The organism is Sphingobacterium spiritivorum ATCC 33861, from assembly GCF_000143765.1.
Taxonomy (GTDB): domain Bacteria; phylum Bacteroidota; class Bacteroidia; order Sphingobacteriales; family Sphingobacteriaceae; genus Sphingobacterium; species Sphingobacterium spiritivorum.
This window is the reverse complement of record NZ_GL379776.1, coordinates 233,151-290,821: the sequence shown is the minus strand read 5'-3', so window position 1 is coordinate 290,821 and position 57,671 is coordinate 233,151. Positions and strand designations below refer to the sequence as shown.

57 protein-coding genes and 2 tRNA genes (2 of these 59 cut by a window edge) are annotated in these 57,671 nt (G+C 40.0%); 41 read left to right on the top strand and 18 right to left on the bottom strand.

What is annotated here, in order from left to right:
* From HMPREF0766_RS20245 to HMPREF0766_RS20200, 10 genes are all read left to right on the top strand, one after another.
* Positions 1-1,630, top strand: partial view of a hypothetical protein gene (locus HMPREF0766_RS20245; protein ID WP_003001580.1) — the 3' portion only. It extends 2,375 nt beyond the left edge of the window; 1,630 of the gene's 4,005 nt are visible here — the last part of the coding sequence; its start codon lies off the left edge, out of view; it ends in the stop codon at positions 1,628-1,630.
* Positions 1,631-1,683: 53 nt separating this feature from the next.
* The gene (locus HMPREF0766_RS20240) at positions 1,684-5,187 is read left to right on the top strand and encodes a DUF6443 domain-containing protein (RefSeq protein WP_003001579.1); all 3,504 of its coding nucleotides are present in this window, start codon (positions 1,684-1,686) and stop codon (positions 5,185-5,187) included.
* Between the two features lie 11 nt (positions 5,188-5,198).
* A complete protein-coding gene (locus HMPREF0766_RS20235; RefSeq protein WP_003001578.1) occupies positions 5,199-5,855 on the top strand; it encodes a hypothetical protein in 657 nt (218 codons plus the stop codon).
* Between the two features lie 49 nt (positions 5,856-5,904).
* On the top strand, positions 5,905-6,261 hold the full coding sequence (locus HMPREF0766_RS22630; protein WP_003001577.1) for a hypothetical protein: 357 nt from the start codon (positions 5,905-5,907) through the stop codon (positions 6,259-6,261).
* Positions 6,262-6,266: 5 nt separating this feature from the next.
* Positions 6,267-6,563, top strand: a complete 297-nt coding sequence (locus HMPREF0766_RS22625) for a hypothetical protein (protein WP_003001575.1) — start codon at positions 6,267-6,269, stop codon at positions 6,561-6,563.
* A 49-nt stretch (positions 6,564-6,612) separates the two neighbouring features.
* Entirely contained in the window at positions 6,613-6,969 is a 357-nt protein-coding gene (locus HMPREF0766_RS22620) for a hypothetical protein (protein WP_003001573.1), read from the top strand.
* Between the two features lie 129 nt (positions 6,970-7,098).
* Positions 7,099-7,272: a hypothetical protein gene (locus HMPREF0766_RS22615; protein WP_236590448.1), complete on the top strand. Its 174-nt coding sequence runs from the start codon at positions 7,099-7,101 to the stop codon at positions 7,270-7,272.
* 50 nt (positions 7,273-7,322) lie between these two features.
* Positions 7,323-7,982 carry a hypothetical protein gene (locus tag HMPREF0766_RS20210; RefSeq protein ID WP_003001569.1) on the top strand — a complete coding sequence of 220 codons (660 nt, stop codon included), beginning with the start codon at positions 7,323-7,325 and terminating at the stop codon, positions 7,980-7,982.
* 462 nt (positions 7,983-8,444) lie between these two features.
* Positions 8,445-10,283: a glutamine--fructose-6-phosphate transaminase (isomerizing) gene (glmS, locus tag HMPREF0766_RS20205; RefSeq protein ID WP_037460966.1), complete on the top strand. Its 1,839-nt coding sequence runs from the start codon at positions 8,445-8,447 to the stop codon at positions 10,281-10,283.
* 84 nt (positions 10,284-10,367) lie between these two features.
* Positions 10,368-12,557, top strand: coding sequence for a DUF4954 family protein (locus HMPREF0766_RS20200; RefSeq protein ID WP_003001566.1), 2,190 nt, complete (start codon positions 10,368-10,370; stop codon positions 12,555-12,557).
* A 139-nt stretch (positions 12,558-12,696) separates the two neighbouring features.
* Here the strand turns inward: HMPREF0766_RS20200 and HMPREF0766_RS20195 are convergent, their stop codons facing one another.
* Genes HMPREF0766_RS20195 through HMPREF0766_RS20185 form a run of 3 tightly spaced genes read right to left on the bottom strand, consistent with a single transcriptional unit; the run spans position 12,697 to position 14,362 of the window.
* On the bottom strand, positions 12,697-12,900 hold the full coding sequence (locus HMPREF0766_RS20195; protein WP_003001564.1) for a YqaE/Pmp3 family membrane protein: 204 nt from the start codon (positions 12,898-12,900) through the stop codon (positions 12,697-12,699).
* Between the two features lie 42 nt (positions 12,901-12,942).
* Positions 12,943-13,701, bottom strand: coding sequence for a sulfite exporter TauE/SafE family protein (locus HMPREF0766_RS20190; protein ID WP_003001562.1), 759 nt, complete (start codon positions 13,699-13,701; stop codon positions 12,943-12,945).
* Position 13,702: 1 nt separating this feature from the next.
* Entirely contained in the window at positions 13,703-14,362 is a 660-nt protein-coding gene (locus HMPREF0766_RS20185) for an HAD family hydrolase (protein ID WP_003001560.1), read from the bottom strand.
* A 145-nt stretch (positions 14,363-14,507) separates the two neighbouring features.
* Here HMPREF0766_RS20185 and HMPREF0766_RS20180 point away from each other — a divergent pair, with 145 nt between their 5' ends.
* The 4 genes from HMPREF0766_RS20180 (at position 14,508) to HMPREF0766_RS20165 (ending at position 20,280) form a co-directional block, all read left to right on the top strand.
* Positions 14,508-17,030, top strand: coding sequence for a phosphocholine-specific phospholipase C (locus tag HMPREF0766_RS20180; protein WP_003001558.1), 2,523 nt, complete (start codon positions 14,508-14,510; stop codon positions 17,028-17,030).
* Positions 17,031-17,088: 58 nt separating this feature from the next.
* Positions 17,089-17,475 carry a hypothetical protein gene (locus HMPREF0766_RS20175; protein WP_037460963.1) on the top strand — a complete coding sequence of 129 codons (387 nt, stop codon included), beginning with the start codon at positions 17,089-17,091 and terminating at the stop codon, positions 17,473-17,475.
* 122 nt (positions 17,476-17,597) lie between these two features.
* Entirely contained in the window at positions 17,598-19,472 is a 1,875-nt protein-coding gene (locus HMPREF0766_RS20170; RefSeq protein ID WP_003001552.1) for an Nramp family divalent metal transporter, read from the top strand.
* Between the two features lie 19 nt (positions 19,473-19,491).
* Positions 19,492-20,280 carry an SDR family oxidoreductase gene (locus HMPREF0766_RS20165; RefSeq protein ID WP_003001549.1) on the top strand — a complete coding sequence of 263 codons (789 nt, stop codon included), beginning with the start codon at positions 19,492-19,494 and terminating at the stop codon, positions 20,278-20,280.
* Between the two features lie 33 nt (positions 20,281-20,313).
* Here HMPREF0766_RS20165 and HMPREF0766_RS20160 read toward each other — a convergent pair whose 3' ends face one another.
* Together HMPREF0766_RS20160 and HMPREF0766_RS20155 are read right to left on the bottom strand one after the other, a co-directional pair.
* Positions 20,314-21,198, bottom strand: a complete 885-nt coding sequence (locus HMPREF0766_RS20160; RefSeq protein ID WP_037461008.1) for a PPK2 family polyphosphate kinase — start codon at positions 21,196-21,198, stop codon at positions 20,314-20,316.
* A 165-nt stretch (positions 21,199-21,363) separates the two neighbouring features.
* Positions 21,364-21,954, bottom strand: coding sequence for a YceI family protein (locus HMPREF0766_RS20155; RefSeq protein WP_037461006.1), 591 nt, complete (start codon positions 21,952-21,954; stop codon positions 21,364-21,366).
* 165 nt (positions 21,955-22,119) lie between these two features.
* Here HMPREF0766_RS20155 and HMPREF0766_RS20150 point away from each other — a divergent pair, with 165 nt between their 5' ends.
* From HMPREF0766_RS20150 to HMPREF0766_RS20140, 3 genes are all read left to right on the top strand, one after another.
* Positions 22,120-22,743: a hypothetical protein gene (locus HMPREF0766_RS20150; RefSeq protein WP_003001537.1), complete on the top strand. Its 624-nt coding sequence runs from the start codon at positions 22,120-22,122 to the stop codon at positions 22,741-22,743.
* Positions 22,725-23,453, top strand: a complete 729-nt coding sequence (locus HMPREF0766_RS20145; protein ID WP_003001533.1) for a DUF3307 domain-containing protein — start codon at positions 22,725-22,727, stop codon at positions 23,451-23,453. The genes HMPREF0766_RS20150 and HMPREF0766_RS20145 overlap by 19 nt, the downstream gene beginning before the upstream one ends.
* 282 nt (positions 23,454-23,735) lie before the next feature.
* Positions 23,736-24,410: a sterol desaturase family protein gene (locus HMPREF0766_RS20140; protein WP_236590449.1), complete on the top strand. Its 675-nt coding sequence runs from the start codon at positions 23,736-23,738 to the stop codon at positions 24,408-24,410.
* A gap of 50 nt (positions 24,411-24,460) precedes the next feature.
* Here the strand turns inward: HMPREF0766_RS20140 and HMPREF0766_RS20135 are convergent, their stop codons facing one another.
* On the bottom strand, positions 24,461-25,039 hold the full coding sequence (locus HMPREF0766_RS20135) for an O-methyltransferase (protein ID WP_003001527.1): 579 nt from the start codon (positions 25,037-25,039) through the stop codon (positions 24,461-24,463).
* A gap of 79 nt (positions 25,040-25,118) precedes the next feature.
* On the opposite strand from HMPREF0766_RS20135, the gene HMPREF0766_RS20130 reads away from it, so the two are divergent.
* From HMPREF0766_RS20130 to HMPREF0766_RS20115, 4 genes are all read left to right on the top strand, one after another.
* Entirely contained in the window at positions 25,119-26,252 is a 1,134-nt protein-coding gene (locus HMPREF0766_RS20130) for a serine hydrolase domain-containing protein (protein ID WP_003001524.1), read from the top strand.
* 145 nt (positions 26,253-26,397) lie between these two features.
* Positions 26,398-26,895, top strand: a complete 498-nt coding sequence (locus tag HMPREF0766_RS20125; RefSeq protein ID WP_003001521.1) for a hypothetical protein — start codon at positions 26,398-26,400, stop codon at positions 26,893-26,895.
* 192 nt (positions 26,896-27,087) lie between these two features.
* Complete coding sequence (locus HMPREF0766_RS20120) at positions 27,088-27,759, top strand: head GIN domain-containing protein (protein WP_003001518.1); 672 nt, start codon at positions 27,088-27,090, stop codon at positions 27,757-27,759.
* A gap of 132 nt (positions 27,760-27,891) precedes the next feature.
* Positions 27,892-28,815 carry a PKD domain-containing protein gene (locus tag HMPREF0766_RS20115; RefSeq protein ID WP_003001515.1) on the top strand — a complete coding sequence of 308 codons (924 nt, stop codon included), beginning with the start codon at positions 27,892-27,894 and terminating at the stop codon, positions 28,813-28,815.
* Positions 28,816-28,867: 52 nt separating this feature from the next.
* Here the strand turns inward: HMPREF0766_RS20115 and HMPREF0766_RS20110 are convergent, their stop codons facing one another.
* Positions 28,868-30,259 carry a 3-keto-disaccharide hydrolase gene (locus HMPREF0766_RS20110; protein WP_003001512.1) on the bottom strand — a complete coding sequence of 464 codons (1,392 nt, stop codon included), beginning with the start codon at positions 30,257-30,259 and terminating at the stop codon, positions 28,868-28,870.
* Positions 30,260-30,435: 176 nt separating this feature from the next.
* Here HMPREF0766_RS20110 and HMPREF0766_RS20105 point away from each other — a divergent pair, with 176 nt between their 5' ends.
* Complete coding sequence (locus HMPREF0766_RS20105; RefSeq protein ID WP_003001510.1) at positions 30,436-31,866, top strand: Gfo/Idh/MocA family oxidoreductase; 1,431 nt, start codon at positions 30,436-30,438, stop codon at positions 31,864-31,866.
* Positions 31,867-31,962: 96 nt separating this feature from the next.
* Here HMPREF0766_RS20105 and HMPREF0766_RS20100 read toward each other — a convergent pair whose 3' ends face one another.
* Together HMPREF0766_RS20100 and HMPREF0766_RS20095 are read right to left on the bottom strand one after the other, a co-directional pair.
* Positions 31,963-32,595, bottom strand: a complete 633-nt coding sequence (locus HMPREF0766_RS20100) for a nitroreductase family protein (RefSeq protein ID WP_003001508.1) — start codon at positions 32,593-32,595, stop codon at positions 31,963-31,965.
* Positions 32,596-32,603: 8 nt separating this feature from the next.
* Positions 32,604-33,203: a TetR/AcrR family transcriptional regulator gene (locus tag HMPREF0766_RS20095; protein WP_003001506.1), complete on the bottom strand. Its 600-nt coding sequence runs from the start codon at positions 33,201-33,203 to the stop codon at positions 32,604-32,606.
* A gap of 124 nt (positions 33,204-33,327) precedes the next feature.
* Between HMPREF0766_RS20095 and HMPREF0766_RS20090 the strand changes: the two genes are divergently transcribed.
* Complete coding sequence (locus HMPREF0766_RS20090; RefSeq protein WP_236590450.1) at positions 33,328-34,122, top strand: patatin-like phospholipase family protein; 795 nt, start codon at positions 33,328-33,330, stop codon at positions 34,120-34,122.
* Here HMPREF0766_RS20090 and HMPREF0766_RS20085 read toward each other — a convergent pair.
* The gene (locus HMPREF0766_RS20085) at positions 34,108-34,944 is read right to left on the bottom strand and encodes an alpha/beta fold hydrolase (RefSeq protein ID WP_003001502.1); all 837 of its coding nucleotides are present in this window, start codon (positions 34,942-34,944) and stop codon (positions 34,108-34,110) included. The two genes, HMPREF0766_RS20090 and HMPREF0766_RS20085, sit on opposite strands and share 15 nt — an antisense overlap.
* Before the next feature lie 183 nt (positions 34,945-35,127).
* On the opposite strand from HMPREF0766_RS20085, the gene HMPREF0766_RS20080 reads away from it, so the two are divergent.
* The 4 genes from HMPREF0766_RS20080 to obgE all read left to right on the top strand — a co-directional run bounded on the left by HMPREF0766_RS20080 (position 35,128) and on the right by obgE (position 37,153).
* Positions 35,128-35,201, top strand: a tRNA-Arg gene (locus tag HMPREF0766_RS20080).
* A 199-nt stretch (positions 35,202-35,400) separates the two neighbouring features.
* A tRNA-Arg gene (locus HMPREF0766_RS20075) sits at positions 35,401-35,474 on the top strand.
* 64 nt (positions 35,475-35,538) lie between these two features.
* On the top strand, positions 35,539-36,108 hold the full coding sequence (locus HMPREF0766_RS20070; protein WP_003001500.1) for an adenylate kinase: 570 nt from the start codon (positions 35,539-35,541) through the stop codon (positions 36,106-36,108).
* Positions 36,109-36,154: 46 nt separating this feature from the next.
* Positions 36,155-37,153: a GTPase ObgE gene (obgE, locus tag HMPREF0766_RS20065; RefSeq protein WP_003001499.1), complete on the top strand. Its 999-nt coding sequence runs from the start codon at positions 36,155-36,157 to the stop codon at positions 37,151-37,153.
* An 82-nt stretch (positions 37,154-37,235) separates the two neighbouring features.
* On the opposite strand, the gene HMPREF0766_RS20060 is transcribed toward obgE, so the two are convergent.
* Together HMPREF0766_RS20060 and panB are read right to left on the bottom strand one after the other, a co-directional pair.
* Positions 37,236-37,835, bottom strand: coding sequence for a hypothetical protein (locus HMPREF0766_RS20060; protein ID WP_003001497.1), 600 nt, complete (start codon positions 37,833-37,835; stop codon positions 37,236-37,238).
* Positions 37,836-37,854: 19 nt separating this feature from the next.
* Positions 37,855-38,670 carry a 3-methyl-2-oxobutanoate hydroxymethyltransferase gene (gene panB, locus HMPREF0766_RS20055; RefSeq protein ID WP_003001495.1) on the bottom strand — a complete coding sequence of 272 codons (816 nt, stop codon included), beginning with the start codon at positions 38,668-38,670 and terminating at the stop codon, positions 37,855-37,857.
* Positions 38,671-38,805: 135 nt separating this feature from the next.
* On the opposite strand from panB, the gene HMPREF0766_RS20050 reads away from it, so the two are divergent.
* From HMPREF0766_RS20050 to HMPREF0766_RS20025, 6 genes are all read left to right on the top strand, one after another.
* Positions 38,806-39,549: an RluA family pseudouridine synthase gene (locus tag HMPREF0766_RS20050; RefSeq protein WP_003001494.1), complete on the top strand. Its 744-nt coding sequence runs from the start codon at positions 38,806-38,808 to the stop codon at positions 39,547-39,549.
* Between the two features lie 14 nt (positions 39,550-39,563).
* Complete coding sequence (locus tag HMPREF0766_RS20045) at positions 39,564-40,163, top strand: TlpA family protein disulfide reductase (protein ID WP_003001492.1); 600 nt, start codon at positions 39,564-39,566, stop codon at positions 40,161-40,163.
* Positions 40,164-40,205: 42 nt separating this feature from the next.
* A complete protein-coding gene (gene pyrF, locus HMPREF0766_RS20040; RefSeq protein ID WP_003001491.1) occupies positions 40,206-41,039 on the top strand; it encodes an orotidine-5'-phosphate decarboxylase in 834 nt (277 codons plus the stop codon).
* A gap of 220 nt (positions 41,040-41,259) precedes the next feature.
* Positions 41,260-42,810: a glutamine-hydrolyzing GMP synthase gene (gene guaA / locus HMPREF0766_RS20035; RefSeq protein WP_003001489.1), complete on the top strand. Its 1,551-nt coding sequence runs from the start codon at positions 41,260-41,262 to the stop codon at positions 42,808-42,810.
* Positions 42,767-44,053, top strand: a complete 1,287-nt coding sequence (locus tag HMPREF0766_RS20030) for an ABC transporter substrate-binding protein (RefSeq protein WP_236590451.1) — start codon at positions 42,767-42,769, stop codon at positions 44,051-44,053. Before guaA ends, HMPREF0766_RS20030 begins: the two co-directional genes overlap by 44 nt.
* A gap of 26 nt (positions 44,054-44,079) precedes the next feature.
* Positions 44,080-45,252, top strand: coding sequence for an RsmB/NOP family class I SAM-dependent RNA methyltransferase (locus HMPREF0766_RS20025; protein WP_037461003.1), 1,173 nt, complete (start codon positions 44,080-44,082; stop codon positions 45,250-45,252).
* A 1-nt stretch (position 45,253) separates the two neighbouring features.
* Here HMPREF0766_RS20025 and HMPREF0766_RS20020 read toward each other — a convergent pair whose 3' ends face one another.
* A complete protein-coding gene (locus HMPREF0766_RS20020; RefSeq protein WP_003001483.1) occupies positions 45,254-45,727 on the bottom strand; it encodes a universal stress protein in 474 nt (157 codons plus the stop codon).
* A gap of 159 nt (positions 45,728-45,886) precedes the next feature.
* On the opposite strand from HMPREF0766_RS20020, the gene HMPREF0766_RS20015 reads away from it, so the two are divergent.
* The 3 genes from HMPREF0766_RS20015 (at position 45,887) to HMPREF0766_RS20005 (ending at position 48,516) form a co-directional block, all read left to right on the top strand.
* The gene (locus HMPREF0766_RS20015) at positions 45,887-46,660 is read left to right on the top strand and encodes a C40 family peptidase (protein WP_003001482.1); all 774 of its coding nucleotides are present in this window, start codon (positions 45,887-45,889) and stop codon (positions 46,658-46,660) included.
* Positions 46,661-46,773: 113 nt separating this feature from the next.
* Complete coding sequence (locus tag HMPREF0766_RS20010; RefSeq protein WP_115388611.1) at positions 46,774-47,400, top strand: hypothetical protein; 627 nt, start codon at positions 46,774-46,776, stop codon at positions 47,398-47,400.
* A gap of 66 nt (positions 47,401-47,466) precedes the next feature.
* Positions 47,467-48,516: a tetratricopeptide repeat protein gene (locus HMPREF0766_RS20005; protein ID WP_248676792.1), complete on the top strand. Its 1,050-nt coding sequence runs from the start codon at positions 47,467-47,469 to the stop codon at positions 48,514-48,516.
* A gap of 84 nt (positions 48,517-48,600) precedes the next feature.
* Here the strand turns inward: HMPREF0766_RS20005 and HMPREF0766_RS20000 are convergent, their stop codons facing one another.
* From HMPREF0766_RS20000 to gpmI, 4 genes are all read right to left on the bottom strand, one after another.
* Positions 48,601-49,479 carry a DUF72 domain-containing protein gene (locus tag HMPREF0766_RS20000; RefSeq protein WP_003001476.1) on the bottom strand — a complete coding sequence of 293 codons (879 nt, stop codon included), beginning with the start codon at positions 49,477-49,479 and terminating at the stop codon, positions 48,601-48,603.
* Positions 49,480-49,482: 3 nt separating this feature from the next.
* On the bottom strand, positions 49,483-50,673 hold the full coding sequence (locus HMPREF0766_RS19995; protein ID WP_037460958.1) for an MFS transporter: 1,191 nt from the start codon (positions 50,671-50,673) through the stop codon (positions 49,483-49,485).
* 199 nt (positions 50,674-50,872) lie between these two features.
* Positions 50,873-51,421, bottom strand: coding sequence for a hypothetical protein (locus tag HMPREF0766_RS19990; protein ID WP_003001472.1), 549 nt, complete (start codon positions 51,419-51,421; stop codon positions 50,873-50,875).
* A gap of 15 nt (positions 51,422-51,436) precedes the next feature.
* A complete protein-coding gene (gpmI, locus tag HMPREF0766_RS19985) occupies positions 51,437-53,011 on the bottom strand; it encodes a 2,3-bisphosphoglycerate-independent phosphoglycerate mutase (RefSeq protein WP_052646464.1) in 1,575 nt (524 codons plus the stop codon).
* Between the two features lie 147 nt (positions 53,012-53,158).
* Here gpmI and HMPREF0766_RS19980 point away from each other — a divergent pair, with 147 nt between their 5' ends.
* The 5 genes from HMPREF0766_RS19980 to HMPREF0766_RS19960 all read left to right on the top strand — a co-directional run bounded on the left by HMPREF0766_RS19980 (position 53,159) and on the right by HMPREF0766_RS19960 (position 56,604).
* Complete coding sequence (locus HMPREF0766_RS19980) at positions 53,159-53,563, top strand: DUF4783 domain-containing protein (protein WP_003001468.1); 405 nt, start codon at positions 53,159-53,161, stop codon at positions 53,561-53,563.
* A gap of 72 nt (positions 53,564-53,635) precedes the next feature.
* Positions 53,636-54,493, top strand: a complete 858-nt coding sequence (nadC, locus tag HMPREF0766_RS19975; RefSeq protein WP_003001466.1) for a carboxylating nicotinate-nucleotide diphosphorylase — start codon at positions 53,636-53,638, stop codon at positions 54,491-54,493.
* Positions 54,494-54,524: 31 nt separating this feature from the next.
* The gene (gene plsY / locus HMPREF0766_RS19970) at positions 54,525-55,175 is read left to right on the top strand and encodes a glycerol-3-phosphate 1-O-acyltransferase PlsY (RefSeq protein WP_003001465.1); all 651 of its coding nucleotides are present in this window, start codon (positions 54,525-54,527) and stop codon (positions 55,173-55,175) included.
* A 45-nt stretch (positions 55,176-55,220) separates the two neighbouring features.
* Positions 55,221-56,039: a M48 family metallopeptidase gene (locus tag HMPREF0766_RS19965; protein ID WP_003001464.1), complete on the top strand. Its 819-nt coding sequence runs from the start codon at positions 55,221-55,223 to the stop codon at positions 56,037-56,039.
* 79 nt (positions 56,040-56,118) lie between these two features.
* Positions 56,119-56,604 carry an ecotin gene (locus HMPREF0766_RS19960; RefSeq protein ID WP_236590452.1) on the top strand — a complete coding sequence of 162 codons (486 nt, stop codon included), beginning with the start codon at positions 56,119-56,121 and terminating at the stop codon, positions 56,602-56,604.
* Positions 56,605-56,904: 300 nt separating this feature from the next.
* Here the strand turns inward: HMPREF0766_RS19960 and HMPREF0766_RS19955 are convergent, their stop codons facing one another.
* On the bottom strand, positions 56,905-57,671 hold the final stretch of the coding sequence (locus HMPREF0766_RS19955; protein ID WP_003001462.1) for an efflux RND transporter permease subunit. The gene runs 2,404 nt beyond the window's last position; the window shows 767 of its 3,171 coding nt (coding positions 2,405-3,171); its start codon lies beyond the right edge, outside the window; its stop codon occupies positions 56,905-56,907.

Here is a 57,671-nt window from a genome sequence, read left to right as displayed (position 1 = left end):
ATTGGTTACTTTTATAAGTGAAGATTATAAACCTTTATCGAGTACAAAGAAATTGAATGAAACAGGAGTTTCAGTAGTACAAAGTCAGACACAGGAATATAATTCTGCAAGACATCAGTCTCCTGTTGTCACATATCAGGATAATAGTGACGGGGCAAGAATCTCAAACCTGGTAAAATATGTCTTTGATTACGACAATCTGACTATAGCTAATGATAATGCTGCAATGGGGCTAAAGCAATTGAAAAATGCCAATATAAATGTCCCTGTTGAAGAACTTACAGTTCGTAGAATCAATAATGTAGATTATATAACAGCTGGTACATTAAGAACATACAAAGCAAATCAGAGCGTTCCTGATGAAATTTATGTTCTTGCATTAAGTAATCCTATTCCGTTAACTGAGTTTATACGGACATCTGTCAACGGATACGGGTTGTTTGTAAAGGATGCAAGGTACAGATCTGAACTGAAATTTGATATTTATGACAGTAATTCAAATATTCTGGAACAACATCGAAGAGATGGAATAAAAACAGTATATCTCTGGTCTTACAGTAATCAATATCCGGTAGCTGAAGTACAAAATATAGATTACGCTTCTTTTTCCAATGTCTTAGGCATCGGAAATATTACAGCTTTTACCAATTTGCCAAATCCGGACAAAAATTCAATTGAACAATTTCTTGCGCCTCTGAAAAGTGTATTTCCAAATGCAGCAATCAAATCGTATAGTCATATTCCTTTGGTAGGTATGAACAGTAAGACCGATTCAAGAGGACAGACGGAATATTATGATTATGACGGATCAGGAAGACTGATGGCTATCAGAGATCATCAAGGCAATCTGATAAAAACATTTTGTTATAACTATAAAGGCGATCAGGTTGATTGTAATCTTTCTATAACAGCTGATATGCTCACACTCAGACTACGTTCAGTAACCGGAGGTTCAAACCTGAGCTATGCGACAGTACTTCACAAGGTGACAGGTGAGATCATCTCGACTTCCAAATTTCCGGATAATGCTACGGAAACAGCCAGGCTGAATGTACCTGTAGCCAATCTTTTATCCGGAAATCTGCTTCTTAAGTTCAGCTCGATGGCATACAGACCGATGTTTCCGGATTACCGTCCGGCCGTGAACTATCAATATCAACTGGGACCTGTCGGGCCATTATGGAAGATATCCGATGGAACAAGCGGAAATACAGGAAAGATTCTGGAAGTTCCTATGGAAGCTGCGTGGCTAGTGCCGGGTCAGGATTATACGATTACTATGGATGATGAATCTCCTCAGGTTGTTGCTCCTGTTTCTGAGTTCTATACTTCTTCAGAGTTTGAACATATAAGCAGCAATTTCTCTTTGTCCGGAGGAAGAGTTTCAGGTAGTCTGAATCTCAGAATCCTCTCCCAGCCAGTGTTAGGTTACGGTGGATTTGTGTATGTAGGAGCTTTCAGCAATGATGCTTATATGCCAGCGGCAAACAGGTCTTTCATCTCCGGGAACTGGCTGTGTGAGGTCAGATACGGAGCTTCTCCGAGACTGCACATCAAATGGAATGGTAGTGGTAATCCGCCCTGGTCTACAGGGAGCCCGGTTTACCTTAATATCAATTATAACAAGTAGCCAATAGAGTATAAAAAGCTAAATACTAGTTTTATAACTAAACCCCGGAGATCATGAAAAGACAGTTTTTATCCGCCATATCAACCTTATCAACTCTATTAACCTTATTAGCCCTCTTCACACTATCGACTGTTGAGGCACAAAATACAGATCTGACGCTGGATAGTTATAAGGGGCAGGGGCAGATCCGTGCAAAAGGAAGTGTCACACTGAAGCCGGGGTTTCATATACCTCCGGGCAGTACGGTACGGATTTATACCAGCAGCAGCCTGCAACAGCATCCCGCTTTACAGACACAGCCAAGCGGTAATCAGAATTATATCCTGACCCGTACCTTCCGAAAAGCAGGGGTAACGTTAGCTAACCTTTCTGAGTCGCGGACAGTGGAAGAGGAAAACCAAAGCGTACAGTACTTTGATGGATTAGGACGTCTGACGCAGGCTGTACAAGTCATGGCTTCACCTTCCCACAAAGACATAGTTCAGTATGTAGAATACGATGAGTTTGGGCGGGAGCGTAAAAAGTATCTGCCTTATGCTGCTTCGGGTAATATATACGGAAACTATAAATCAACAGCTGGAATAGATGTGCAAAATTACTACAGCCCTTCGCAGGGGTGGGATGCAGCAGTGACAAAGACTGCAGTACCCTTTTCAGAAACTTTATTTGAGAATAGTCCTTTAAGTCGTGTGCGGGCTCAGGGAGCTCCCGGAGATGCCTGGCAAATAAATAATGGGCATGTCGTCCGTACAGATTATGGAACCAATACTGATTCAGAAGTCAGATTGTGGACGCTTAACACTAATGGAGACGGAGCTTCATCGGAGTATTACATGCCGGGTAGATTATATAAGACAATTATTAAAGATGAAAACTGGACCAGCGGAAAAGCTGGCACTGTAGAAGAATTTAAGGATTTTGAAGACAGAACCGTATTAAAGCGAATGTGGAATATCAATGAGCAGACGCAACAGGAATATGCATTAAATACCTATTATGTGTATGATTATTTAGGAAATCTGCGATATGTAGTTCCACCTGCTGTCACATCAGGTAGTTTTACAGAAGCCAGTTCAGATTTCAGGAACTATATCTATGGGTATAAGTATGATGAACTTCAGCGTGTAGTAGAGAAACATATTCCCGGTAAAGGCAAGGAAGAGTTTGTATATAATAATAATGATCAGGTGGTTCTGAGCCGTGATCCCAACCGGACAGCAGCCGGCGAATGGCTGTTCACCAAGTATGATGCATTCGGCCGTGTGATTATGAGTGGGATATATAGCAGTACGGAGAATGCAGCGGCGCTTAGCAATCAGGTCAACAGCAACGGACAGTCAGTAGGACGGTTATGGGAAATCCCGACATCTTCAGGTGAAGGTTATACCAATGACATCTTCCCGATGAATTTGACGTCTTCCCAACTTATACATTATTATGACCGGTATGATTTCCCGGGAAATATATTTGGTAATCCGACAGGCAACCAGGCTGCTGACGGACAGGTGAAAACCTTGCTTACTGCAACAAAAGTAAGGACCATAGGCACGCAGGAGATGTTGTTGACTGTGAATTATTATGATCTGAAAGGACAAGTGGTGCAGAGTAAAAGTCAGAATCATATCGGTGGAACAGATATTGTAGACAATACTTACAATTTTGCCGGTGAACTGGAATCCAGTATCCGCAGACATACCGCTAATGGCCAGACCACCACTATTGCTACAACAAATGAATATGATCATACAGGACGGCTATCCTTTATGAAGCAAAGAATTAATAATCAGGATGAAGTCACTTTACTTTCCAATAGCTACAATGAAATCGGTCAGCTGAAAACTAAGGCTGTAGGAGCCGATGTGTCAGGCAATAATCCGGTGAATACTACTGCATATGATTATAATGAACGGGGATGGCTGACATCAGGCCGTTCGGATTACTTTAGTCAGCAACTGAGTTATCAGGCAACTGCAAAGGGAGCAATCCCGCAGTGGAATGGGAATGTGTCAGAGCAGCTATGGGGACAGCGTTTATCTCTAAATGAATATTTTGTCTATAGTTATGATCAGCTCAATCGTCTGAAAGAGGGGAGTAGTCCCTCAGGTATGAAAGAACGGATGGAATATGATAATATGGGTAATATTCTGAAATTAATCCGTAATGATTCTCCGATCCATTACAGCTATACAGGAAATAAACTGGATCTGGTATCGGGCCTGGTTACAGGCGGATATAGTTATGATGCCAATGGTAATGTTACGTCGGACCGTAACAATATGCAGTATACATATAATTTTCTTAATCTACCCCTGCAAGTCATGCAGGGAAACAAATCCGTTACATATCAGTACAATGCTATGGGAGGTAAGCTTCGTAAAACGTCCGGTGAGAGCGGACAACGCGATTATATAGCAGGTATAGAATATCAGAACGGTGTCATCGATCTTATTCATACAGGAGAAGGTGTCGCCATACGGAAAGCTGATGGTACTTATAGTTACAGATACAATCTGACCGATTATCTTGGTAATGTGAGGGCAACAGTCTATCGTAATCCTGCAAATAACAATGTAGAAGTTTTACAACGTGATGATTACTTTCCGTTTGGATTACAGAAATCAAGCCCGGTGTCCGGCAATAATAAGTATCTTTATAATGGAAAGGAGAAACAGGAAGAGCTGGACGGACAGCTGGACTACGGAGCCAGATTCTATGATCCGGTAATCGCAAGATGGAAAGTGGTGGATAAGTTAAGTGAAGTCTACAGAGAGGTCTCTCCTTACAGTTATGCACTGGCAAATCCTCTAAAGTTTATCGATAAAGACGGTAATTTTATTGTAGACAAGGACGGCAAAATAATTGCTACTCCCAAACTTGATCAGAACGGCCGACAGATTATAAGGACTGCGACCCACTCAGGGGCACAATATATGGCCTTTACCATCAAGACGAATAAGGGAACTGAAGTAGAAGTCTGGAAATTGGTCAGTGAAAATAAAGCAGACAGAACTCCTCCTCCCGGGTACGAGGTAGATCTGTCTACAAATTGTTATGGTTTTGTGCTCACAGATGGCGAATTTTATATGCCTGTATATGATGTATACGATAATGCAGACGGTGTAACCAGAAGTACTGTTAACGGGAGTCAGGAAAATGCATCTGTATTTCTCAAAAGAATTCTGGAAGAAGAAGGGATTATGGTAGATTACGCTACGGACGGGACACATATTACCGCCCGTAATGCTCAGGATGGAGTCTTTATGCCTTTAAGACATATCTTTCGGAAAAAAAATAATTCCTGGCAGGCAAAGCATGGCTATTGGGGTCCTGTATATGATAAGCCGGTGTCTGAGCCTCTTTCATTTGAAGGAGCCGCTACAGCTAGAGATTTTTCTTCATTTGCTAAAGGTGAATTTTATCCCTATAAGGATAACCGTCCTACTAAAAACTATACCGGGGTAAACTATAATGTAAGTATAAACGGGATGAATTACAATGATTTAAATCTGGATGAGTTATTGCGGATTATTAACGGATTCCTAAATAATCAACCATAAATAAAATTAAGATGAGATATATTATTTTTCTACTGTTTTTTGGTATTTCGGTCCATTCCTATGCTCAGCTTAAAATCTTTGTTACCAAGGAGAAAAAACAGATGGATTATGACGGTTACCTGCTCTGTCTAAAGGTGATCAAAGACGGAAAGAGTTATGAGACAAAGCCTGGAGATTACTATAGTTGGTTTTATTTCCTTAATAACTTTGAGTTAAAGGACAGGGTCAGAATACTAAAGAAGCTAAGCAAGTATTTTGATGATTATTCCCTTTGCAGTAAGGCTGTGGAGCCCGTATTTCCGGGAGTAGGAATTCCTATGACTGCAGATCGGTTTTCAACAGAAAAGAAATACAGCATTGCTGTAGAGGCAATGTTTCTAATCAACTGGATGATATTTGGCGATCATGCCTGTTTTATGTCTACCTATCCTATTTTATACAATAAAAGACAGGAAGTTCATATTGCCTATAATGATGTAAAGAGTATAAAGAAAATGGCTGCTGTATATAAGGCCTGGATCCGTAAAAAGGAACAGGGCGAAAAGATGTCCTTGTATGATATATTTCAGTTTAATGATGAAGATATTATCTGGGGGGGAAGTCAAAATTTAGAAGACCCATCTGCAAAGAGACTATTTGAAGACAGTTTTAAAATGGATGATTTTTAGAATAAGTTTTTTTACCTGGATTCGTAAAAAATAAAACAAAGATAAAGCCATGAGATATATTATTTTTCTACTGCTTTTTGGTATTTCCGTACATTCCTATGCTCAGAAACTCAAAATATTTGTTACCAAGGAGAAAAGCCACCTGGATTATGATGGTTACCTGCTCCGTTTAAAAGTGATCAAAGACGGGAAGAGTTATGAGACAAAACCTGGGGATTATGAAAGTTGGTTCTATTTTCTTCGGAATTTTGATTTAAAGGACAGGGTCAGAATATTAAAGAAGCTAAGCAAGTATTTTGATGATTATTCCCTTTGCAGTAAGGCTGTAAAAGCTGTTTTTCCGAGAGTAGGAATTCCTATGACTGCTGATCGCATTTTAACAGAAAAAAATACAGCATTGCAGTAGAGGCTATGTTTTTAATCAACTGGATGATATTCGGGGATCATGCCTGCTTTATATCTACCTATCCTGTTTTATACAATAAAAAACTGGAAGTTCATATCGCTTATAATGATGTAAAGAGTATAAAGAAAATGGCTGCTGTATATAAGGCCTGGATCCGTAAAAAGGAGCAAGGTGAAAAAATGTCCTTGTATGATATCTTTCAGTTTAATGGTGAAGATATTATCTGGGGAGGAAGTCAAAATTTAGAAGACCCATCTGCGAAGAGGCTATTTGAAAATAGCTTTAAAATGCACAATTTTTAGAATAAATTTTTTTACATGAATTCGTAAAAAATGAAACAAAGATAAAGCCATGAAATATATTATTTTTCTACTGCTTTTTGGTATTTCCGTACATTCCTACGCTCAGATTAAAATCTTTGTTACCAAGGAGAAGAAACAGCTGGATTATGATGGTTACCTTCTCGGTTTAAAGGTGATCAAAGACGGGAAGAGTTATGAGACAAAACCTGGAGATTATTATAGTTGGTTTTATTTTCTTAATAATTTTGATTTAAAGGACAGGGTCAGAATATTAAAGAAGCTAAGTAAATATTTTGATGATTATTCCCTTTGCAGTAAGGCTGTAGAGCCCGTATTTCCGGGAGTAGGAATTCCCAGAACTGCAGATCGCTTTTCACAACAGAAAAGAAATACAGTATTGCTGTAGAGGCTATGTTTTTAATCAACTGGATGATATTTGGCGATCTTACCTGTTTTATGTCTACCTATCCTGTTTTATACAACAAAAAACTGGAAGTTTCATATCGCTTATAATGATGTAAAGAGTATAAAGAAAATGGCAGCTGTATATAAGGCCTGGATCCGTAAAAAGGAACAGGGTGAAAAGATGTCCTTGTATGATATATTTCAGTTTAATGGTGAAGATATTATCTGGGGGGGAAGTGAAAATTTAGAAAAAGAGTCAACAATTACTGCTTTTGAAAAAAGTTTTAAAATGGATGATTTTTAGAATAAGTTTTTTTTACATGAATTCGTAAAAAATGAAACAAAGATAAAGCCATGAGATATATTATTTTTCTACTGCTTTTTGGTATTTCCATACATTCCTATGCTCAGAAACTCAAAATATTTGTTACCAGGGAGAAGAGCCACCTGGATTATGATGGTTACTTGCTTCGTTTGAAGGTGATCAAAGACGGGAAGAGTTATGAGACAAAACCTGGGGATTATGAAAGTTGGTTCTATTTTCTTCGAAATTTTGATTTAAAGGACAGGGTCAGAATATTAAAGAAGCTAAGTAAGTATTTTGATGATTATTCCCTTTGCAGTAAGTCTGTAAAAGCCGTTTTTCCCAGAGTAGGAATTCCCAGAACTGCAGATCGCTTTTCAACAGAAAAGAAATACAGCATTGCAGTAGAGACCATGTTTTTAATCAACTGGATGATATTTGGGGATCATACCTGTTTTATGTCTACCTATCCTATTTTATACAATAAAAGACAGGAAGTTCATATCGCTTATAATGATGTAAAGAGTATAAAGAAAATGGCTGCTGTTTATAAGGCCTGGATCCGTAAAAAGGAACAGGGTGAAAAGATGTCCTTGTATGATATCTTTCAGTTTAATGGTGAAGATATTATTTGGGGGGGAAGTCAAAATTTAGAAGATCAATCTACTGTAAGGTTTTTTGAAAACAGTTTTAAAATGGATGATCTTTAGAATAAGTTTTTTTACATGAATTCGTAAAAAATGAAATATAAATAAAGCCATGAGATATATTATTTTTCTACTGCTTTTTTTTTGGTATTTCCGTACATTCCTATGCTCAGAAACTCAAAATAATTGTTACTAGGGAGAAGAAACAGGTGTCAATTATTTTTTCTGTGTCAAAGATAATGGTGTTCGCAAATGAGAAGTGCGATTATTGGATTTTTTTAATTTATCTTTCTATAAGGCAAAATCACTTTTTACAATTTTTTTAGCTTGGTTTTATCCGGAATAAGCCTACTCTACACGGTGTTTTTATATTCTGTTTACCCTCCTTGTTACACTTTTCTGCACCCTAAAAGTGCGTTAATTTAAAGCAATCCGTTAAAAGTTTATTAAAGTTGTTAATGTTAAGCAATCGATTGCGTGAATTTTATATTTTTGGGCAGACTTTATGAGAATATTAATCAATTTATGTGTGGAATTGTAGGATACGTAGGCGATCAGCATGCCTACCCCATTATTATTAAAGGGCTGAAGCGACTGGAATACCGAGGTTATGACAGCGCCGGAATTGCACTGCACCAGCAAACAAAGCTGGGGGTGTATAAGAAAAAAGGAAAAGTAGCCGAACTCGAAGAAGAGGCACTTGGTAAAGATATCAGCGGCACGATCGGAATAGGGCATACCCGTTGGGCAACCCATGGTGAGCCGTCAGACCGAAATTCACATCCCCATGTGTCCTCTTCAGGAAAACTAGCTTTGGTGCATAACGGGATTATTGAAAATTATGCGCAGATCAAATCTGAACTGATCAAAAAGGGCTATGAATTTCATAGTGATACCGATTCAGAAGTATTGCTCAATTTTATCGAAGATATCCGGATCAATAACGAATGTTCTCTGGAAGAAGCCATTCGTATAGCGCTGAAAAGAGTAGTAGGTGCATATGTGATTCTCGTCATCGATGAGGATGACCCCAATACGATTATCGCAGCCCGTAAGGGAAGTCCTCTGGTTATAGGTATTGGCAAAGGCGCACATTATCTGGCATCCGATGCTTCTCCGATGTTGGAGTACACCAAAGAAGTGGTTTACATCAACGACTATGAACTTGCCATTGTAAGACCGGACGAACTGATCCTCAAAAATCTGGGCAATGAGCGGATCACGCCATATGTACAAAAACTTGATCTGGAACTTTCGGCTATAGAAAAAGGTGGATTCGAACATTTTATGATCAAAGAAATCTTTGAGCAGCCGCAAACGATCTACGATTGCCTGAGAGGTCGTCTGGATCTGGTACAGATGGATATTCATATGAAAGGGATCGAGGAACAGGCAGAGGCACTGAGCCGGGCCCCCCGTATTATTATATTAGCCTGTGGTACCAGCTGGCATGCGGGGCTGGTTGCTGAATATATTATTGAAGAACTCTGCCGGATAAATGTTGAAGTCGAATATGCTTCAGAATTCAGGTACCGAAATCCCATTATCAATCCGGGAGATGTTATTATTGCTATCTCGCAAAGTGGCGAGACCGCCGATACGCTGGTCGCTATAGAAACAGCCAAATCCAAAGGAGCGATTATCCTGGGTGTAGTTAACGTAGTAGGGTCATCGATCGCAAGAGCATCACACGCAGGAGCGTATACCCATGCCGGTCCGGAGATTGGTGTAGCCAGTACAAAAGCTTTTACAGCACAACTTACCGTGCTCACGATGATGGCACTCAAGATTGCTAAAATAAAAGGGACAATCACTGATGAACGGTTTGCGAAGCTGCTTATAGAATTGAATGCTGTTCCGCAGAAAGTCAGTGATGTGCTGAAGAACCATACCGACATAGAACGTCTGGCCGAAAAACTCACTTCGGCTAAAGGCTTTTTATACCTGGGACGCGGATACAATTTTCCAATAGCGCTCGAAGGCGCATTAAAACTAAAGGAGATCACCTATCTGCATGCAGAAGGGTACCCTGCAGCAGAAATGAAGCATGGACCGATAGCATTGGTAGATGAACACCTTCCTGTCGTATTTGTAGCTACTAAAGATGCTTATCACGAAAAGATCGTCAGTAATATGCAGGAAATCCGTGCACGTAAAGGAAGAGTATTTTCTGTCATTACCGAGGGAGATGTGATCTCACCAGCATTATCTGAAGAGATCATGATTGTGCCGGAGGCAGATGAGATTATTGCACCTATACTCTCCGTAATTCCGTTGCAGTTACTTTCCTACTATCTGGGAGTGCTAAAAGGTCTGGATGTAGATAAGCCCCGAAATCTTGCTAAATCAGTAACAGTAGAATAGCGACTATAACTACCCTGTGAATAGAAGCGAAAGTGTCCGGATAAGTATTCCGGACGCTTTTGTTGATTTTATTTTTCCTTCTATATGAATAAAATACAAAAAGGTAAGCTTTCCAACCTGGGAAAACAATTTATCAAAGCCGAATATCTGGCACCCGGACAGGACGAATATGAATTACGTTATGAACAATTGCCACAGAGTGACAGGTTTCGTCATCTGACGCAAGAGCAGATCCAAATACTACGAAGCAATGGTAATACCGCTGATGAATGGTCCAATATCCTGGTCACGGATCACTTTATTCCGGAACAGATTCGCGGATGCAGATTCTACGGACTGAATCGTATCGGAGATATGGAACCGATTTATCTGGATTATCGGGAATTGCGTCTGCCCACAGGAATCTATCATTCTACCATAGTCAGTTGTGATATTGGTAATCATGTAGCCATTCATGAAGTTTCCTATATGTCTTATTTCATTATTGCAGATGAGGTGATCCTTTCCAATATCGATGAAATGCAAACCAGTTCAAAAGCAAAGTTTGGCAATGGTATTCTACGTGCCGGGGAGTCTCCTGATGTACGCGTCGCATTAGAACTTCGCAATGAAAACGGCGGGCGTAAAGTATGGCCGTTTGACGGAATGCTGTTGAGTGATGCCTACTTGTGGACACGTCACAGGGATGATGAAATCTTTCAGTCCAAACTGGAGCAAATGACCAATGCACGCCATACTTCCAAAAGGGGTACATACAGTACAATTGATACCGGTACAGTTATCAAAAACTGTCAGGTTATTAAAGACGTCAGAATTGGCGGGCAGGCGTACATCAAAGGAGTCAATAAATTAAAAAATGTTACCATTCATTCTTCGGAGACCGCACCTACACAGATCGGAGAGGGCTGTGAGCTGGTCAACGGAATTATCGGAGAGGGCTGCAGGATTTTCTATGGTGTCAAAGCAGTACGGTTTATTCTGGCGGCACATTCCCAGTTAAAATACGGTGCCAGGCTCATCAATTCATTTTTAGGTGAAAATTCCACAATCTCCTGTTGTGAAGTGTTGAATTCCCTGATCTTTCCGGCTCATGAACAGCATCACAACAATTCGTTCCTCTGTGCATCTCTGATTATGGGACAAAGTAATATGGCGGCAGGCGCCACAGTAGGTTCCAATCACAATTCCCGTTCACCGGACGGAGAGATTGTTGCCGGAAGAGGATTCTGGCCCGGACTGTGCGTGAGTCTTAAACACAATTCCCGTTTTGCATCTTATACCCTTATTGTAAAGGGAGACTTTCTGTATGAGATGGATATCCGTATCCCATTCTCACTGGTGAGTAACCATACCACAGAAGATCGTCTTATTATTGTGCCCGGATACTGGTTTTTACATAATATGTATGCCTTGGCACGCAATCCCAGTAAATATGAAGCCAGAGATAAGCGATCAGAAAAGAAACAATATTATGAATACGATATTCTGGCACCTGACACCATCAATGAACTTTTCGAGTCCTTGCAGATCATGAAAACAGCTGTAGCAAAAGCGTATTATTCTGCTGAAATATTAGCTGATCAGGAAGCGATACTGCGGGGGGCGGAAATCTTAGAGTCAGACGAAGATATCAGTCATCTGGATATTTTGCTGGATCATTTTGAAAATTCCAAACGAAAGGTTCAGCTTATGAAAGTAAGACAGGGGTATAAGCTGTTCAAAAGACTGATCCGCTATTACGGAGCCTCGGCATTAGCGGGGTACAGTGATCAGATGGAACATACACTTCAGCTGCTTCAGCAGGAAGTATCATGGGAAAGAGAAGACTGGGTAAATATCGGGGGACAATTGATTCCGGCATCCAGATATAAGGAACTGATCCATCAGCTCAAAACAGATCAGCTCAACTCCTGGGATGAAGTCCATGCCTATTACTTTGCACAAAGCGACCAATATCAGCAGGATAAAACCATACATGCAGTGTCAGCATTGGCCGAACTGAACAATCTGAAAGTTTCTGAGATCACAAAGGAACATTTGATTGTTTTATTTGAAGAAGCGTTGGAAATCAAACAATGGATCACGGAGGAGATTTATCAGACACGGGCTAAGGATTATCAGAATTCATTCCGGATGATGGTTTATGATTCTAAAGAGGAAATGGACAAAGTAGTGGGAGCTTTGGAAAACAATAGTTTTATCAGGCAACAGAAAGAAGAATTCAAGTATTACCAAGAGCGTATTGCAGATAAGATAGCACAGCTGAAATCCTGATACCCTGATACGCATAAAGGAGCTTTGAAGTGTCTGAAGCTCTAGGCTGCCTGAATGAAAAATAGTTATTACAGATTCACTATCCGGGTTTGCTGCTGCATATATGGTCAAACCCGGATAGCGTTCCAAATCAAAGTTATCAACGATTGGTTCTGTTAAAATTACGTTGCATAGAGCGCATTCGTGCTTCATTTTTACCATCTACACGCGAAGCTACTGCCCAGATTGCTGCGGGTAGCCAACCGATCAATGTACATTGCAGTATCAGGCATAATATACCTGAAAAGATCTTTCCTCTCAGAAAAAAAGAAAGCCAGGGCAACAACACGGCTATTAAAATCATGATATTAGGTTTTTTTTAATTATAGGTAAATATAAGTATAATTTACAATATGATCAGCAGCAGGGCAGAAACAGCTACTAAAGCCATGGCCAGTATCCGGAATTGTTTTTCCGGAATTACTTTTATAATACGGATACCCAGATAGCCGCCTAATAGAATAAAAGGAATAGCGAACACGTTCAGAATAATCCCTGCCCAGGAAAGATTGTGCCACACAAATAATTGCAAGGGAATCTTGGTATAGTTTAATATCATAATAAACCAGGCGCCGGTAGCGACAAATGCGTATTTAGGTAATTTGCGGGACAGCAGATATACCGATAAGGCTGGCCCTGCAGCATTTCCGATCATGGTTGAAAATCCCGCAATAAATCCAAACAGCGGGGCGTACCAGCTCTTTTCTGCCACAGTTGAGACCGATTTACTCTTTTCCATCCAGATCATAATACCTACACCACTCAGGATACATATGCCCATTAATACGCGGAATAACTGGTCATCCATATTATTGGCCAGAAACAGACCACCCAATAACCCTACAAAAGCAGCAGGCAACATTCCTTTGATCTCCGACCAGCGGAATTGCTTTCTGTAGTAGATCACCGCAATCAGATCGGCCATACAAAGTAAGATGAGGACAATTCCCGTAGAATAGCGGGCTCCGAACAAAAAAGCAAACAGGGGTACAGCAAGTGTACCTATATTCTGTACACCTGTCTTGGACATTCCGATGAGCATCGCACAAAAGAAGTACAATACCCAATGATACGGAGAGTGCAGCAGATCAAAAGCTTCCTGCATATCAGCTGTTGATCAGCTCTTTTACTTTCTGAGCTGTTATTTCGGTATAATCAGAGATGTATGCATCACAAGGAGGCAACTGTTCCCGTGTATGTGAACTCAATACGCCGACTACTTTCATACCTGCATTCAAAGCTGCAGAAATACCGGAATAGGAATCCTCAAACACCAGACATTGTGATGGATATACCCCTAATCTTTCAGCCGTTAACAGATATACCTGTGGATCAGGCTTGTGCTTTGTGACATTTTCACTGGAGAGCATAGATTCCATCTTAGGGCCGAATTGCAAACCTTCTACGATAAGATCCAGATTGGCTTTAGGAGCCGAAGTTGCTACAGCAGTTTTGAAACCTTCCTGTTTCAGTTCATCCAGAAATTCAGGAAATCGTGCTATCGGCGTAATCTCAGACTTATAAATCTGTCTGAACATATCTTCCTTTTCAAATTCAAGACGCAGAAGTTCTTCTCCTTCTACAGGCCTTTTGAAGAAATAGCTCATAATATAGCTGTTATGTTTGCCATACATATGATCCTGAAATTCCTGTTCGCTGCTTTCGATATTATATTTGTTAAAAAATGCCTCGAAGGCTTTAGCATGATATGGATTTGTGTGACAAATGACACCATCCATATCAAAAATTACAGCATATTGACTCATGGGGCAAAGATAGAATTTTTAGAAGAGCACATTGTGATAAAAACGTCAAAATCAGTCACACAACTATTACAAAGTCCGGCCTAATGTTCTTTTAAAATATATGTAGATTTATGCTACCTTTTAATACATCAACTTATTACCTTCTATGGAAAGCAGAAGAGAATTTATCCGAAAGTCTATCCTTTTCTCGGGAGCAGCAGGTCTTGCAACCGTTATGCCCGCATCTATTCAACGAGCACTTGCAATTGATCCGGATCCCGGCAGCACGTATCTGGATGCAGAACATGTAGTCATTCTCATGCAGGAAAACCGATCTTTTGATCATACACTTGGAAGTCTTTCAGGTGTTCGCGGGTTCAATGATCCGCGGGTGGTAACACTTCCTGATCAGAATCCGGTCTGGTTTCAGACAGATCACTTAGGAAAGACCTATGCACCGTTTCGGTTGAATCTTATGGGGAGCAAAGTGACCTGGATAGGTTCCCTGCCACATTCCAGAGCCAGTCAGGTAGATGCCTTTAACGGTGGTAAGTATGACCAGTGGCTGACATCAAAAAGATCCGGAAATAAGAAGTATGCGGATATGCCGCTGACACTGGGGTATTATTCCCGCGAAGACCTTCCTTTTCATTATTCACTAGCCGATGCATTTACAGTCTGTGATCAGAATTTCTGTTCAGGCATGACCAGTACCACTCCAAACCGTTCTTTTTTCTGGACCGGAAAGATTACACAGGAGCTTGATGGTATGCAAAAAGTAAATATCCGCAATGATGATTATGCTTACGGCAAGCATACATGGAAAACATTTCCGGAGCTATTGGAAGAAAATAAAGTAGCATGGAAATTTTATCAGAACGAAACAAGTTGTGGGGGAGGTTTTGTAGGAAAAGAACGCTCGTGGTTATCTAATTTTGGTTGTAACCTTTTAGAATTTTTTGAAGCATACCGAGTCAAATTTAAGGATTCTTATCTTGATAATTTAAGGAAGCAGGTGGAGAAGTTACCGGGCGAAATAGGAAAACTGGAAGAGGCCAGTCCTTCTTCTTCGGAAGAATCTGCACGGATAAGAGAAAGTCTGAAGAACAAGCAGGAGGCTTTAAATAAAGCTGAAGAAGAGTTAAAAATGTATAGTGCTGAGCAGTACAACAAGCTAAGCGCATTTGAAAAATCCCTTAATCAGCGTGCATTTGTCACGAATAAGGAAGATGCAGACTTTCGTTCATTAGAAAAGCTAACCTTTAATGAAAATGGAAAACTGCGGGAGGTAGAAGTGCCAAAAGGAGATATCCTGCATCGGTTCAGGGCAGATGTTACAGCCGGTAAACTGCCGGCAGTCTCCTGGCTGGCTGGGCCGCAGAATTTTTCTGATCATCCCAGTGCACCCTGGTACGGAGCCTGGTATGTATCCGAAGTGCTGGATATTCTGACCCAAAATCCCGAAGTCTGGAAGAAAACTATTTTTATTATCACCTACGATGAGAATGACGGATATTACGATCATATTCCGCCTTTTTCAATTCCGGATAACAATAAACCTGAAACCGGGAAATGCTCTGCGGGAATAGATACAGAAATTGAATATGTACGTCTGGAAAATGAACTGAAACAGGGAATTCCTAAAAAACAAGCCAGGGAAGCACCAGTAGGATTAGGATTTAGAGTGCCGATGTATATTGTCTCCCCGTGGAGCCGGGGAGGTAAGGTCTGCTCGCAGGTATTTGATCATACCTCTTCACTGCAGTTCCTTGAAAAGTTCATTAACGCCAAATACAATAAGTCCATCCACCTGGATAATATCAGTGCATGGAGAAGAACCATATGTGGTGACCTGACATCTGCATTTACGCCTTTCGAATCAGCGAAAGATCAGCTTCCGTTTCTAAACAGAAACCAATACATTGAGAATATCTACAATGCACAGTTTAAAGAGGATCCTTCAGGGTTTGAGGAATTGACAAAAGCCGAAATCAAAGCAGTTCAGCAAAAACATACCATCAGTAAATTTAACCGTCTTCAGGAGAAAGGACAGCGAAGATCTGCAGCTCTTCCATATCAGTTTGACGTATTCGGAAAAGTCGCCGACGGACAGTTAACGATGCATATGGAAGTTTCTACTGCAATTTTCGGTACACGTACAGCAGGTGTGCCGCTTACCGTATATGCACCCGGAAAATATATACAGCGCAAAGGAGAGGAACCTGAAATCTGCCGAAACTGGAATTTTGCTGTAAAAGCCGGCGACCGTCTGGATTATCAATGGCCAGTGGCTTCATTCGAAGACAATAAATATGCACTACGTGTACACGGACCAAATGGCTTTTACAGATCATTCTCCGGTGAAGCCTCTGATCCGCAATTGCTGGTCAGGATCGTTCCGGAGCAGAAAAGTATGACTAAATCAGCTACAGGCAATGCCGTAGTGCTGATCGAAAACCTGGGGAATAATCCTTTACGTGTACATCTGGTATCCAAAAATTATAAGGATGTAAATATAGACAGAGAGATCAAAGGTAAGACCGAAGTTCAGATTGCTCTGGATCTGTCTTCATCCGGAAGCTGGTACGATCTGAAACTCACGTTGCCTGATTATAAAAACTTTGAACGGCATATGGCCGGACGTATTGAATCCGGGAAAGAAACAGTAACGGATCCATTATTATCCTGATCTGAAAAACCATTTGGCTAATCATTTTGTTATCTTTTTATACAAAGGAGATAAGACTATGATCAATAATGAGGATAACAATAAGCAAGGTAAAACAGACGAAGAAAAAGATAATCTGGCTGATAACCTGAGTTATAATACAGAAAAGGACAGTTACGAGCTGGATGTTGATGATGACGATCCGGATTATGATCATCCTGCGGACTATGATACACTGGCAGAAGGGGCGGAAGATGATGATTCTACCTATGATGACTCCAATCCCTTTGTCGGGGATGAATATGCAGATGAAGATGACCTGGAAGCAGACGATTGGGAAAAGGAAGGTATGCATGAGACTGATGCGGAACATCTCAGAGTATCCCGCAAAGATCAGGAGCTCTCACGTACAGCTGAAGACCTGAGAGATGATCTCGATGAAGAAGGATATCCAAAAAATGATTAAATAAATGACAGGCTCTTATTTCAAAATATGAGCCTGTTCATTTTGTTATCTTCTGTTATCAGTTGTATTGTTAAATTTTTATATTTACAACATAACCTTCAATAAGGCAGTATGGTGACAATATGCATGATGATCCGCAACATAAATCTTTAGCCGATATCCACGAAAGTGTGGATGTGACAAAAGGCAAAACCAAATGGAAAAGAGTTCTTAGTTTTTTCGGTCCGGCTTATCTGATCAGTGTCGGATATATGGATCCCGGAAACTGGGCTACAGATCTGGCCGGAGGAAGCCAGTTCGGGTATGCACTGATCTGGGTCTTACTGATGAGTAATATCATGGCCTTATTGCTCCAGAGTCTGTGTGCAAGACTGGGAATCGTTCGTGGAAAGGATCTGGCACAGTGTAATCGGGAGACTTATCCCAAAAGAATGAATTTTGCCCTTTACGTACTGGCCGAAATCGCAATTGCAGCCTGTGATCTGGCGGAAGTGCTGGGGATGGCAATAGGGCTAAATTTACTTTTTGGTATCGATTTGCTATGGGGAGTATTGATCAGTTTTGCAGATACCTTTCTGCTGCTGTATCTACAGAAACTGGGGATGCGCAAGATGGAACTCTTTATTATCGGATTGATATCCATGATCGGGATGTGTTTTATGGTCGAAATGTTCTTCGCCAAACCGGATTTTACGGAAGTCGCCAAAGGATTTATACCCAGTATTCCCAATAGTGCAGCACTATATATCAGTATAGGTATTATCGGAGCCACAGTAATGCCTCATAACCTCTATCTGCATTCGGCACTTGTCCAGACACGCAAGATACCCAGGGACAGCCTGTCAATAAAGAAAGCATTAAAGTACAATTTTTTCGATAGCGCTATTGCGCTTAATCTGGCTTTCTTCGTTAATGCCGCAATACTGATCCTGGCAGCTGCGGTATTCCATAAAAACGGGATGCATCAGGTAGCAGATCTGGAAGATGCCTACCATCTTCTGGGAACAACATTAGGGACAGAGTGGGCGTCCAAATTATTTGCAGTTGCACTTATTCTGGCAGGGCAGAGTTCTACCGTGACCGGTACACTTGCCGGACAGATTGTAATGGAAGGGTATCTTCGGCTGCGGATCAGTCCTGTGCTCAGACGCATTATCACGCGATTGCTGGCTATTGTACCGGCCGTGCTTGTTATTCTCATCGCAGGAGAAGGACAGGTCGGATCACTGCTGATCTTTAGTCAGGTATTATTAAGTATGCAGCTGGCGTTTGCAGTCGTACCGCTGATTCATTTTGTGAGTGACCGGAAAAAGATGGGCGAATTCGTAATCAAACCTTATGTACGGATAATGGCGTGGACCATTGCAATAATTATAGCTGTCCTTAATTTTCAGCTGGTCTATGAAGAAGTAAAAGGATGGATTGAAGAACTGGATAATATCTGGTGGACCATCGCCCTTATTTCCGGAAGTATAGGATTAGCCTTATTATTACTGATGACATTCTTCTATCCGATATGGCATAAACGCAGACCTACAACAGTAGAAGTACATCCTCCGTTTGAGGAACTCGTATTTAGTGAGGTTAATCCTTTTCATCATATTGTGGTTGCTCTGGATTTCTCCTTTTCAGATACCAAAGTAGTGGAATATGCCCTGCAGTTGTCCGATAAAAATACCCGTTTTGTATTGGTACATATTGTAGAAAGTGCATCTGTGAAATATACAGGAGGAGAATCCGGAGACTATGAATCCCGTAAAGATCTGGAACGCCTGATGAAATACGTCGGGTTCTTTAAAGAAAAAGGATATGCTGTTGAATATGAATTAGGGTATAATAATCGGGTGAAAGCTATTGCAGATATTTGTCTGGCGCATGATAGCGATCTGCTTATTGTAGGAAGTCACGGACATACGGGAGTAAAGGATTTTGTATTCGGAGAGACTGTAAATAAGCTGCGGCATGCTGTCAAAATTCCTGTTTTTATTGCACAATAATATTTAGAAAAGAATCACTATGAAAATATCACTGATTGGAAAAACGGCTATGGTAGGGGGAAGCACCTCCGGTATTGGTAAAGCAATTGCAATCGCATTGGCAGATTGTGGTGCTCATGTAATTCTTGTAGCCCGAAATGAAGAAAAATTAAAAGCGGTACAGGATATACTGGATACGACACATGGGCAACAACATGATCACCTTGTTGTGGATTTCAGTTTGTTTGAGCAGGCGAAAGATAGGATTGCCGCATTCTTTTCAGGCAAAAAGGTAGATATTCTGGTCAATAATACAAACGGCCCCTCTGCAGGTGGAATTAGGGAAAAAGCAGCGGAAGATTATCAGCAGGCTTTTGACTTGTTATTTCAGTATACAGTGTATACCACACTTCATGCATTACCTCATATGGAAACGAATCAGTTTGGCCGTATTATCAATGTGTCTTCCATGACTGTGAAGGAGCCGCAGGATACACTTGTACTTTCCAATACGATGCGTACGGCGCTGGTAAGCTGGAGCAAATCACTTTCCAGGGCAGTTGCTGCTCATCAAATTACAGTGAATACGGTTTTGACAGGTTATTTTGATACCGATAGGTTAAATAGTCTTATGGAAATACAGGCCGGGAAGATGCAGTTAAGTTTTGAAGAAGTGAAAGCCAAAAGAGTAGATGCTATTCCAATGAAGCGTTTGGGTAAGCCCGAAGAATATGCCTCACTGGTCGCTTTTTTAGCGTCAGATCATGCCGCTTATCTGACAGGTACAGCCATTCAGCTGGACGGAGGATTAATGACAGGAATGTTGTAGTCAACAGCTCCTGTCATTTGTCTTTCTCTATATTTACTCATTTTCGAGTTGATTCTTGTATTTCTTTATATGGCCCTGGATTTCTTCACTTAATTCCGGGTATTTGATATCAGTATATTGCTCTAATACTTCCAGCATAATCTGTGCGACCAGATAACGCGCTGTCTCTTTACAATCGGACGGAATAATATACCAGGGTGTTTTCTTTTTGGAAGTATGCTGTATTGCCTCTTCATAATATTCCATATACTTGTCCCAGAGCTGACGTTCTGAAAGATCACCGGGTGAGAATTTCCACTGGTGTTTTTCTTTCTCCAGTCTCCTCAAAAGTCGGTTTTTCTGCTCATCCTTGCTCAGATTCAGAAAAAATTTGAAAAGGATAGTCCCATTCTCAATAAGATGATTTTCAAAGTTAGTGATTTGCTCATAACGTTTTTCCCACAGCTCATTCGTTACATCTTTTTCTTCCCGGATGTCAGGAAGATTCTCACTCAATAAATAGGAGGGGTGCACGCGTGTCACCAGTACATTTTCATAATGCGTCCGGTTAAATACCCCGAATTTCCCTTTTTCGGGTAACGCGATATAATGTCTCCACAGGTAATCATGCTGATGTTCTTTTTCCGAAGGAGTCTTGAAACTTTGTACATCCACACCTCTTACATTGAATTTGGCAAAGACTTCCCTTATCAGACTGTCTTTACCAGCAGTATCCATACCTTGCAGACATACCAATACATTATATTTATCATGCGCATACATGACATCCTGTAGTTTGCTGAGCTTTTTGCGTACATCCTTTAATCGGGCTGTCGCTTCATCTACACTTATTTCTTCTGAAATATCAGTAGCATGATCGCTGATCTTGAAATTTTTAGAGGCCTGAAGCCTTTTGGAGTAATTCGTTTTAGGGCTCATAATATCGACGTTTCCTATAAAAATATTAAATTTTGTCCACAAACGGTGACCATTGCAGCAAATAGTTTCAGGCATAAAAGATACTTTCTATGTAAAGTGCCCGTGAACAAAAAAAGTCTTTACCCGTCAGAAGTAAAGACCTTTTATAATAAGAGTCAGAAAGGATTATTGCTGTACCAGTTCGGTATTGACCGTGATTGTTACATCCGAACCTACAGCAGCTACTCCAGAAGGCAGTTTGTCATTGTATCTGATCCCGTAATCCAGACGGTTTATTTTTGTAGTAGCCGTAAAACCTGCGCGTGTTTTACCCCATGGATCTGTAATGTTCTGACCATTTTGTTTTACATCAAAAATAACGCGTTTAGTCACATCACGAATTGTAAGATCAGCTTCTAATTTTAACTTACCGGCTTTGTCTTTCTTTAGGGATACAGATTTCAATGTAATTACAGGATACTTCTCTGCATTGAAGAAATCATCAGATTTCAAATGTTTGTCTCTGGCTTCGATACGTGTATCGATACTGTTTACATTGATTTTGAAATCGACCTTTGCATTTTCAAATCCAGTTTTTGTAGGCGCGTCGACTGAGCCTTCAAAAGAATTAAATTCTCCGTCAACAAAGCTGATGCCCAAATGTTCAACGGTAAAACGTACATTAGTGTGTGCAGGATCTACAGCCCATTTTACCTGAGCGACTGTAACATTCATTGCCCCAAATAAAGCAATGATAAGCGGAAATAGTTTTTTCATGATCATTAATATTAAATAAGTGTTATAACATGTATTTTTTCAAAGTATGCAAATGTCTTTAATTAAAATCAAATATCCTAATGATTTGTTTTGAAAATAAAATAATCATTATATATAGTGATAATTATAATTATCACTATATTTGTTGATAGTCTTTGTAATATTATGAAAAACAAGAAGTTAATAGCAGTAATAACGGGAGATTTGATAAATTCAAGAAAAGTGGATGCAGCTGTATGGATGCCTGTATTGGATGAAACTTTAAAGCAGATCAGCAGCCGGTATGATATTTACAGAGGAGACAGCTTTCAGTCAGAAGTAGAATTACAGCAGGCTATAAATCATCTTTTTTATATTAAAGCAAAGATAAAGAGTCTGAAAAATCTGGATGTACGGATGACTATAGGTATCGGAACTATCGACTATCAGGATGCACATGTGAGGACATCAGCAGGTGAGGCTTTTTTACACGCTGGTGAACGATTTGATGCGCTAAAGAAGGATACTGTAGCCATCAGGAGCCCCTGGCCCGATCTGGATGAAGGGTTAGAGTTGATGTTGCAACTAAGCATGGAAATTGCAGGAAGATGGACAGAGAATATGGCGGAAGCAGTTGCTGTAAGTCTTAAGCATCCGGATATGAATCAGCATGAGCTGGCAGCAGTGTTGAACCGCAAATATCAAAGTCAGGTAAGTACAGAGCTTAACAAAGCCGGATATTCTAAAATAAAACGCGTCATTGATTATTGTACGGAACAAATCGTAAAAAAATGTTATATACAGGACTGATCTTACTGATCGCTCACATATTGGGTGATTTTGTCTTCCAACCAAAAAAATGGGTAGAGGGAAGAGCGCATCACATCCGTTTTATTTTTTATCATGTATGTGTTCATGCTGCATTGTTATGTCTGTTTTTCGTCAGAGATTTACAAAATTGGTGGCCGGCAATAGCTGTGATTGTTTTGTCTCATCTGGCCATTGACAGTCTTAAAGTTTCCCTGGAACGCAAAATGACAGGCAGCCCTCTATTACTGTTCAGCATTGATCAGACACTTCATTTAATGGTGCTTGCCTCCGTTATGGGATGCCACTATGGCATTCCGGAAAGTTTAGTAGCTTCCGTATGGTCTGTACATGCACTGATACTGGTTGTGGGTTTGCTGTTGACCGCTTTTGTCTCTCCAATTGTCCTTCGTGTCTTTTTTAGCAAGTGGAATCAATCTGACGAGGTCAATGCCCAGCGACAGGATTCACTGATTGATGCAGGCTGGATCATAGGGGTACTGGAACGTCTTCTGATCGTGTTTTTTATAAATATCAATTTTTTAGAAGGCATAGGCTTTTTATTAGCTGCTAAGTCGATTTTTAGATTTGGGGATTTAGCTAATGCAAAAGATAAAAAATTTACTGAGTATGTATTGGTTGGTACATTAGCTAGCTTTGTAATGGCAATAGGAACAGGTTTCCTGATCAAATGGCTGCTGCAGATGGTGTAGCTGATTCTTCCTAACCAATAAATAGTACGTTTAAACCTGATGGTTTACCTGTAGCTGCATATTGTTCTTTAGCTTATCATAATTTCGATTTCGGAAAGTTATTTAATTTCGATTTTCTATTATATAATTGCTAAATACGAGACACTTCAATGATTTATTTTAAATAAATCTTTATATTTGCAGATTAAGTACACAATCTGACTTTTTGATGATTTTCATTATAAAGTCAGAATTGTAGCTTTGTTGTTCAAGTTTTAGTGGTTAGATTCTTATCAAAAGGAAATGGCAAAGAGAAATTACATATCAAATTCTACGGAATCCACGCGAATGTTTAAAAGTGATTTTTTAGAATCGTTGACTAAGGTTCACTATTCTGTACCGATTATATTTTATCTTCCGGTCATCATATATTTTTCATGGAAGGCTATGGGCCCGGGTGAAATGAGTGTATGGATGTATATCGGATATTTTGTTTTCGGTCTCGCTTTCTGGACTATTTTTGAGTATGCCTTGCATCGCTGGGTCTTTCATTATCATCCTAAAGGAAAATTTTTAAAACGTGTTCACTGGATCTTTCATGGCATTCATCACGATTATCCCAAGGACCGTCTTCGTCTGGTAATGCCGCTGTCAGCGAGTATTCCATTGGCCACACTGGTATATTTTATGTTTAGTTTGTTTTTTAGTAACGAATTTATACTGGCTGCGTTTTTTGCTGGTTTTATGATTGGCTACCTTATCTATGACGAATCTCACTATGCTATGCACCATGCCAATTTTAAAAGTGGTATAATGAAACGTATCAAACAACACCACATGTTGCACCATTATCAGGATCCTGAAAAAGGATTCGGAGTAAGTTCAGCAGTATGGGATGTCGTGTTTGACTCTGGTTTTGAAGATAAAAAAGAGAAAAAAAGCGAGAAAGAACAAGCGGAAAAAGAACATCTTTCGTAAAATCAAAAAAGCAGTAACGGTAATGTTTTTTGCATTACTGTTACTGCTTTTTATCTTTTGACAGCAACGATTACACCTGTAGACCAGTGCAGACGTGTAAGGCAGAGATCAGCCCGGATATCCAGATCTCGAATAAGATTACGAACTTTTTGATCATGTCCCTCCGGCCAGTTGGGCTGCGGTAAAAGGTCATCTATAAAATAAATGCCCCCTCTGTCCAGCATATCCAGACATGTAGACAGTTCCAGAAACTTACCATGCCAGGTATCCGCAAAAATAAAATCAAATTTTAATTCCTTATTTTCAAGCAGCCATTCTCCTGCGTCCTGCTGTACCAGTGTAAGACGAGGATCTGAAGACAGATATTCCTGCGCGATAGTCAGAAAAGCCGGATCATGATCCACAGACAGTAAAGTCGAGCTTTCATCCATGCCCGACAATAGCCAGGAAGTCGAAAGACCCGTACCGGTACCCAGCTCTAAAAAACGGGCATTCGGCTTTGAAGCAGAAAGCGTTTTCAATAAGGAGCCTGTATGGATATCACTGGCCATGTTAAAGCCGGAATTACGTGTTTTAAGAAGGATATCCGTGAATTTATCCGGATAGGAGTAGGTATCAGAGTTTAACATATTTTCAGCCTATGGTTAGCATAAAATGGATCAGATATATAAAAATATGTAAATTAGATGAGATTATAGCCTTAACACCATGTCTGATATCCAAAAAATTATATTCTCCCTGCTTTTTATATTTTCTTCAACAGGTATTCACGCCCAGCATTCCCGAACGGCAAAGTCCATACAGGAGATTGCTGAAAAATATCAGGCAGTAGGGGTGGCTGCAGTTGTGGTGAAAGACAGTAAGATTGTATTTACCAACAATTACGGTTATCAGGATCAGGACATGCGGCAGTTACTCAATGACTCCACATTGTTCAGAATCGCTTCTATCTCAAAATCATTCTCCGCTACTTCTGTTATGCAGCTGATTGAGGAGGGCCGGTTATCACTGAAAGATGATTGCAGTCAATTGATCGGTTTCCCAGTACGCAATCCAAAATTTCCTGAGCAGGTCATAACAGTGGAAATGTTACTGTCACACACATCAGGTATCAATGATAAAAACGGTTATTTTGATTTGGATGTAATCAATCCGCAAAAGAATAAAAACTGGTCTGATAGTTACAACGACTATGCGCCGGGGCAAGGTTACCAATACTGCAATCTTAATTTTAATATGGTTGGTGCTATAATAGAAAAAGTCACAGGTCAGCGCTTTGATCAGTATGTGGCAGAACATGTCTTGCACCCGTTGCAGCTGTATGGGGGCTATTGTGTGGATTCTTTGGATCGTTCCAGATTTGCCACCTTATACACTTACGAGAACGGAAGTTTTGTAGCACAGCGTGCAGCCTATAATCCGCGTAGTGAAGAGATACGTAACTATACATTAGGACATTCTACACCTGTATTTTCACCGACAGGTGGTATGAAAATTTCAGCTGTGGATCTTGCCAGGTATATGATCATGCATATGAATTACGGTCGGGGTAACGGCAAAAAAATAATAAGCAAAAAAAGTGCAATAGCGATGCAGACCAAACGAAGTGATAATGAAAATTACGGTCTGGCGCTTTGGAGTACAGATAAACTTATTCCTCATGTAAATCTTACGGGACATACAGGTTCTGCGTACGGGTTATACAGTACAATGTTCTTTGATCCGAAACATAAATATGGTTTTGTCGTTATTACAAATGGATGCAGGCTGTCCGAAACCTCCGGATATAATCGGATGTTACAGGAGATTGTGAATCTCTTATACCAGGATTGTATTAAATAAAGGTTTTATAGCCTGATTGGCGCGAAATTTGAATTTAACATTTATACTGACGTAACTTTTAGAAAATATCTATATCTTAATATTGGTAAAATTATTCGTTACACAGAAAATGATATCATATTTAATAACGTAAACTCTAACTATTATGCACAAACTCATTTTAATAGCTTTATTGATTATTGCAAAGTCGGCATATGCCCAAAAAATGAATTTGGATCAGATGAGAAAAGATTTCAATAAAGGCGTTAAAAATGAAGAACTCTGTAAGAGCCATCTGGAGGTTTTGAAAAAGAATGCTAAATCTCCTGAAGAGCTGGGTTATTATGCTGCATATCATATGTTTATGGCCAATCATACCGGCAATCCTTTCAAAAAAATGAGTTATTTCAAAGGGGGAAGAAAAATACTGGAAGATGTAATTAAGAAAAATCCGCAGAATATAGAATTACGTTTTATCCGCTTATGTATTCAGTTTTATATCCCTAAGTTCCTCAATTATCATGATAATATAGAGACAGACAAAGATTTTGTTATGAATAACCTCTATAAAATGAAAGATAACGATGTAAAGTTGTTGATCTTTAATTATTTAAAAGGAGCTAATATGTATACCAGTGAAGAGCTGGCTCTTCTGGGAAGATAAGGATACTCCTTTTTTCTGTTTACCTATCGTAAAATTGTCTCAAAACAAGCTTTTTGGAGTACTATTTGCTATATTCAGACGTATTTAGATGGAACTATATGCAGGGTATTATCTGTAAGGTAAAGTATCGGGATAATATCAAATGCAGTATTCATTTATATCGTTATTCTACAAAATTTAAATTACAGACAGATGAAAAAAATAATTGCAATCGGCCTTTTGTTTATGTTGGCCAAAGTTGGTATGGCGCAAACCAGAGAAGTAGGCCCTTTTGCCAAAGTAGAAGTTACGGATAAAATTAATGTTGAACTGATTCCTGGCAATACATATAAGGTCGTTATTTCAGGAAATCCGTCTAATGAAGTAGAGGTCATTCAGAAGAACGGCACATTACGTCTCAAAATGAATACGCTGAATATGATGAACGGAGAAGGGATACATATCAAAGTATATGGAAATAATATCAGTGAATTGACAGCGAAAAAGGGCGCAATTTTGAAGGCTAATGATGAGGAAGTGTTAAGCAGTAATATTCTTAATGTGTCTGCTTCAGAAGGAGGTTTATTAAGTCTGAATGTGTCAGGGCAGGAAATCAAAGTAAATGCAAGTAAAGGCGGTACTGTACAGGTGAGCGGAAAGGCACCTCGTCAGGAAATTCAGCTAACATTCGGAGGCAATTATGAAGGACGATCTCTGGTGTCGGAAAATGCAAAAGTTACTGTCAATGGAGGAGGAAGATGTGAAGTAAACGTCAAGCAAACTATTGATTCACAAGTCAGAGCCGGAGGTATTATCCACGTATACGGTAATCCGGCTCAGCGTAATGAGAAAAAACTGGCGGGAGGAACCATAGAATACAAATAATCCCTGAATGCAGTCCGGGTCGTTGTTCATTTATTTTAATATAAGACTAAATTCACCGATCCCGGATTTGGTCCTGTAATATTCGCAGATAAGCCGTATTATTGCTTATTATAACCTGATGGAGGCAAGATAGTGACAAGAGAAGAATCTTCTGATGACAAATTTAATATTAAGAGCTACCTGATCATTAGTGCAGTAGGTGCTGTGCTATTGGTGTCGCTTACGATATTTGTAATGAAGATCTTTATGGAACCTGAGAAAAAAATCAGAGCCAAGGTCTTCAATCAGGATATGACACTCAATCAGGATTTGATTTATATTGATAATACAGCAGGTGCACAAAAATGGCACTGGGACTTTGGAAATGGAGATGTGTCTACCCAGCAGGATGGTAAATACAGATATAAATCAGCCGGAACGTACGTCGTACGTCTGGTTGTGAATGACAATCTCCATGAACAGTTTTTTGTAACGGTAAAAGATTCTGTCGCCAAAGTCGTAGACAGCACTCTGCAGATATCAGGTCCTTCAGCAGGAACTATTCTCAAAGAGGTCAGAATGGAGGTCGACGGTCCCGGAGAGATCTACCAGTGGCAGTTTGGAGAAAGCGGTAAGGTGGACGTTATTGGCAAAGTCGCTTTATATACCTATTCCAAACCCGGAAGATACCGTGTAAAAGTTAAATCCGATAAAACGCTCTCTTATACCTACCACACACTTGTGATAGATGGAGCAAAAACAGATAGTCTGGATAGTCTGGCCGCTGAAAATCAGGTACAGAAGGTTGCAATAGATGATCTGAAAGCTCAGTTACAGGCTATTGCAGATGGCGGAGATTTCAATGTGAGATACAGCTACATTTTAAATAAGTTTTTTTGTAAAAATGAGCGTACAGGTGTAACGATCAAAAGTGGTGGTGCAATCAAACAACAGGATATATACAGTTACTGTATAGGTCTCACCTTTGGAGGCGGAGTGAAGATCGATAATATACTTCTGATGAGAGTACCCAATTCCAACTGCTATCAGTCACTTATTGTGACACAGCATAAATAAGAATATTCAATCCCCCTGAGATTATCTCAGGAGGATTGAATGTATATGTTTTTTACTTCAGCTCTTTGATTTTGATAGAGCGGAATGAGACATTGTCACCATGATCCTGTAAAAGGATATGTCCCTGCGACGCCTGACCAAAATTTTTCCAGTCTTTGTATTTACTGCCAGCCACCAGATCCAGATACTCTTTAGAGCCCCTCACATAAGATACCATAAGTTCACCGTTGAGATAATGTTCAACCCGGTTGTCAGGGTAAACGACGATGCGTCCCGTATTCCATTCTCCGATTGGTTTTACAGCTCTTGCATTCTTTTTGGAAGTGATCAGGTCATATAGTGAAGCAAGTGTACGGTTTCCGTTTTTTCCCATTTTAGCATCAGGATGTTCTTTATCATCCAGCACCTGATATTCTAAACCAATAGCCGAACCCGAGGTCTGTTCGTTAAGAGTGACAAAATATTTAACTCCGCTGTTGGCTCCCGGAGAAAGCTTAAACTGAAAAGTGAGGTCAAAGGCTTTATATTGTGCATCAGTAACAATGTCACCTCCATTTGTAGACTCCCCACCAGTAGATGACAGTACGGAGATAGTACCATTTTTGATCTCCCAGCCTTTTGAAGGAAATTCTTTACCCCTTGCACTGTGCCATCCGGCTGTACTCTTACCGTCAAATAATAATTTATATCCGTTTTGCTGTTCTGCCTGCGAAAGTTGATTGAGGTGCAGGTTTGTAATATAAATATCTTTTGGAAATGCTTTAGATTTTAGATTTTCTGTTTGAATCCGGACATTTTTAAAATATACTTTTTTGCCATCATCTGCATCTGCGATATTATGTACCTGCAGACCTATATATCCAGTCCGGTCGATGGTGTCGATGACAGCTGCTGTGGGAATACCATTTACCCAGGTTCTCACTTCATCACCGATAGCTTCAATACGAATAGCATTATACTCATTCTTACGGAATGCTTTTTTTGCATTTTGATTTAGATCTAAGGGATATAGCCAGCCTCTTCGTGCTTCATCATAGATACCTCCGGTCCAGGCTCTTGCTGTCGGATCTACTTCAACCTGTTTGCCATACATACGGCCGCGGCCATCATTAGCCTGCGGGTCAATATGGCTTCTGATCTGTATACCCGAATTGGTATTGTCTCCTTCAAGTTTGACTTCAAGCTCAAGTATGAAATCGCCATATTCTTTTTCAGTCACTAAAAATGAATTAGGTGTTTTTTTCGTCATTGTACCCACGATAACACCATTCTCTACAACATATGGAGCTTTACCGCCTACGGTTTTCCAACCAGCCAGTGTTTTACCGTCGAAAATGGGGGTAGCTTTCGTTTGCTGAGCCTGTGTTGTAAATGTGGCGGATGCAAGCAGACATCCTGTAGCCATCAGAATTTTTGAAATAGAACTTAATTTTGTGTGTGTCATAATAGTTTAGGGTTGTAAAGCCTTTTAAAAAGTTTATTTTGGAGTTATAAAATTGTTAATTTTATTTGGATTTTTATATAGAATTAATAAAAAACAATTAATTTAGTGGAGTAAATTTAATTTTTGTCTCTGTAATCCCGGACAAACTCTTAATTATAAACTTGTAATCTTAAATCATGAAAAATACAACCTCTTTTTCGAGACGGACATTTTTGCGCAATAGTTTGCTGCTGTCAGGTGCTACTATCGCTTTACCGTCTTTCCTGGCTGCTTCTGCACCGGTAAAGTTAGCACGACCTAATGAACGGATTAATCTTGCCTGTATTGGTATCGGAAACAGAGGTGCAGATATTATTCAGGATCTTTATAAGACAGGACTTGTCAATATTGTGGCACTGTGTGATGTTGATATGGGCGCTTCTCATACGCTTCCAATCCTTCAGCAATTTCCGGATGTACCCCGGTTTCAGGATTTCAGGCAATTGTTTGATAAGATGAGCAATCAGATCGATGCGGTCTCTATAGGAGTTCCGGATTTTTCTCATTTTCCGATAACCATGATGGCCATAGATCTTGGAAAGCATGTGTATGTAGAGAAGCCAATGGCCAGAACTTTTCAGGAAGTAGAATTAATGATGAAAAAGGCTGCTAAGTTCAATAAAGTGGTGACACAAATGGGGAATCAGGGACACTCGGAAGCGAATTACTTTCAATTTAAAGCCTGGAAGGAAGCCGGAATTATTAAAGATGTAACGGCAATTACCGCACATATGAATGCTCCCAGACGCTGGCATACCTGGGATACGAATATCAAATCATTTCCGCCCAAAGAGCCAACACCAGCGACATTAGATTGGGAACTCTGGCAGATGGCTACTCAGGGGCATGACTTTAATAAAGATTTTGTCAACGGGCAATGGAGATGCTGGTTTGATTTTGGAATGGGCGCTTTGGGAGACTGGGGTGCACATATATTGGATACGGCACATGAGTTTCTGGATCTGGGATTACCATATGAGATAAATCCTGTTAATCTGGACGGTCATAATGACTTTTTCTTCCCGATGTCTACTACCCTTGCCTTCCGCTTTCCTAAGCGGGGAGATATGCCGGCTCTGGATATTACCTGGTACGATGGTATCAATAATCTGCCGCCAATACCTGAAGGATATGGCGTATCCGGATTAGATCCGAATATTCCGCCTCCGACAACGGGTAAAATCGAACCTGCTAAACTTAATCCTGGTAAGATTATCTACAGTAAAAATCTGACTTTCAAAGGCGGATCACATGGTAGTACACTGTCTATTATACCGGAAGAGCAGGCTTTGGCCATGGCCGGAAAACTTCCGGAAGTACCACAGAGTCCGTCCAATCATTTCCTTAATTTTATTCGCAGTTGTAAAGGCGAAGAAAAGACAAGATCTTCCTTCGACATTGCAGGTCCTTTAAGTCAGGTCTTCTGTTTAGGAGTGTTGGCACAGAAATTAGGTACAAAACTTGAATTTGACCGTAAAAGCAAAAAAATCACAAATAATAAGGTTGCTAACAGCTTACTAGCGGGACCTCCCCCAAGAAAAGGCTGGGAGCAATATTATAAAATCTAAAAGATCAGGCCAAACTATTTTAGTTCCTGAATTTATACAAGAATAAAGCCGTTCTTTTACCAAAGAACGGCTTTATTCTGTCATTTTAAGTAAGTATTAGTCCAGGCTGATTACAAAGTCCTTCACATCTTTTCTTACTTTTTTCATATTTACCAACCAGTCATTTTCAGTATCACGGTATCCCAATGCTAAGATCGTAACAGATTTAAGACCGTATTTTTTCAGTTCTAATAAATCATCCAGTTGCTCATTGACAAATCCTTCCATCGGAGTCGCATCTACCTTTTGTTCAGCAGCAGCAGCAATAGCAAGACCAAATCCGATATAGGCCTGACGTGCAGCATGCTCAAATTGTTGCTGTTGTTCGCGTGCTGAAAGAGAGCTGAATAACTGATTTTTATAGTCATCTGCAAATCCTGCAGGTAATCCGCGCTCTACTTCCTGTTGTGTGAATACTTCATCGACACGTTGCTTTGTATACTCATCATAAGCAGCGAATATCAATAAATGTGAAGCATCTACAATCTGAGATTGATTATAGGCGATGGGCTGGATCTTTGCTTTCAGCTTCGGATCAGAGATCGCAATGATTTTGTATGGTTGTAAGCCTGAAGAAGTAGGAGCGAGGCGAGCTGCTTCGATTATGTAATCTACTTTCTCCTGAGCTACCTGTTGTCCGTTCATTTTTTTTGTAGCGTATCTCCAGTTTAAATGTTCTAATAAACTCATCTTTTTATTTAATTAATTAGTGATTTGATATATCCATCCACGGCATCTTTAAGTATAGCGGATGGTTCAATTGATTTTTGATTAACAGATAATAATTCAATAGCAACAAGACCGTGCATGATAGACCAAAAAGTTTTCATTTTTAAGTACTTATCAGTGTCTGTGCGTTTGCTTTGCAAAATAGCCTCTTCTATGACTGTCAGTAAAATTTCTGAAGTCTTTCTTTTCTCCTGTACAGTCTGTATCGCTTCGCAGGTCGGTATGCCCAGACCAAACATGATCTCATAATGCTTCTGATGTGTAAAGGCAAAGGACCAGTAAGCTTCAGCAATATGACGGATTTTTACTTCAGCAGAGTCATCCTGACTGATAGCAGAGGCAAGTTGTTCGGCCAGTAAACGGAATCCCTCTTTCGTAAAATATTCGATCAGGTCATCTTTGCTGCTAAAGTGCTTATAGATCACTGGTACGCTGTATTCAATCGCATCCGCAATCTTACGCAGAGAGAGTGCAGCCCATCCTTCCTCCGCCACAATACTCCATGACTGCGCTACGATAAGTTGTTTTAATTGCTCTTGCTCCCGAAATCTTCGTTCCGATATTCCCATGTCTAAACATCTAGTTAACAGTGTTAGCAAAAGTAACAATGATTTTTAAATGTTTAAACACTTTATGCTTTTTAGACTTTTTAATGACAATTTCTTTCTCCTTAAATATTGTATTTTTAGCGTTATGAATGCAGCAAGGAAAAAACATGTTTCATTGGTTCTGGGAAGCGGAGGTGCCAGAGGGATTGCAGAGATAGGGGTAATTCATGCACTGGAAGCCAAAGGGTATACGATAGATGAGATTGTTGGCTGTTCTATCGGCTCGTTAGTAGGAGGAGTGTATGCACAGCAGAAACTATCTGATTTTCAGGATTGGCTGAAGACTCTTAGTAAACGCGAAATTTTCAGACTAATGGATTTCACTTATTCTGGTTCAGGCGTCATGAAAGGTATACGGATCTTTGAGGCCCTCAAACAGATCGTGCCGGATATAAATATTGAAGATCTGCCCATACGTTATACAGCAGTAGCGACCGATCTGAAAAAGGAGCAGGATGTAATATTTCGGACCGGTAGTATGTACGATGCTATACGTGCTTCTATAGCAATACCGGCCGTATTTACAGCTGTTAGTATTGATGAACAGTTTCTGGTAGATGGAGGTGTACTCAATCCATTACCTATTAATCATGTACAACATAAGCATAATCTTGTAGTCGCAGTAAATCTGGACGGTCAGCCTGATCCGGAACTGGCACAGACAAAAAATAAACCTGAAAAAGTAAATTCAATAGGTGTATTGACGCATGCTTACTACGCGATGAGACGGCAGCTGGCTGCACAAAGCATAGCTTTGTACAAGCCGGATTATGTGGTCACCATCCCACATAATATTTCAGGATTATGGGACTACGACCGCTCAGAGTATCTGATCGAAAAGGGAGCTTTGCTGACCGAAAATGCCTTATCTGATTTGTAAATTTCTCAAAAATTCATGGAGCAGACTGTTGAACCGCTCAGGTTGCTCCAGATTTGGAAGATGACCGGCATTTTCGAGTTCTACATAGGAGGCCTGCGGAATAGCTGTATCTAATTCCTCCATAAGTTCTTTTGGAGTGATTGTATCACTTGCTCCTCTGATGAGGAGTGTCGGAATATCAATAGCATCCAGTGTGTCACGAGTATCGGTACGACTGGCTAATGCCAGTTGTGTAGCACAAATACTGCTTATACTGTTGCGACGGATACTGCTTTTGATCAATTCTACAGCTTCGGGATTGTTGCTGATTGTATCTTTATGGAAGACGTTTTCAACAAAACCTATTGCAAATGGTCTTCTTCCATATTGTAAAATAGCCTGAATAGAATCAAATCTTTTTTGTTTTCCTTTGTTATCATCAGCTCTTGCGTGCGTATCACACAGGATCAGACCTTTTATTCGTTTTGGGATTAACTGCTGTGCTCTTAGCGCAATATATCCGCCCATGGATATACCACATAAAGTCACCTGTTCGATATCTAACTTTTTAATAAATACAACAAGGTCTTTGGCAAAAACATCTATACTGAAAAAGCCGTGTCCTGCAGTGGTATTGCCATGCCCGCGCACATCTACAGCGATTCCGGTTACGTTGTCTGCTAAACTCTCAAGCTGAGCTTTCCAGGTTTTCTTATTAAAGGGAAATCCGTGGATAAAAATGATAGTTTCGGTTGGTTCGGAAGTAAGTGCTGGTTTGATATAGTATGAGATACTGATATCACCAATTCGGATCTTGCTACTCTTAAAGTTACGCTCTGTCATGTATGGGGAATGTATGATATGAAAAAAAATATTTCAACATAAATATAATAAAATCAATAAGATAATTAGAATTATATTTCTGCAGACACTAAAAATGAATATTTTTATTTGGAAATAAGATAAAAGTAACGATATTTGCATCACCAAAACAAAACGGGGTTATCTCCGGGATACACAGGAACTGCGCTCATAGCTTAATTGGATAGAGCACCTGACTACGGATCAGGAGGTTAGGGGTTCGACTCCCTTTGAGCGCACACATTTTATCTCTTATTCCACACACATCCATTCCTTCACTTTTTGTCAGATATGTAACAATTGAATTATTCGGGTAATTCTTATCGATTGATGCAGTGTTCTACTTTAAAATGAAAAAAAATTTGTGTGAAGATGGAATTTCCCTATATTTGCATCACCAAAACAGAACAGGCATAAAGTCGGGAAGTGTTGGTTGCCGCGCTCATAGCTTAATTGGATAGAGCACCTGACTACGGATCAGGAGGTTAGGGGTTCGACTCCCTTTGAGCGCACTTGTTAAACTCCAAGCCTAATCAAAAACAAGATTAGGCTTTTATTTTTTACGGAATTACAACTATGCTAAACCTTGTTTTATTCGGTCCTCCAGGTGCGGGCAAAGGCACTCAATCACAAAAGCTTATTGATAAATACCAATTGGTGCATATCTCAACAGGTGATCTTTTCCGTGCTCACATCAAAGACCAGACAACATTAGGCCAACAGGTTAGTCAGATCATTGCGGATGGTAACCTGGTGCCTGACTCCGTAACGATAGCAATGCTGGAGGAAGAAATTCAAAAAAATCCAGATGCAAAAGGATTTATTTTTGATGGATTCCCGCGCACTGTAGCGCAGGCTGAGGCTTTGGATCACTTCCTTGAGTCTAACAATTCTTCTATCACAGGAGTAATTGCGCTGGATGTCAACGAAGATGAACTGAAAGCGCGTATCGCTAAGAGACAAGAGATTTCAGGTCGCGCAGATGATGCGGCAGATAAACTGACAAAACGCATAGAAGAGTATTTCGAAAAAACTATTCTTGTATTACCTTATTATGAAGCTCAAAGTAAGCTTTCTAAGGTAAACGGAATCGGAGATATTGACTCTATTTTTGGGGAACTGACCCAGATTATTGACCAATACTAATAGTTTATTAGTATTTTTTCTTTTTTAGCTTAACGAAGTATAATAAATGGCTCAGGGATCAAATTTTGTAGATTATGTGAAAGTGTGTTGCCGATCAGGTCATGGTGGTGCTGGTTCAGCGCATTTGCATCGGGATAAGCATACTGCCAAAGGTGGTCCTGATGGAGGTGATGGCGGCCGTGGAGGGCATATTATACTCAAAGGAACAAGTCAGTTGTGGACACTGCTCCATCTGAAATACAGAAAACATATCATTGCATCCAACGGAGATCCGGGAGGTAGTGCATTGCGCTCCGGAGCTAACGGTAAAGATGAAATACTGGAAGTACCGCTGGGTACTATCGCACGTGATGCCGAGACGGGAGAAGTCTTGTTTGATATTACAGAAGATGGCGAAACAAAAATTTTGACAGCAGGTGGTATCGGCGGACTGGGTAACTGGCATTTTAAGTCTGCAACACAGCAGACTCCACGATTTTCTCAACCGGGAAGACCCGGAATAGAGCAATGGGTAATTCTGGAGCTCAAAGTACTGGCCGATGTCGGGCTGGTAGGATTCCCGAATGCAGGTAAATCAACACTGCTGTCAGTAGTGTCAGCTGCAAAACCTGAAATTGCAAATTACCCTTTTACTACATTGGTACCCAATCTGGGGATTGTAAGTTACAGAGATAATAAATCTTTTGTAATGGCCGATATTCCGGGTATTATCGAAGGAGCTTCGGAAGGTAAAGGATTAGGATACCGGTTTTTGCGTCATATTGAACGAAACTCAGTTTTACTCTTTATGGTTCCGGCAGACACAGATCGTACAATTGCGGAAGAATATCATATTCTTTTGAAAGAATTGACGGCTTATAATCCTGAATTGATGGATAAGCCCAAATTACTGGCAATTACTAAATCTGATATGCTGGATGAAGAACTGGAAAATGAAATGAAGGCTCAGGTGCCGGATAATATTCCATATATTTTTATCTCGTCTATTACAGGCAAAAATATTCTTCAATTAAAAGATATGATCTGGAAGGCAATCAATTCCTGATTGCTGATTCATCAACATAAAAGATAAGGGTTCATTTTAATTAAAATGAACCCTTATCTTTTATGCCTTCTTCCAGTAACATTTATATAATCGGAAATAATCTTTTCTGCAGAGAAGGAGAGAAGTGTTTATGTACTGCATTAGCAAAGGGATAAACCGCATCGTTTTTCATAACCAGATACGGGATTTCTACAATACCTGCTGTCGTTTTCATACGGTAATAACCAAATACAACTCCGTTGGTATGCTGTACCGCTTCTATTTGCTGCACTGCTTTTACATCTGTCTGCAGCTTGAATCGTATAGTCTGTTTATTCAGACTTTCAACAATAACTTCTTCCTGTTGCGGATCAAACCAGATTTGTTGATTTCGGGTAGCTTTCACATGATTGGTCAGTACAAAAAGCTGTCCGATCATATAAAAACTGATAGGCAGCAGAAACAATAGTATTTTGATCTTAACAGCCAGCAATACGACAATAAGTAACAAAATGACACCAATGCCTACATTGACAAATGTTTTCTTTGAAACCTTTGTAATCAAAGCTGTTGGAGTGTGCATAAGCTGAAACTGTCCCTTTCTGATTGCTCCGGAAGAAGAACCTGTAAGACCCGATAATTTACGGGATACAAAGTAGATCACCAATCCTATCAATCCGAGTATAATCAGAAATTTGAACATCTTTGCTTAAGTAGTATAATTAATATTGTTCGTTTTCGTTCGGGTAATTTACAGCTTTGACATCAGCTACATACTGGCCGAATGCTTTGGTCATTTCCTCGTACAGATTAAGATACTGACGCAAAAACTTAGGTTTAAAACCTTTTGTCAATCCCAGCATATCATTTACGACCAATACCTGACCGTCACATCCGTTTCCTGCTCCGATGCCTATAGTAGGGATATGCAAAGAAGCAGATACTTCAGCTGCCAGCTTGGCCGGAATTTTCTCCAGTACCACAGCAAAACAACCTGCTTCCTGAAGGGCTAATGCATCTGTCTTTAATTTTTCCGCTTCAGCTTCCTCTTTAGCTCTTACACCAAAGTTTCCGAATTTGTAAATGGACTGTGGCGTAAGCCCCAGGTGCCCGCAAACCGGGATTCCTGTCTCAACTATTTTACGGATGTTTTCGATGATCTCTACACCACCTTCCAGTTTGAGTGCATGCGCTCCGGATTCTTTCATGACGCGAACAGCAGCCTTATAAGCATCGTTGATGTCGCCCTGATAAGCTCCGAAAGGAAGGTCTACGACTACCATCGCACGTTTGGTACCTCTTACTACCGCTGAAGCATGATAAATCATGTTGTCCAGTGTCATCGGCAAGGTCGTTTCGTAACCGGCAAATACATTAGCGGCAGAGTCGCCTACTAAAATGATTTCAACTCCTCCCTCATCCAGTGCACGTGCTATAGAATAATCATAGCCGGTCAGCATCGCAATTTTTTCTTTACGATTCTTCAATTCCTGAATGGTAGAAGTCGTGATTCGTGTAATTTCTTTGTTTACAGACATGTCTTCGTTTGTTGAAGAAACAAAAGTATAGAAATTTTAAGCAAAACTATGTTTTAAAACCCTAATAAATGCTTGTTAGCCTTATCGGTAAAGGTAAATCGCAGCTATCTCAAAGGTATTTTGTAAATTTGCAGGATGAAGCAAAGCGAAGCTAAACTCTTTAAATTTCCGAAGTTCACTGATCTGATCATTCACGAAGATGAAAATATTATTGTAATCAACAAACCCCCTTTTATAGCCTCGCTTGACGAGCGTGAAGGCGGAGAGATCAATATACTGCGTCTGGCTAAGAAATACTACGCCGATGCACAGATCTGTCACCGACTGGATAAGGAAACTTCAGGCATACTTCTTATCGCTAAAAATCCGGAAACTTACCGTTTGATCTCCATAGAATTTGAAAAGAGACGGGTAGATAAAACCTATCATGCTATTATTGAAGGAACTCATATTTTTCAGGATCTCAAAATAGATCTCCCGATCCTTAATCAGGGAAATAAGAATGTAACTATTGACCGCTATAACGGTAAACCTGCCGAAACGATCTTTAATTCTATACAATACTTTAAGCACTTTACGTTAGTGGAGTGCAAGCCGATTACAGGACGTATGCACCAGATACGTATTCATTTGGCGACACAACATGCGGCCATCGTAGGTGACAGTATGTATAGAGGAAAGCCGGTTTATCTTTCTCAAATTAAGAAACGTGGATTTACATTGTCAAAGGATGAAGAAGAGCAACCAATCATGAAACGCTTTGCATTACATTCCAAAAAAGTAAGATTTAAAGTTGCTGATAAGTCTTATGAATTTGAGGCCGAATATCCAAAGGATTTCGCTATCTTACTCAAACAGCTAGAAAAATTTGATGCTTAACCCATTTATTTGTGATGAATCCAAAAACTAAAAAAATTGTAATTAATGTGGTTTTCGTTGTGCTGATCGCATTGCTGGTATGGCCAACGAGTCGTGCTTATTTTCAGCAGGGGCTTATGAAGATAGGTTTGTTCAAACCTAAACTTGAAGTGCCGAAAACACCTGACTCTATACCGGAAGGGGCTAATGCTGTTCAATCAGGAGAACCTAATCTGGCTTTTGTGGATGCTTCCGGTAAAACTATTCAGACACATGATCTCAAAGGAAAAGTGGTGTTTGTTAATTTTTGGGCAACCTGGTGCCCCCCTTGTAAAGCAGAAATGCCATCTATTCAGAAGCTGTATGATAAGTTTAAAAATAACGATAAAGTAGCTTTTCTGATTGTAGAAATAGAAAACGACACAGAAAAAGCGCTGCAGTTTATGCAGGATGAAAAACTGACAATGCCTGTACATTTTCCAGCAGAAGAGATTCCGCAGACCTGGTTAGGAGGATCTATTCCAACAACATTAATACTTGATAAAGCGGGAGCAATAGTGACCAGACATGAAGGAATGGCGGATTATAGCCGTAAAGAAGTTGTGGATTTTATAGAGGAACTGATTAATAAATAGGATCTTCCCTTATTTTTGAATTTTTACTTTTGAATTTTTAATATGACCAGAGCAGCGCTCATTCAACAAATCAAAACAAAGCATTCATTTCTCTGTGTAGGTCTGGATACAGATCTGACCAAGATTCCCGAACATTTACTGGATAATGAAGATCCTATCTTTAGCTTTAATAAAGCAATTATTGAAGCGACAGCGGATCTTTGTGTGGCCTATAAACCTAATATCGCTTTCTACGAAAGCTATGGTATGAGGGGCTGGGAATCTCTTCGCAAGACCTGGGAAGCTTTGCCTAAAGACTGTTTCAGTATAGCGGATGCCAAGCGTGGAGATATAGGTAATACCTCTAAAATGTATGCCAGTGCATTTTTTGATCAGCAAAACTCGGGTATGAGCTTTGACTCGATTACTATTGCTCCTTATATGGGTAAAGATTCGGTCACACCATTTTTAGATTTTGAAGGTAAGTGGGCTATAGTATTGGCACTTACCTCTAATCCGGGAAGTCTGGATTTTCAGAATTTTACCAATACCTCCGGAAAACAGTTATTTGAAGAAGTCCTGGACAAGGTAAATACCTGGGGATCGGACGAGCAGATTATGTATGTAGTAGGTGCTACCCGTGGCGAAGGATTTATCAAAATACGTGAACATGCACCGGATCATTTTCTGCTTGTACCGGGTGTAGGTGCACAGGGTGGAAGTCTGGAAGATGTATGTAAATATGGTATGAATAAGGATTGTGGATTACTGGTTAACAGTACCCGTGGTATTATCTATGCGTCAAATGGAAAAGACTTTGCCGAACGAGCCAGAGAAGAGGCATTGATTCTTCAGAAAGAGATGGAGCAACAGTTGATGCTTCACGGCGTTATTTAAATTATAAAATAGTATACAGAAAGCTGCTTTAAAATCTAAGGCAGCTTTTTTGCTTTTTTCCTTTCTTAGAGAAAAATAAGCCGATTCTGCTCTCCGAATATACTGCTGATAAATTATCCGCAATAAACATCTCAGCGGTAAACAGATAATTTCAAACTACTTTTATCGTTATATTGTTTTTATAGAATCATATTTCAGTACAAATCCGTAACTTTGGCCCATGCCAGAAAAAATTATTATTCTTGATTTTGGTTCACAGTATACACAGTTGATTGCCAGACGTGTGCGTGAACTAAGTGTGTATTGCGAAATCCATCCTTTTAATCATCTTCCAGAATTTGATGAAACAGTAAAAGGTGTTATTTTTTCAGGAAGTCCGTATTCGGTACGCCAGGAAGATGCACCACAAATAGATTTTAAATCTATTCAGGACCGTTTCCCGTTATTAGGAGTGTGTTACGGAGCACAATATATCGCACAACAATCCGGAGGAGAGGTATTGCCTTCGGAAATCAGAGAGTACGGACGTGCTAATTTGCAATTTGTAGATGACGCTAATCCATTATTGGTAGGAGTACCGACCCAGTCACAGGTCTGGATGTCACATGGAGATACGATCAAAGATGTCCCGGCAAACTTTAAAATTATTGCCAGTACGGATAAAGTAAGAGTAGCAGCCTATCAGGTAGAGGGCACGCAGACTTTCGGTATTCAGTTTCACCCCGAAGTAACGCACAGCACAGATGGTCAGGTATTGCTGAAAAACTTTGTTGTTGACATTTGCGGATGCGAACAGGACTGGACTGCAGATGCTTTTGTAGAAACTACAGTTGCAGATCTTAAAAAACAATTAGGTAATGACCATGTGATCCTGGCACTCTCAGGAGGTGTAGATTCTACTGTAGCAGGTGTGTTATTGCATCAGGCAATAGGTAAAAATCTTCACTGTATATTCGTGGATCACGGATTACTGCGTAAAGACGAATACGAGCAGGTGTTGGATTCGTATAAAAATATGGGGCTGAATATCAAGGGAATCAATGCTAAAGATTTATTCTATGGCAGATTGGCTGGTATTTCAGAACCTGAACAAAAGAGAAAGATCATTGGTGCTTCATTTATAGATGTCTTTGATGAAGCTGCAAAAGAGATCCAGAAAGAATTACCAGAAGGTGTAGAGGCCAAATGGTTGGGACAAGGTACAATCTATCCTGATATTATCGAATCTATATCGGTAAAAGGCCCTTCGGCGACGATCAAATCACACCATAATGTAGGAGGTCTTCCGGACTTTATGAAGTTGAAGGTTGTAGAACCATTGAAGACTTTGTTCAAGGACGAAGTTCGTAAAGTCGGAAAAACATTGAATGTAGATCCCGCTATTCTGGGAAGACATCCTTTCCCCGGACCTGGACTAGCAATACGCATTCTGGGAGATATTACTCCGGATCGTGTACGTATCTTACAGGAAGCAGACGATATCTACATCCGTAATCTGAAAGAATCCGGATGGTACGATAAAGTATGGCAGGCAGGAACAATATTCCTTCCGGTGAAATCTGTAGGTGTAATGGGAGACGAACGTACATATGAGCATGTGGTGAGTTTGCGTGCTGTAGGTTCACTGGACGGTATGACTGCAGACTGGATTCACTTGCCATATGATCTTCTGGCAAAAATTTCTAACGAAATCATTAATCATGTTAAAGGAATCAACAGAGTTGTATATGATATCAGTTCCAAACCGCCGGCAACGATTGAGTGGGAATAATTTACTGCTGCTGGCAGCACTTTTACTGGCTGTTACATCATGTTCTCCTAAGACTACCGGCGTGCTGCGTTCACCTGATTATAAAGGTGGAAATACAGGTGCTGTAACAGAGAAAAAGGATAAAGATAAGACTACAGTAAAAGAATTGTCTCCGGCAGAGCAAAAGGCGGCAGCAAAAAGGGCTATGGTCAATCAGATAGCCCTGATCCTTCCTTTCCAGCTGACTTCTGTCAATACCAGTCTTTTGTCTGAAAATGATGTAAAGCGTTCCGCATTGGCATTAGACTTTTATCAGGGATTTCAGACCGGATTAGATGATCTGGCTAAGCAAGGAACTAATTTCACCTTAAATGTGCTGGACTCCCGGGATGATGTGGTACGCACTACAGCGATAGCTAAATCCGATGATGTGCAGTATGCATCATTAATTGTAGGTCCTATCTATCCAAAAGAGATTAAAACTTTCGGTGCAAATTCCGTAAACAGGAAAATTCTGCAGGTATCGCCGCTAGCAGCAACTATGCCTACAGAATTTAATAATCCTAATCTTGTGTCACTTACTCCGCCGATACGGGTACACATGCGGGAGATGGCAAAAGAGATTATCAGGGAATACAATACCGGAGATGTTGTCATTGTTTACAATACCGGAGATGCAGATCACAAACAGTTCCTTACAGGATTTGATACAGAAATAGCAGGAGCAAAGAAAAAACTGGATGTACGTTCGGTGACGAGTATAGACCAACTGAATCAATCGCTGACCCAGACAGGCAAAAACATTATTGTCACAGGCACCACAAGTGCAGTACAGCTTAGAGCATTATTGAGTAATCTGGATACTAAAAGCCTGGAATCACCTTACAAATTTGCCCTGTTCGGACATCCGACATGGGATAAGTTTGATTTTAAGGCATTCAGTAATGTAGATGACTATTCGATAACGATCAGTTCTTCATTTGTACTTTCTTCGTATTCATCTGCCGTGCGTAAATTTAAGACCACATATAAGGATACTTATGGAGTAGAGCCATCAGAATATTCATTTAAAGGATATGATGCCGCTCAATACTTTGGAAGACTGATTGCCAAATATGGTAAAGATTATGCCGCGCATGTAGAAAGTGAAGAATTTGACGGGCTGTCTAACTCCTTTAAATTTCAGTATAATGCTGCATGGGGGTATGTTAATAATGCAGTTGGTTTCTTAGTATACCGTAATGGTGCATTTCAATCAAAATAATAACCCTTACTATTGGGTAAATGCTAATGGAGGTCAACGAGAGACGTATAGGACAGCAAATTCGCAATTTTGAACGTGCACTGTCTTCATATCCGAATAAAGAACCGTTCTCAAGGTTTTTAACACAGTTTTTTAAAGATAATAAGCAGATGGGGTCATCCGACAGACGGATGACTTCCAGGCTGTGCTATAACTTTTTCAGGTTAGGTACAGCTGCGGCACAACTTCCGGTGACAAATCGGGTCGTGCTTGCTGAGTTTCTGTGTGAGACAGAGAGTACAGTTGTCTCTTATTACCAACCTGAATGGACGCCACGATTAGGGGATCCTGTTTCAGATAAAATTGATTTTTTGGTCAGTCTGGATTTGATAAACAAATCAGACCTTTTTCCATTCCAACAACATTTATCAGCTCCTATTGATACAGAGCTGTTCCTGCAAAGTCAACTGATACAACCGGATCTGTTTATCCGATTGAAAAGAGGATCAGAAGCGAAAGTAAAGCATATCCTTACAGAAGCAGGAGTTGCATTTGAGAATGTTCGCTCACAGACATTAGCCTTACGTAACGGAACAAATCTGCAGCAGTTGAAAGGATTATCCGGACTTTATGAAGTACAGGATCTGTCTTCCCAAAAGACGATTGATCTGATAGAAGCAAAAGATGGTGAAAGCTGGTGGGATGCCTGTGCTGCATCGGGAGGGAAGGCTCTTCTTTTTCTGGATAAATATCCATCAGTAAAATTACTGGTGTCTGATATCCGGATGAGTATACTTCGTAATCTGGACGAGCGTTTTGATTTGGCCGGAATCAAAAATTACCGTAAGAAAGTTATTGATCTGACACGTGATCCGTTAACAATATTGGATAAGGAGTTGTTTGACGGTATTATTCTGGATGCACCCTGTTCCGGTTCCGGTACATGGGGAAGAACACCGGAGATGATATCTCAATTCAGGGAATCCGCTATAGCCAGTTTCTCTGTATTGCAACGTCAGATTGCCAAGAATGTATTACGCCACCTTAAACCAGGTAAAACGCTGCTATATATCACCTGTTCTGTTTTTAAAGAAGAAAATGAAGACGTTGTCAATTTTATCTGTGAACATCTGGGGTGCGAACTGGAGGAAATGGTCACTTTGAAGGGGTACGAACAGCAGGCCGATACTATGTTTGCGGCCCGGTTACGTAAAAAATAAGCTATTCTGCTTTTCCCGGGATTACCATTACAGGACATAACGATTTGCGGATAACGCCTTCAGAAACACTACCTGAGATAAAATGATCAAATCCTGTACGGCCATTTGAGCCCATAATTATCAGGTCAGCAGCCCATTCCTGTGCTACCGAAAGAATTTCCTGTTTGACAGAACCCACCTTGTTGAACACAAAAACTTCATTCGCTTCTTCAAATTCCCGGCTTATTCTTTCCAGAAATTCCTGAGCTGATTTTTCCTGTATCTCTGTAACTTCAGGTACAATAATGGGTTGCTGTCCCAGAAGCGGATCTGCACCATAGCTGGCAGGGGTCGTGGGAGGTACTACTGTAACTAAGGCAATAGAAGTTTTTAATAATTTCGTTACTTCTTTTGCATACTCAATAGCTTTTAATGAGCAAGGACTATCGTCGATCGCTACAAGAACACGTTGGAATTTTGGATGTACTGTAGTCATAATATTTCACTTTAAAGGATTATCTTCGTAGGAATAAAACATATGAAATAAGCATTTTGTTTCATATCTATATAATTTGTTTTTTAGCAAAGAACAGGCATTGATATATGGTAGTACGATAACCGTATTTTTAGGACTGTTCTACAGAATATTCATATTATGGCTTTTGGAATCTGTAATCTTTCTATTGTACCATTAAGGGTAGAAGCTGCACATCGCAGCGAAATGGTATCACAATTATTGTTCGGAGAATGCTTTGAGGTTCTGGAAGAATCCGCAGATTGGGCATATATTAAAACTGAAACCGATAATTATGAGGGGTGGTTGCAGTTGGGGCAGTTTACATATGTCACAGCGGAGGAGTACAACTCCTGTCATTCTTCAAAACGTCTGTTGGTAGGTCCATCAGGGGCTTATGCTGTTTCAGGCTTTGTACGCATACAATTAGTACATGGTACATATGTGTATCCCGGCCAGGATAATACGATGAAGGTCGGCAAGGTTGCGTATAACATTGAGGGAGATGTGTTTGCACCGGACACAGGTTCATTTGAAACAGAAATAGCTGTTGTTTCCCGTGCCTACGAAGCTGTTCCGTATCTCTGGGGAGGACGTTCACGTGCCGGTATAGATTGTTCAGGATTCTCTCAATTGATTTACAGACATTTTAACTTAAAGTTGCCCAGAGATGCATATCAACAGGCAGAACTGGGAACTACTGTAGATTTTCTTCCGGAAATAAAAGCCGGAGATCTCGCTTATTTTGACAATGCAGAAGGGCGAATTACTCATGTAGGTATTATGTTGGATAGTGAACGTATTATCCATGCCTCTGCAAAGATCAGAATAGACAAGATGGATTCGGAAGGAATTTTTAATAAAGACTGGAATAAATATACACATCGGCTACGTATTGTAAAACGATATAATTGATAATTTTATCATCAAAATAAGTGATAATTACAATTATCACTTATTTTGATGATAGTGTGTTTGAAAATATAAATAATCGCAAGTTTCTACTAAAACTATATCATTTGACTGAAATGAATTTTAAAATTATAGTACCTTTTCTTCTTACAGGTATTTGCTTATCAGCAGGCTGCCAATCCAACAGTAATATCAAAAATACAAGTCAATCGGATACTGCTATTGCCTTAAAAGCTGATTCTACTACTGGAAAAGATACCATCACAGCTACAGTGGATGACTGTATCTTTGACAATGACATGGAAAGACTGACAAAAGATGCAGTGTCGGAATTTGATCCTGCTCTCAAAGGTGTCTGGGATACCACGACTCACCAGCTTACAGTCAATTTGCGTAATGGCGACCGTCTGCAACTGATGATTGGAGGCTGCAATCATTTTATTTATGATGCCTATCTGGAAACGGATATTCCATTTGAAAATACATCCGAATTGCTTCAAAAGATGGTCTGGATTACCTCTTCATTTTTTGGAAAAGGTTATGGAGAAGATTATCAGCGGATAGTGGATAAAAAGCAGTATCAACTGAGTAGAACCGAAATAGATGACAATAAGGATACCGTGCATTATTACGATATCACAGAACCATCTGCAGAGCCTGACAATATGATCAGAGAAGGCTTTTATCTATATGATAAAGGGCAAAAAGGTGCAGCAATACGTGTTTCGTTTTATATGAATTAAGGACTTTCTTACAAAAGTTTTGAGTATTTTTGAAGTATGGATAATCTGGATGATCAAATTTTAAGATTGAAAAAACAATTCAAACATTTAGGTCTGGATCAAAATATATCATTTCTCCTGACGGGTTTATATCTGTTTCCGCTACCTGAAAATAAAAGAGAGTACAGCATCAGCATGATTGATTCCCCGGCGATCTCTCTGGCCGTATCAGCGATCAACTGTTATACGAAAGATGATCTGGAAGGAGCGCATGGCTATTATACGAAAGGGATTGAGGAGTTTGCAGAGCAACCCTTTTTTCATGCCTGCAGAAGTTTATTGAATTCGTTGATGGGAGATGATGAGGGCGCTTTTTACGATTATCAGGTCGCTAAAAAACTTGATTTCAATTATTATTCTTTTTTTGAATGGTTGGAACAGCGTGAATTTGAACACGAACATCTCGATAATAATGATCAGTTGGCAGAGCTGAATTTACTGGTCAAAAAGGAACCTTCAAAAGTTAATCATTTGATCAACAGAGCACTGGAGAAAGTGTATTCTTTCTCTTATTGGGGCGCTCTGGATGACTATACACTTGCTATTTCATTACAACCCGAACTGGCCGAATTATATGTATATCGCGGAGCATTGCAGACCCGGCTTTTGCGCTATGACGATGCTTTATTTGATTTTGACAAAGCAATTTTATTAGCACGGGATAATTTTCAGGCGTATATATATCGGGCTAAATTATTTGTTGCAATCGGAATGAGCGAACTGGCTCTGGAAGATTTCAGGTCTGCGGAAAATCTTCAGCAAAATAATGCTGTTGTGTTTGAAGAACGTGCAACACTGTACGAAAAGACTGGAAATCTGCAATTGGCTAAACTGGATTATGACCGATGGATCAGCCTGACCCAAGATGATTTTTATCCCTATACACTACGGGCGGAATTACAAGAGAAAATGGAAGATTGGGTAGGAGCCTTGCAGGATTATGATCATGCTATACGCCTCAACCCATACTACTCTGATCTTTATCAGTACCGCGCATCAGTGAAAGAAAAGCTGGGGGATGAAGAAGGCGCCCGTATAGACCTCAGGAAATTTGAAGAATTAGAGCAGGAAAGTTAACAGAATTGCCAGTATAAAAAAATACCTGCTTGTATTTTCAAGCAGGTATTTTTGCAATATGACTATGGACTTTACAATACATTATTAAAATAATTCATTCTTTCGCGGACTGCGGATATCCAGACCAAAAGTATCATTCAATTTTTTGATGAAATGATTTGCCAGAAGAGGAGACTCCACTTCAATATTCTGATGGATAAAGAAATACAATTTCTCTAATCCGGCTTCACGCCACTTTTTGATAACCTCTATCCACTCATCCAGTCTGCTGTAATCACTGCTGTGATTAGCGCCTACATATCGGATAAAAGCTGTAGGAGTCGTCATACGCATATGCAGCATATCTCTTCTGCCTGCAGTATCGACCAATACATTGGATACATGATATTGTTGTAAGGTCTCATATAGCTTCTCACGTACTTTGGGATCTGAAAACCATTCTGCATTACGTACCTCAACAGCAAGAGGAATACCCTTCGGAAATTCACGAACAAAATCCTCCAGACGTTGAAAGTCTTTCGGTTTGAAATTATCAATCATCTGCAGAAAGACCATACCCAGTTTCTCTTCAAACAGTGCAACAGCATCTGTAAAGGCAGTTACTTTTTCACCTGTATTAAGCAATCTGCTGTAATGACTGATGGATTGCGGAATTTTCGGAAAAAATTTAAAATCTGCAGGAGTTTTTTCTTTCCATGTCTCCACCTGTTCTTTTGAAGGAGAATTGTAGAAAGTAGCATTAAGCTCAATACTATTGAACTGAGTAGAATAATAAGCCAATTCATCTTTTGTACCCCGGGGGTAGAAGCCTTTGAGATCTGTTTTATTCCATTTCGCGCAGCCAATATATACTTCAAACGGTTTGTTGTTATCTCCCTTAGCCAGTACTTCCAATGTTTCAGGAGGGGTAGGCGGAAGGGAAAAATCTATATCCTGAGGATTATTAACCTGACCAAATTTCATATTTTATACTGTTTTGTTATTAATCTTTTTATCAAATATCAGATGCGCTGCCAATGCTAATGCTGTAAAAAAAATACCAACGGCTACTACACCAGTCCATTGTTGATAATTCCAGGCCTGTGCTGCCAGATAGGTACCTGTAGATCCGCCTATAAAATAGGAGACCATGTATACCGTATTCAATCTGTTATTCGCTCCGAGATTGAGTGCAAAATAGCTGGACTGGTTCATTATATGCATAGATTGCAGACCTAAATCTACCAAAATAATTCCAATGATCAATCCCCCATAGGTATAGCCGCCAAAGTAAAAGACAATCCAGCTTACAATCATCATAATAATTGCGTACAGAATTATCTGAAAAGAAGTAAATCTACCTGTAAACCTCCCGACAAAGGCCGCGCCCAAAGCTCCGGCGGCTCCGACGAGGCCAAATGAACCTACCACAGCCGGACCATCGTGGAAAGGAGCACCTTCCATATGGAAAACAAGTGTAGTCCAGAATGCGCTGAAACCTGCAAATCCCATGGCTCCTCTGAATGCAGCTAATCTCAACACAGGTTGCGTACGTGTCAACCGGCCTAATGACTTCATCAGGTCCATATAAGATCCGGTAAAGGATGGGCTGTTTTCAGGAAGTTTAACCGCTATCAGTATGCTTAATACAACCATACAGCCTGCAGCAGCCCAATACATTTCTCTCCATCCGAAATAATCCCCAATAATTCCGCTGACCACCCTGGATAGTAAGATTCCGATCAGCAGACCGCTCATGACCATACCTATAGCCGAACTTCTTTTATCAGGACTGGCCAGCTCTGCTGCCATAGGTACAAAAATCTGGGGCACTACCGATGTAAAACCTACCATAAAACTTAACGGGAACAACCAGTCAACAGATTTAGTCATCGCCATTCCGATAAGCGAGGCAATGATAAATATAAAATCAATCAGGATAAGATTACGGCGTCTGACCATATCACCCAAAGGAACAATAAATAGAAGTCCGCAGGCATAACCAATCTGCGTTAGCATGGCAATATTGCTGATGCTGGCTTCTGATACATTAAAATCTTTAGCCATCAGCGCAAGTAAAGGTTGATTGTAATAATTATTCGCAACTACGAGACCACTTCCTATAGCCATTAACCAGAGTAGGGAAGGAGTAAGTAGGGGTTTTGTATTTATACTCATGTTCTTCTTTTTCAAATGTGTTTTTCTATTGCCGGATAGCAAGTCAGCAGATGCTGACGGTTGACCGCATAAAATTACTATTTAAAATGTCCATTTAAAGTAAAGTTAGAATAAGAATAGCCGAAGTTTTAAGACTAAAAAAGAGAGCCTCCCTGACACAGGAAGGCTCTCATATATTTTCTAAGCGAAAGATGAGAAATTAAAATTCACCTGATACATGGTAAGTATTCTCTCCCATCAGCTTGATGTGTTGCTTTTTTGAAATTACATATGCTGAATCCACCGTGTAAGTCAGATTTTCTTCCGTGCTATATAAGATATTGTTCGTGATCTTCTCAATCTGAACGGCTCTTACCTCACCCTGATGATTTTCTCTGATAATAATCTTCTGAACGGAGACACCTGGTTGTAAAGCCGTATAGATTATATCACAATCTCTGTTTTCGACTTTATATAATCCTACATTCGCTCTCTTATTAATATCTGAAGAAGTAAATGCTGAAAGTTCGTTTTCCCAATTCTTAATCTTTATGGATTTACTTTCCTCGTCACCATCCTTAGAAACTGTTTTGGATATGAGCGGATTCTCTTTTTGTAACCTTGCGGTCTCGGAACGAAAAAAACTATCCAGTGAAAAGTAATACTGCTCACTTCCGTTATTTGTTTTAGAAGCAGGCTGACTACAGCTCGTTAAGCATAAAGCACCGCATCCCATCACCATCAGTACTTTATATAAAAGATTATTCATTTCTATGCTGTACGATTAACTAACCAGTATATCACCTGACATTTCTACCGGAATCTCTACACCTAATATTTTCAATATCGTAGGAGCGATATCTCCAAGCTTGCCATCCTTTACATGTTTGTAATCCTGATCAATCAGGATACAAGGCACTAAGTTGGTGGTATGTGCTGTATTGACAGATCCGTCCTCATTGATCATAAATTCCGAATTACCATGATCTGCGATTATAATAAATGAATAGCCCAGTGTAAGTCCTTTTTCCACCACTTGTTTAGTGCAAGAGTCCACTGTCTCCACGGCTTTTACGACAGCCTCGAATACTCCGGTGTGACCGACCATATCCGGATTAGCAAAGTTGAGACAGATGAAATCAGGATGCTGTGTTTCCATATCATTTACAATAGCATCTGCAATTCCCTGAGCGCTCATTTCAGGTTGTAAATCATAAGTCGCTACTTTTGGGGAAGGAATCAACAGGCGGTGTTCACCATTAAATTCTGTCTCACGACCTCCCGAGAAAAAGAAAGTAACGTGCGGATATTTTTCTGTTTCCGCAATACGGGTCTGTGTTTTGTTATTTTTCTCCAGTACCTCTCCCAATGTTGCCGTAAGATTATCCTTTTGGAAAACTACTTTAACATTTTTGAATGTATCATCATACGAAGTCATCGTTACATAGTAAAGATCCAGCGCATGCATGTTATACTCAGGAAAATCCTTTTGCGTAAGAGCAATAGTGATTTCACGGCCACGGTCTGTTCTGAAATTATAGCAGATTACGACATCACCTGACTTGATTACAGCTTTTGGAGTTCCGTCAGCATTGGTGATCACGATAGGTTTTACAAACTCATCCGTTACCTGATTGTCATAGGACTGCTGAATAGCTTCAATAATATTATGGGTAGCTGTACCAGTACCGTTGACCAGCAGATCATACGTTTCTTTGACACGTTCCCATCTGTTATCTCTGTCCATTGCATAATAACGACCTATAGCGGATGCCAGAGTACCTGCAGAATGCGTTAAATACTCCTGAAGATCTTTTACATAGTCTATACCGGAATTAGGATCTGTATCACGTCCGTCTAAAAAGGCGTGTACAAAAACCTGGTTGCTGGTCAATCCGGCGTGTTGAGCTGCATCACACAATCCTTTCAGATGTTCGGTGTGTGCATGTACTCCACCGTCAGATAATAGACCTATAAAATGTACATTTTTACCCTTCTCTTTAGCATATTTAAATGCATCCTGTATTACAGTATGGGTATTAAACACACCTTCACGAACGGCCTTATGTATACGGCCAAGTTCCTGGTAAACCACACGTCCTGCTCCCAGGTTCATGTGTCCTACTTCAGAATTACCCATCTGTCCTTCAGGTAATCCTACAGCCTCTCCTGAAGCTTCTAATTTGGCATTAGGATATGTCTTTAATAAATAATCTAAATATGGGGTATTAGCGGCAATTACCGCATTTGAATCATCTTGTTTGCCATATCCCAGTCCGTCCAGGATTAATAGCGCTACTTTTTTTGTACTCACATACAAATATAACTTATTATATGTCTTTTTTTTAATGTAATTCATGTTTTTTGAATTTGAAATGTTAATATTGGCGATCTTAAAATTAATGGCATACTTTTGGTGCACAACAAAGTGAGAAAAGTGTCTTTGGGTTAAATTGATATTTAATTACTTAATTATTAATGTTTTTCTGTTAAATATAAACGCGTAATGAAGAAATGGATTATAGTGGCGACCATCTTTCTTTCATTCCTGAGCAGTTTTGCCAGAGGATGGAGGCAGGATATTGCGGAGAATATTTTAAGTAGTCTCCGGGCCGGTAATTCCAAGGATCTGGCTAAGAATTTTGCCAGTACAGTAAGCGTTGCTGTGAAACAGGAAGACGGTGTGTATTCCAAATTTCAGGCAGAATTGATATTAAATGAGTTCTTCAGACAAAATAAACCATCTTCTGCACGCATCATGCAAAAAATGAACTCCAATTCCTCAAATGCATACTACGTATTTTCGTTAAAGACACAACGCGAGCAATACCGTGTCTTCACCAAATTAATCGAAAATAATGATGTGCTGTACATATCAGAGATCAGGTTTGAGCCTGTTCCTGTAAAATAGATTTGTTTATTTCTTTTAGAATTTAATTTATTTCCTCATCTTCGTGCTACCTTATCGTGCGATATTATATATATGGATAAAGAATTTGTCGAAAAATTAGCTGTTTTTGTTAGGGAAGCCTTACAGGAGGATGTTGGCGATGGTGATCATACCACATTATCAACTATACCTGCGGAACAACAGGGAGAAGCCAAATTATTGGTTAAGGAAGATGGAATTCTGGCCGGTGTGGAAGTTGCCCGCAAACTCATTGAGATAGCAGACCCTGGATTAAAAATCAAAACATTACTAACTGACGGAACTGCTGTAAAGGCAGGAGATATTGCGTTCTATCTTGAAGGTGATATACATAGTATCCTTAAAGTTGAGCGTCTGGTGCTAAACGTCATGCAGCGTATGAGTGGTATCGCTACCCGCACACATGAATATGTCTCGGTACTGGAAGGAACAAAGACAAAAGTTCTGGATACCCGTAAGACGACTCCTTTGTTGCGTTTTCTTGAAAAAGAGGCGGTGAAAATAGGTGGTGGTGTAAATCATCGCTTCGGATTGTACGATATGATTCTGATCAAGGATAATCATGTCGACTATGCAGGAGGTATTACCAAAGCGCTTACTTCTGCTGAAAATTATCGTCAGCAATTAGGAAAAGAAATACAAATAGAAATCGAAGTACGTAATCTTAAGGAACTGGATGAGGTATTGGCATTCGGATCTGTTGATCGTGTAATGTTAGATAATTTTACACCACAGCAGGTAAAAGAAGCTGTAGATATTATTGACGGAAGACTGGTTACTGAGGCTTCTGGTGGAATCACTATAGATACCATACGTGCATATGCAGAAGCGGGAGTTGATTATATTTCTGTAGGTGCTCTCACCCATTCTGTGAAAAGTCTTGACCTCAGTCTTAAAGCTAAACTTATTTAATTATATTAGGACTATCTATTAAAAGAAAGTAATGATTTCAATTTACCTGTTAGGTATCGTAATATTGGCATATTTGTTTGGATCCATACCTACAGCAGTGTGGTTGGGACAAGCATTTTATGGTGTGGATGTGAGAGAATACGGGAGTGGAAATGCCGGAGCGACCAATACCTTTCGTGTATTGGGACCAAAAGCAGGTAGTGCTGTCATGTTTATCGATATTCTTAAAGGCTGGACGGCTACCAATTTGCCGCATTTGTTAGATCCTACTATCGTAGGTATGCCGGAAGCTCCTCAATTTGTCAACTTTCAACTGGCTTTAGGAGTGATTGCGGTCCTGGGGCATTTGTTTCCAATTTTTGCGGGTTTCAGAGGTGGAAAAGGGGTTGCCACTTTATTTGGAATGGTATTGGCCATTCATTTGCCTGCCGCTTTATGTTGTGTGAGTATATTTATTCTTACTTTACTGATCACACACTATGTATCGTTAAGTTCTATACTTGCAGGCTTTACATTTCCTTTTAGTATTGCCTTTATCTTTCATACGTCAGTTCCTTCTGTTTTATTGTATGGAATAGCTATTTGTGCACTTATTCTGATTACCCATCAGAAAAATATAGAACGACTTCTCAAAGGACATGAATCCAAGATTTATTTGTTCAGGAAAAAAAACAAGACTTGATTTTAGGCACAAGAATTGAGAAGTATTTTTGTAAACAAACACGCCATGAATAATCTATACAAATATACAAGCATGCTGCTGGTCGGTGCTACACTTGCAGGGTGCTCTACAGTTCCTCTCACAGGACGTAAACAATTAAGTCTTGTCAGTGATAGTCAGGTAGAACAGCAGGCTGCTGCTTCCTATAAAGAATTTTTAGGCTCAGCTTCTACAAAAGTGATTACCGGAACAGCTAATGCAGCATTGGTTAAAAAAGTTGGAAACAATATAGCTGCAGCTGTGAATAGCTACCTGACCTCTCAGGGAATAGCAAATCAGTATAATTTCAACTGGGAATTTAATCTTATTCAAAGTGATGAGGTCAATGCCTGGTGTATGCCTGGTGGTAAAGTGGCCGTATATACCGGTATCTTGCCTATTACTGTCAATGAAGCCGGACTGGCTACTGTAATGGGGCACGAGATTGCCCACGCAATTGCTAAACACTCCAGCGAACAGATGAGTAATCAGATATTGCTCCAGACGGGCGGACAGGTTGTAGGAGCAGCTACTTCAGGTAAGAGTGCGATTGTACAAAATGTTGTAGGTACATTGTATGGTGTAGGGGGACAGCTGGGTATGCTGAAGTATTCCAGAAGTAATGAATCTGAAGCTGATCGTTTGGGTTTGATATTTATGGCGATGGCCGGATACGATCCGCAGACTGCGGTAGGATTTTGGGAAAGAATGTCAAACGGAAAAGGTCCGGGTACTCCAGAGTTTATGAGTACACACCCCAGCGATGCCAGACGTATTTCAGATATACAAAAACTGTTGCCTGAAGCAAACAAATATTATAAGAAACAACGAGTACTTAAATTATAAAAAAAAGCCGTCAATTGACGGCTTTTTTTGTAGCTTTTTGTATCTGTAAACCGTTATAAGAGTATAATAAATAATAAGTATGATGATAAAATTTTTTAAACTTTTGACAGTATTGATTTCATTAGGAACTGCAAGTGTATATGCGCAGCAATCTGTCAACTCTTCTGTAAGTATGTTTCCGAAAGCTGAGAAAGGACAAGTACAATATATCATTGATGTACCCCATTCTGACAAGGATAATTTAAAGAAAATAGAATTTTTTGCTGGAAAAATTATGGAAACTGATGGTTGTAACAGCTATGGTTTAGCTGGCCAGTTTGAAGAAAAAGATTTACAGGGCTGGGGCTACAATTATTATGTGTTTACTACCAACGGAAGTGTCCGCAGCACGATGATGGCTTGTCCGGATGCTAAGAAAATTCAGCAGTTTGTTTATTCTGAAAGTAAACTGGCACGCTACAACGGAAGATTACCAATTGTAATCTATGCTCCGGAAGGATACGAGATCAGATATAAGATTTATACAACAAATGAAGAGACATTTGTCGGTAAAATAGTGAAATAAGTTATTCTTTCTCAGGCAAAGAATTAATGGGCTGTATCAAAGATTTGATACAGCCCATTTTTTTGAACCATCATATGTCTATATTATTTTCATAACCTCTCCTAACGCTATCCTTAAAAAGGAGAGGGAATTGGTTTTGCAAGCAACTTGTTATCACTATTCTCTCCCTTCCCAAGGAGAGATGCCCGAAGGGCAGAGAGGTTGAAGGTAGAAGTTTTGCAAAGAACCTTGCATCTATCAACGACAGAAGCCTGATCGCTAACGACCAGGCTTCTGCAAACTATAAGAATTATTAATTATTTAATGGGCACTTAGATTTTTAGCTTTCTCTTCATCAAAATTAGCTTCAAGTTCGGCTAATTTTTTCTTTCCATATGCCATACGTGTAATGGCAACAAACAAGACAGGGACAATAAAAATCGCTAAAAATGTTGCAGCTGTCATACCTCCGAATACTGTCCATCCAATTGTCTGACGTGATACAGCACCGGCACCAGTAGAAAGCATCAGCGGGATAATACCCAGAATAAATGCAAGCGATGTCATAATGATAGGGCGTAAACGTAGTTTGACTGCATCTAATGTTGCGTCGATCAGATTCATACCGATATCTACACGCTCTTTAGCAAACTCCACGATCAGAATGGCATTTTTCGCTGCAAGACCGATAATCGTGACGAGACCAATCTGAGCAAAGATATTGTTATCCAGTCTCGGAATCAGAATCAATGTCAGGATTGCTCCGAATACCCCCAGAGGTACAGAAAGGAGAATCGAGAATGGTACTGACCAGCTTTCGTATAAGGATGCCAGAAGCAAGAATACGAAGAGTATACAGAGTGCAAAGATCATGATCGTTTGTGATCCCGATTGTTTTTCCTGCAAACTCAGACCCGAGAACTGATAGTCATAACCGTTAGGCAATGTCTGTGCAGCGACTTCCTCCAATGCTTTTAATGCATCTCCCGAGCTATACCCCGGAGCAGCACTACCCGATACCTCAATACTTCTGAAGATATTGTAGTGATTGACGATGGATGGACTGGTTGTCAGTTCATAACTGACCA

Coding starts and splice junctions, on each gene's coding strand:
- HMPREF0766_RS20240 (WP_003001579.1), top strand. CDS start 1,684: ATGAAAAGACAGTTTTTATCCGCCATATCAACCTTATCAACTCTATTA.
- HMPREF0766_RS20235 (WP_003001578.1), top strand. CDS start 5,199: ATGAGATATATTATTTTTCTACTGTTTTTTGGTATTTCGGTCCATTCC.
- HMPREF0766_RS22630 (WP_003001577.1), top strand. CDS start 5,905: ATGAGATATATTATTTTTCTACTGCTTTTTGGTATTTCCGTACATTCC.
- HMPREF0766_RS22625 (WP_003001575.1), top strand. CDS start 6,267: ATGTTTTTAATCAACTGGATGATATTCGGGGATCATGCCTGCTTTATA.
- HMPREF0766_RS22620 (WP_003001573.1), top strand. CDS start 6,613: ATGAAATATATTATTTTTCTACTGCTTTTTGGTATTTCCGTACATTCC.
- HMPREF0766_RS22615 (WP_236590448.1), top strand. CDS start 7,099: ATGGCAGCTGTATATAAGGCCTGGATCCGTAAAAAGGAACAGGGTGAA.
- HMPREF0766_RS20210 (WP_003001569.1), top strand. CDS start 7,323: ATGAGATATATTATTTTTCTACTGCTTTTTGGTATTTCCATACATTCC.
- glmS (WP_037460966.1), top strand. CDS start 8,445: ATGTGTGGAATTGTAGGATACGTAGGCGATCAGCATGCCTACCCCATT.
- HMPREF0766_RS20200 (WP_003001566.1), top strand. CDS start 10,368: ATGAATAAAATACAAAAAGGTAAGCTTTCCAACCTGGGAAAACAATTT.
- HMPREF0766_RS20195 (WP_003001564.1), bottom strand. CDS start 12,900: ATGATTTTAATAGCCGTGTTGTTGCCCTGGCTTTCTTTTTTTCTGAGA.
- HMPREF0766_RS20190 (WP_003001562.1), bottom strand. CDS start 13,701: ATGCAGGAAGCTTTTGATCTGCTGCACTCTCCGTATCATTGGGTATTG.
- HMPREF0766_RS20185 (WP_003001560.1), bottom strand. CDS start 14,362: ATGAGTCAATATGCTGTAATTTTTGATATGGATGGTGTCATTTGTCAC.
- HMPREF0766_RS20180 (WP_003001558.1), top strand. CDS start 14,508: ATGGAAAGCAGAAGAGAATTTATCCGAAAGTCTATCCTTTTCTCGGGA.
- HMPREF0766_RS20175 (WP_037460963.1), top strand. CDS start 17,089: ATGATCAATAATGAGGATAACAATAAGCAAGGTAAAACAGACGAAGAA.
- HMPREF0766_RS20170 (WP_003001552.1), top strand. CDS start 17,598: ATGCATGATGATCCGCAACATAAATCTTTAGCCGATATCCACGAAAGT.
- HMPREF0766_RS20165 (WP_003001549.1), top strand. CDS start 19,492: ATGAAAATATCACTGATTGGAAAAACGGCTATGGTAGGGGGAAGCACC.
- HMPREF0766_RS20160 (WP_037461008.1), bottom strand. CDS start 21,198: ATGAGCCCTAAAACGAATTACTCCAAAAGGCTTCAGGCCTCTAAAAAT.
- HMPREF0766_RS20155 (WP_037461006.1), bottom strand. CDS start 21,954: ATGAAAAAACTATTTCCGCTTATCATTGCTTTATTTGGGGCAATGAAT.
- HMPREF0766_RS20150 (WP_003001537.1), top strand. CDS start 22,120: ATGAAAAACAAGAAGTTAATAGCAGTAATAACGGGAGATTTGATAAAT.
- HMPREF0766_RS20145 (WP_003001533.1), top strand. CDS start 22,725: ATGTTATATACAGGACTGATCTTACTGATCGCTCACATATTGGGTGAT.
- HMPREF0766_RS20140 (WP_236590449.1), top strand. CDS start 23,736: ATGGCAAAGAGAAATTACATATCAAATTCTACGGAATCCACGCGAATG.
- HMPREF0766_RS20135 (WP_003001527.1), bottom strand. CDS start 25,039: ATGTTAAACTCTGATACCTACTCCTATCCGGATAAATTCACGGATATC.
- HMPREF0766_RS20130 (WP_003001524.1), top strand. CDS start 25,119: ATGTCTGATATCCAAAAAATTATATTCTCCCTGCTTTTTATATTTTCT.
- HMPREF0766_RS20125 (WP_003001521.1), top strand. CDS start 26,398: ATGCACAAACTCATTTTAATAGCTTTATTGATTATTGCAAAGTCGGCA.
- HMPREF0766_RS20120 (WP_003001518.1), top strand. CDS start 27,088: ATGAAAAAAATAATTGCAATCGGCCTTTTGTTTATGTTGGCCAAAGTT.
- HMPREF0766_RS20110 (WP_003001512.1), bottom strand. CDS start 30,259: ATGACACACACAAAATTAAGTTCTATTTCAAAAATTCTGATGGCTACA.
- HMPREF0766_RS20105 (WP_003001510.1), top strand. CDS start 30,436: ATGAAAAATACAACCTCTTTTTCGAGACGGACATTTTTGCGCAATAGT.
- HMPREF0766_RS20100 (WP_003001508.1), bottom strand. CDS start 32,595: ATGAGTTTATTAGAACATTTAAACTGGAGATACGCTACAAAAAAAATG.
- HMPREF0766_RS20095 (WP_003001506.1), bottom strand. CDS start 33,203: ATGGGAATATCGGAACGAAGATTTCGGGAGCAAGAGCAATTAAAACAA.
- HMPREF0766_RS20090 (WP_236590450.1), top strand. CDS start 33,328: ATGAATGCAGCAAGGAAAAAACATGTTTCATTGGTTCTGGGAAGCGGA.
- HMPREF0766_RS20085 (WP_003001502.1), bottom strand. CDS start 34,944: ATGACAGAGCGTAACTTTAAGAGTAGCAAGATCCGAATTGGTGATATC.
- HMPREF0766_RS20070 (WP_003001500.1), top strand. CDS start 35,539: ATGCTAAACCTTGTTTTATTCGGTCCTCCAGGTGCGGGCAAAGGCACT.
- obgE (WP_003001499.1), top strand. CDS start 36,155: ATGGCTCAGGGATCAAATTTTGTAGATTATGTGAAAGTGTGTTGCCGA.
- HMPREF0766_RS20060 (WP_003001497.1), bottom strand. CDS start 37,835: ATGTTCAAATTTCTGATTATACTCGGATTGATAGGATTGGTGATCTAC.
- panB (WP_003001495.1), bottom strand. CDS start 38,670: ATGTCTGTAAACAAAGAAATTACACGAATCACGACTTCTACCATTCAG.
- HMPREF0766_RS20050 (WP_003001494.1), top strand. CDS start 38,806: ATGAAGCAAAGCGAAGCTAAACTCTTTAAATTTCCGAAGTTCACTGAT.
- HMPREF0766_RS20045 (WP_003001492.1), top strand. CDS start 39,564: ATGAATCCAAAAACTAAAAAAATTGTAATTAATGTGGTTTTCGTTGTG.
- pyrF (WP_003001491.1), top strand. CDS start 40,206: ATGACCAGAGCAGCGCTCATTCAACAAATCAAAACAAAGCATTCATTT.
- guaA (WP_003001489.1), top strand. CDS start 41,260: ATGCCAGAAAAAATTATTATTCTTGATTTTGGTTCACAGTATACACAG.
- HMPREF0766_RS20030 (WP_236590451.1), top strand. CDS start 42,767: ATGATATCAGTTCCAAACCGCCGGCAACGATTGAGTGGGAATAATTTA.
- HMPREF0766_RS20025 (WP_037461003.1), top strand. CDS start 44,080: ATGGAGGTCAACGAGAGACGTATAGGACAGCAAATTCGCAATTTTGAA.
- HMPREF0766_RS20020 (WP_003001483.1), bottom strand. CDS start 45,727: ATGACTACAGTACATCCAAAATTCCAACGTGTTCTTGTAGCGATCGAC.
- HMPREF0766_RS20015 (WP_003001482.1), top strand. CDS start 45,887: ATGGCTTTTGGAATCTGTAATCTTTCTATTGTACCATTAAGGGTAGAA.
- HMPREF0766_RS20010 (WP_115388611.1), top strand. CDS start 46,774: ATGAATTTTAAAATTATAGTACCTTTTCTTCTTACAGGTATTTGCTTA.
- HMPREF0766_RS20000 (WP_003001476.1), bottom strand. CDS start 49,479: ATGAAATTTGGTCAGGTTAATAATCCTCAGGATATAGATTTTTCCCTT.
- HMPREF0766_RS19995 (WP_037460958.1), bottom strand. CDS start 50,673: ATGAGTATAAATACAAAACCCCTACTTACTCCTTCCCTACTCTGGTTA.
- HMPREF0766_RS19990 (WP_003001472.1), bottom strand. CDS start 51,421: ATGAATAATCTTTTATATAAAGTACTGATGGTGATGGGATGCGGTGCT.
- gpmI (WP_052646464.1), bottom strand. CDS start 53,011: ATGAATTACATTAAAAAAAAGACATATAATAAGTTATATTTGTATGTG.
- HMPREF0766_RS19980 (WP_003001468.1), top strand. CDS start 53,159: ATGAAGAAATGGATTATAGTGGCGACCATCTTTCTTTCATTCCTGAGC.
- nadC (WP_003001466.1), top strand. CDS start 53,636: ATGGATAAAGAATTTGTCGAAAAATTAGCTGTTTTTGTTAGGGAAGCC.
- plsY (WP_003001465.1), top strand. CDS start 54,525: ATGATTTCAATTTACCTGTTAGGTATCGTAATATTGGCATATTTGTTT.
- HMPREF0766_RS19965 (WP_003001464.1), top strand. CDS start 55,221: ATGAATAATCTATACAAATATACAAGCATGCTGCTGGTCGGTGCTACA.
- HMPREF0766_RS19960 (WP_236590452.1), top strand. CDS start 56,119: ATGATGATAAAATTTTTTAAACTTTTGACAGTATTGATTTCATTAGGA.